Here is a 57,671-nt window from a genome sequence, read left to right on the forward strand (position 1 = left end):
TGGAAACCTGTTCGATTTGATGCTGTTGTTCAGGCGAGTGTAAGTCTGTCTCCGTCATAACCCTTAATTGATCCATCAACGCCGCGCATCGCTCCATGGATTCGCGGTATTTTTTTAAATTGTACTGCCGGCCCTGCGTGGATTCGAGCTGGTATTGGGCATACAGTAAAAAATAGATCAGTGTTAACTTCTTCTGCAAAGCCTCTTTCTTTACTTTATTTAAGAAAGCGAAGCTTGCCGTATTAATGGCATCTAATTCAGTGAGGTAAAAAGGGAGAAGGCTCGGAGCGTAATTTTGTAACCCTGCCAGTTCTTCACCATTGAAAAGGTTAACCAAAGTGCGTGCACGATAAAAGTTAGAGGCGGCATCAATACCCATAGGACTTAACAGGGTTTCAGGCTTCAGTAACAATGTTTCGGTCTTCACACTCATGGATCACCTCATATAGCTGGAGTGGTGATAGCAATGCACAATTAATCGCGCAATCTGTATTATTTTATAACATAGCAGGCGTTTGGTGCACAAGATGTGAGTATGGAATTTACACTGTTGAAAAATTATTTACTGTAAAACGCAGTTAAATTACTAAGAATCAACCAATTTGCGCTGATAAATGTCATCAAATCGCTCAATGTCATCTTCGCCAAGGTAATGACCGCTTTGCACTTCAATGACAAAAAGCGGTTGCTTGCCGGGATTTGAGAGGCGATGGCGGGTCCTGGGCGGAATGTAGGTGGATTGATTGGCCTCCAAGTGCATGATTTTTTCATCATTCACGACTTCGGCCTCACCGCCGACCACCACCCAATGTTCAGCGCGATGCTGGTGTTTCTGCAGGGAAAGGCGGGCGCCGGGTTTAACCATCAGGCGTTTGACTTTAAAGGCAGGACCCTCCGCTAATATTTCATAATAACCCCAGGGGCGCATGACGCGCTGGTGATCGTCCACCAGTTGCTGATTGTCACCCGTGAGGGAGTTCACCAGATCTTTCACCTGCTGCGAGTAGCTCTTGTCGGCGACCAGCACGGCATCGGGCGTGGCGACAATGATCTGGTTTTTGATGCCTAAGGTCGTGATCAAGGCATTGCTGCTGCTGATGAGGGAATTATGGCTTTCCTTGGCAATGACGTTGCCATGCAGGACATTGCCCTGCTCATCCAAGGTATTGGCTTCAGCGACTGATGTCCAGCAGCCTAAGTCACTCCACTGAATATCGACAGGAATAACCACCGCCTTGTCGGTTTTTTCCATGACCGCGTAATCGATGGAGTCACTGCGGCATTGGGAAAACGCTTCATCATCCAGGCGAAGAAAATCCTGGTGATGATGGCCTTTGCTCAAGGCCTGCTGGCTTTGGCTGGCAATATCCGGCGCATGCCGTTCAATTTCATCAAGGTACACGCCGGCGCGGCAGACAAACATGCCGCTGTTCCAGTAATAATGCCCCTGCTCCACAAAGGAGGCGGCCAGAGCGGCATCCGGTTTCTCTCGGAAGCATTGCAATGCGAAAATACCTGGTGCCAATTCATTGCCGGCTTCAATATAGCCATAGCCGGTTTTAGGGCTGTCAGGGCGGATACCAAAGGTAATGATAACGTCTTCTTCCGCGGCATACTGACAACCCTGAGCCATGGCTTTTTGCCAGGCTGAGGAGTCGGCTATCCAGTGGTCGGAAGGCAAAACCAGCATCAACGCTTCACGACCGGCCTGATTGACCAGATGACGGGCGGCGACGGTAATGGCGGGTGCGGTATTGCGGGCGCAGGGCTCAAGCAGGTAGGTCAATTGCGGCGTTTCAGCCAATTGCAATTGCTCCAGCTGCTCCTGGCAAAGAAAATAATGCGCGTCATTGCTGACCACCAGAATCTGCTCGCAGGCAAGGCTTGCTACCCGCTTCATGGTTTCCTGCAGTAAGGAGTGTTGCCCCTGCAGGCATAAAAACTGTTTGGGAAAGTTTTTACGGGATAAGGGCCACAAGCGGGTACCCGACCCTCCGGCCAGGATAACAGGAAACAGTGCTGACATCTTCATCCAATGGACAGGCAAATTGTGCGGATTTTAGCAGTATCCGGCTGAAATTGGCAATCACCGGTCATCGGGGATTTAAGGACTGGCTTGTCTCAGATTGTGCTATGATGGCCGCCCTTGTTGGTTTTTTTACGGGTAATCATGAAAAAGGCCCTTGTTTTATTATCCGGCGGTCTGGATTCCACCACCTGCCTTGCTATCGCCAAATCACAGGGATATGCCTGTTATGCCCTGAGTTTTGATTATGGCCAACGCCACAACGCCGAGCTTGAGGCCGCCAAGCGCGTCGCCCGCCAGTTAGGGGTAATCGAGCATCGTGTGTTTACTCTGGATATCGGTCAATTCAAAGGGTCTGCCTTAACGGATGCCTCCGTGGCTGTGCCGGATTATTGCGGTGACGGCAAAATCCCGGTCACTTACGTGCCGGCACGCAACACCATTTTTTTAGCGGTGGCTTTGGGGTTTGCTGAAACGCTTGAGGCTTTCGATCTGTTCATTGGTGTTAGCCAGATTGACTATTCCGGTTATCCTGATTGCCGGCCGGAATACATTGCCGCCTTTGAAGCCATGGCCAATCTCGCCACCAAAGCGGGGATAGAAGGCCATAAAACCATGATTCATACCCCTTTAATTGCATGGAGCAAGGCAGAAACGATTCGCCAGGGAATAGCCTGCGGTGTGGATTACAGTCTGACGGTTTCCTGTTATCAGGCTACGCCTGAAGGATTGGCCTGTGGTCGTTGCGACAGTTGCGCTTACCGCAGGAAAGGCTTTAATGAAGCGGGCATAATCGACCCTACACGTTACGTAACCGACTGATAACAGTAAAAAAATTGCTCCTTTACAGAAACGTTACAACATACTGCACATTTTTGTTTCATGCTTGGGTGAATGCTGCTATGATGAGTCCCGCTTTGAGCCAAAATAATAAAGGAGTAATCGATGTTAAAGTGGTTAAAAAATAACTGGAAATTAGTCACTGCGGTTTTTATGGCCCTGCTGGTTGGTGCTGTTCTGACTGCACTGTATTTTTTCGTTCCGCCTGTGGCTGTCGCTATCACCGGTTTCCTCGCTGTTAATGCGCCTGCGATTGGTGCAGCGATCACGGCAATGTCGCCTGTAGCGGGTGCTTTTGTTGTGGGTGCATTAGGTAGTGCCGCTACTCTGGCCTTTACCCTCATATGGAACCTGGGTGTTAAATTAACCAATTCGCTGGATGCCTGGATTAATCCCCCAGGCAAAGATAAAAAACCGGCCTTCAGTCCATTGGTTGAGGATGAAGAATCAGACAATGAGTCGCAAAATTCTCCAAAAGCGCCCCAAAAAGGATTGTCTTCTCCAAATCCTATGGCAAAGTTAGGTGGAAACCCCTCTAAAACATCGCTTATTACCTTTGACGAAGACGATCTGGAAGAGAAGAACGTTGAAAAAGTGAAGGCAACGACTAGCGAGCCTATCGTCTCTGAACATGAAAGCCCGAATCCAAACGGGGCAACCGTTTTGTCCTCGTAATCGTTCAATCGCTTCTGTTAACGCGGCGTAAGCCGCGTTTTTTTATTTCTTCATATGCATTCTTAAGAGTCATGGGGTATAATCGGCCATTTTGACTGCGCAGGCAAACGTATGAGCGATTCTCGAAAAATGCTGGTCACCAGCGCGCTGCCCTATGCCAATGGCCATTTGCATCTGGGCCATCTCGTTGAACACATTCAAACCGACATCTGGGTTCGTACCCATAAAATGCTGGGGCATCAGTGCATCAGTATTTGCGGGGATGATGCGCACGGTACGCCGATCATGCTCAAGGCTGAGCAGATGGGGGTGACGCCTGAGGCGCTGACTTCGGAAATGAAAGCCAGCCATGAGCACGATTTTAAAGCTTTTGCTATTGCTTATGATTATTACCATACCACCCATTCCCCGGAAAACCAGGCCCTGGCGGGTTTAATTTACGAACGGCTTAAAGCCAATGGCGACATCGTGACCAAAACCATTCGTCAGGCTTATGATCCATTGAAGGCGATGTTCCTGCCCGACCGGTATGTCAAAGGCACCTGCCCCAAGTGTGGAGCGAATGATCAATACGGTGATAATTGTGAAGCCTGCGGTGCGACTTATGCGCCGACGGATTTGGTTAATCCTGTTTCCGCCATTTCCGGCGCCACCCCGATTGAAAAAGAATCGGAGCATTATTTTTTTGATTTACCGCGCTATGAACAACTCTTAAAAGACTGGACGCGTAAAGGCCATTTGCAGCCGGAAGTCGCCAACAAACTGGATGAATGGTTTGCCGCCGGCTTAAAGCAATGGGATATTTCGCGGGATGCACCCTATTTTGGTTTTCCTATTCCCGGTCAAACGGACAAGTATTTTTATGTGTGGTTGGATGCCCCAATCGGCTACATGGCCAGCTTTAAAAAATACTGCGATGAACAGGGGCTGTCTTTTGATGAATTCTGGAATAAAAATTCTCAAACGGAGCTGTATCATTTTGTCGGAAAAGACATTGTCTATTTCCATGCCCTGTTCTGGCCGGCCATGTTGGCGGGCAGCAACCACCGCTTGCCCACCGCGGTTTACACCCATGGGTTTTTAACCGTGGAAGGGCAGAAAATGTCGAAGTCGCGCGGCACGTTTATCGAGGCGCGGACTTACCTTAAGCATTTGCATCCAGAATACCTGCGTTATTACTTTGCGGCCAAACTGAACGGGCGCGTGGATGATCTGGATTTAAATTTTGATGATTTCATTAATCGCGTAAACGCGGATCTGGTCGGAAAGGTAGTGAACATTGCCAGCCGCTGCGCGGGATTCATTAACAAACGCTTTGATAATCGCCTGGCCGCCGAATTGTCTGAGCCTGCACTTTACCAGGATTTACTGGCAGTTAAGCCGGCGGTGATTGACGCGTTGGTGCAACGCGATTATGCCCGTGCTGTCCGACTCATCATGGAATGTGCCGATCGGGTGAATCAATACATCGATGCCAATAAACCCTGGGCGTTGGCCAAAGACAATGATCGCCTTCCCGAGGTACAACGTATTTGCACCATGGGACTCAATTTATTCCGGGTGCTGATGACCTATCTAAAACCAGTCCTGCCGGACATGGCCAGGGAAGCGGAATCTTTTTTAAATTGTGCGCCGTTTGACTGGTCTACTGTGGATACCCCCTTGCTTAATCATGCCATTCACCCCTTTACTCCATTGATAACCCGTGTTGAGCGGGAAAAAATTGATGCCATGCTGAATGAAGGCAAGTTAACGGCCGCAAAGCCTCAGGAGGAAAAGAAAATGCAGAACCCTGCTCAAGAAGACACGGTCTCGATTGATGATTTCAGCAAAATCGATTTACGCATAGCCCGTATCATTGCGGCCGAGCCCGTTGAAGGCGCTGATAAATTGCTGCGGCTTCAACTCGATTTGGGCGAGCAGAAAAAACAGGTGTTTGCCGGTATCAAGAGCGCTTATCAGCCGGAACAACTCGTTGGCCGATTGACGGTGATGGTCGCTAATCTCGCGCCGCGTACCATGCGTTTCGGCGTATCGGAAGGCATGGTCTTGGCGGCAGGTGACGGCAAAGGACTCTTTTTGCTTAACCCGGACGAGGGGGCGCAACCCGGTATGAAAGTTAAATAATGGCCACGGTCGAAGACATTGACGCGCTTTTGCCCCAGACGCAATGCGGGGAATGCCGTTATGCCGGTTGCCTTCCCTATGCCGAGGCCCTGGCGCGTGGCGCGACCACGATCGATCGCTGCCCGCCGGGGGGAATTAATACCGTTAAGGCCTTAGGCCAATTGCTGAACGTGGATGTTAAGCCTCTGCTTGCCGAAGTAAAACTGAATACCCGTGCCCCGGCGCTTGCGCGTATTCGTGAGGCCGAATGCATCGGGTGCACCAAATGCATTCAGGCTTGTCCTGTGGATGCCATCCTGGGCAGCGCCAAACGCATGCATGCCGTCATCACCCATGAATGCACCGGATGCGGTCTATGCGTTGAGCCCTGTCCCGTGGATTGCATTGATTTGCACCCGCTTGAGGAGCCGCAGTATGACCGCCAACTGGCACGCCAGCGCCATCGCGCCCGCCAGACGCGTCTTTTGCGGGAAGAACATGAAAAGCAACAGCAATACCGCCAAAAAAGCCGATTGGCTCTTCAGGAAAGCAATCAACAGGATTTAAAGGCAAAACAGGATTACATTCTTCAGGCACTGGCGCGGGTGGAAGCAAAAAAGAAAACCAATGGATAAAAACAAACGACGGCTTATTTTTGAGCGCTTTCGCGCCCAAAACCCGCACCCCACCACCGAACTCCATTACCGTTCCCCGTTTGAACTGCTGATTGCCGTGATGTTGTCGGCGCAGGCGACGGACATCAGCGTCAACAAGGCAACAGCGCGCCTATTTCCTGTCGCCAATACCCCGCAGGCGTTGCTTGCGCTGGGGGAGGATGGATTAAAAGAATACATCAAAACCATCGGACTCTATAACAGCAAAGCCGCCAACGTCATTAAAACCTGCCAGATTCTGCTGACACGCTACCACGGCCAGGTGCCGGATAACCGCGAAGCCCTGGAGTCATTGCCGGGTGTCGGCCGAAAAACCGCCAATGTGGTGCTTAATACCGCCTTCGGCCAGCCCACCATGGCGGTGGATACGCACATTTTCAGGGTGTCCAATCGCACCGGCATTGCGCCGGGTAAAACACCGCTCGCGGTGGAAATGAATTTACTGGCCAGGGTGGATAAGGAATTTCTGCAGGATGCCCACCACTGGTTGATTCTTCACGGACGCTATGTCTGTGTCGCCCGCAAGCCCCGTTGTCCACAGTGCCTTATCCGTGATTTGTGCGAATACCCTGATAAAACAAAATAAATTTCCTTCGTAAAAAAAACCGGCGGATCTGGTAATTAGTAGGCATTCCCCCTTAGAATGATCATCTCACCGTTTGCAGGAGAGCTAAATGGGATGGAATGATGTTTGGAAAACAGCCAGTGATTGGGCGCAGTCAGCCTGGACCCAGGCGGTAAAATTTAAATACACCTTGAATTCGATGTCTTTGCCCGTGGTCGCGGGTGAGACGGCGAAGTTCTCGTACAACACGCTGATCGGGCTGACAGAAGAAGTGGCGGCCTTGCCTCATGTATTGAAGGCTGCCCTTCTGCATCCCAAAACTCGCCGCACGTTTGGGCATCTTGCCCGCATTGGGGTTGAGGATTACGGCGCTCTGGTTCTCGCCTACCAAATCGAAAAAAGCCTTGAATCCGTGCTGCTGGCCGCACTGGAAGGCAGCGAAGGGCAGCCCTGGCTAAGCACCAGCACGGCATTATCTCTGGCGCTGATGCTTTTAAGGACGACTCACACGGCCTACGCATTCCGTAAACGCATCCAGATAGGTATCCGCTTAGCCACTGTCTCGATTGAGGCGAGCGGCACCATTACCTCGGCGAATCCGCAATTGGACAAAATGGGGGAGATCAGCAAGAACGAATCAAAATTAAGTGGCATCATTGGCGCATTGAGTGATCTGGTCAAGTACAGCCTGACCGATTTCACGATCAACCAGGGGGTCAAAAAAATTCCGGTGGTGGGGCCTGTAGTCGGCAATGGCCTGGCCGCCAAGCACACAGGCGACTTCATTCTGACCTCGGTTTTAAAAGGCATGGCCCCAAAGCATGTGCAAGCCTATTTGCAAGAATACCCTGAGTATGCCTGGGTACTGGGCATGACTCATACGATCCTGTCGTATTACGTCAATGATTTCATTGAAAACACGACGGGTGTTCCTCGGGAATTGTATGAAACCATCATCAACCAGACAGGGTTAGTGACGCTTATCGCAGTGGCCGCGCACATTCGTCTTCCACCGCCCGTTGCCGAATCAAAACGGCAAGTGCCTGATCCCATTCGGCTTTATAAGGCCGGCCTGCAGGTAGGACTGGATATCATCGGTTATGGACTGAAGGCCAAAATCCCCGAAATGCTTAAGAATGAATCCGTTATTCCCTGGGGGAAAGTATTCACTGTGGGGAAAACCGTGTGGTACCACCCGTCGACACAGACGGCAAAAATCATCTTTTTGCCCCGCATGCTGCATGGGAAAAAAGCGTTTTATCGCGATCCGGTGGTCGAACCCAATTGGGAAAGTCTGCGCACCCGGATAATTGCGGCGATTCAGTTGATTGAAAAATACAGTCAAAAGCTGCTTGTTGCCGCCGCCACAAAAATACCTAAAATTTCGGCGAAGGTTGCGGGGTTCTTGGGAGCCCCGCCGGGTGTTGTAGCCTTTGTTTTAAAACTGATGGCCAATGAGCCATTCATGCAGCGTTTGTCGGCTTTCCGCCGGCGTCTGGAGGCCATGCACATTGTCGATCTGCCGGAGCAGGAAAATTTAAGGCAGATGGAATACCTGCATCTGTCTTCACCTCAAAAAGAAAAAAAGGGGGAAAAGTCCGAACCTGTTATCAAGAAAACTCTGCTCTCACCAGACGAGGTACTCCATGGCTCCAGAGAGGTTTCAACGCCGCAACCTCTACCAGAAGTGGGCTATGCAACGCGCGACAACGAGGACTATTCTCCGAGTCTTTTGATGACCGGTGGTTTTTTTGCGAAGCAGGCGAGTAGCAAAAATGCAGCCGATTTAGATCCGGCCAGCCTGATGGGGATAAGTTCCAATTCCGACAGCAAGAATCTGAGGAAAGATCCCTTAACCAGTGATTTTTTTGCGAGGAAGGTGAATAGCAGAAATGAAGACGATTTAGATCCGGCCAGCCTGATGGGTATAAGTTCCCATTCCAGCAGCAAAAGTCTGGGGAAGGATCCCCTGGGTTAAATGCAGACCCCTTGTTCTAAAGGGGTTTATAACAGCTTTTTGCGCTTGAAAAAATAAAACATCAGTATGGCGAGCAGAATCATCAGGGTTAAAATGGCGGGATAACCATAACGCCATTTTAATTCCGGCATGAATTCAAAATTCATACCGTAAACTCCGGCGATAAATGATAAGGGTATAAACAGGCTCGCAAACAGCGTTAAGATTTTCATGGTTTCGTTCATGTGATTATTGACGGCCGAGAGGTAAATTTCCAGCATGCCGGTTGACATTTCACGATGCAGATCAATCAATTCAACCAGGCGGATGCTGTGATCATGCAGGTCACGGTAATAGAGGTAATAATGGGAATCAATCAGACGGCCATGCTCGGTTATCAGCAGATGGACGATGTCCCGCATCGGGGCGATAATTTTGCGGAGCGTCATGGTGCGCCGCTTGATGGTATAGAGTTCGCGTAATGAAATGGCGGAGGGGTTAATGATGATGATGTCTTCAATCTCGCCTAATTTTTTCTCCGTCTCTTCCACAAAATTAAAGTAATCATCAACAATGGTATCCATGAGCAGGTAGGCTAAGTACTCCATGCGGTGCTGACAGACCAGGGAATGGGGGTTACTTAACCGCTCGTACAACGAAGCCAGGTTAAAACGAGATGATTCACGGAAAGTGAGCAGCAGGTTTTTGCGAAGCAGCATACTGAATTGCTCGCGCTGGTAAGTCACCTCGTCGCCGGACGTGTCCAGTAATTGCAGAACAATAAAGAGGCTGTCATCGAGGATGTCGAGCTTTGGACGTTGGTGGGTGTTTAAGATGTCCTCAACGACCAGCGGATGAATATGGAATTCATTGCACCAGTCTGCGATCTTGCTGCTGTCTGAAAGGCCCTGCACATCCACCCACACATTCTGGTGAGCCGCCAGCGCTTCATGAATTTTTTCGGCATTAAAATGGTCATGGCGATGATAGGAATTGGCATCAAAAACATGGATGATGACCTGGGTTGCTTGCGGTTCCTTGTCCCCGACATACACGGCGGAGCCGGGTAACATGCCGCTTTTGGCCGAAGCCTTTCGCCGATATTTCGCCATGAACAATCCTTTCAGTAGGCAGGTTATTGTGACATGATAGGGTATCACTCCTTCAGTTTCTAGCACCATGGAATGGTTTTATAAACTGCTGTATAGCCTGGTTGATCATTACGTTTCTGAAAAGGAACGTGAAGCGGCCAAATTCTTTGTCGATATCATCCTTGAACATTCTCTTGAAGTCTGTGCCAGTAATATACCGGTTGAAATCAGAAGGGTATCTGCACTGTATGGCATCGATTTGGGAGTTATGAACTACCAGGGCAATAAAGAACGCCTGTGGCGGATGAATTGCGAGTTGAGCGGCTTGGCGTATGACTATTTTCTAGCCCAGAGAAACCCGCAGAAGACAACACTGCTGAGCGATCTGCTCACGGAGGCCGAGGAGTGCATCCAAACGACAATGTCGGCATTAAAATGCCCAGGCAAAAAACATCTTCCAGCGGATGATACGTCGGAGCTGAGGGAAAACGAAGTGGGGACGTCAATCTGCGAAGACATTTTCGTTTATGAGGGAAGTCCCCTGCACGATGAGACCGTTGTTGTTTCCAAAGAGAGCGTCACGGAGGAAGAACAGTCTGTCAGCAGTGACTCGTCTGCCAGTGACTCGTTTTCCGAAGAGCAACCGTTCAGGCCTAAAACACCGCCTGAGGACGAGCTTCGGCGAGAAGTGATCGTGATGTTTAACCAGGTTATTCAGCAAATTGATGATGGGAAAGGACTCCTGTCGCTGGAAACCTGTTTTGGCGTATTGAGCAAATTGTTAGACATCCTCCATGGGATTTACTCCCTGCCCAACGATGATCATGCCTTTATTCTTCAGGCTATTGTGCGGATGAGCAATACACCCAATGAAACCGCCCGGTTATTGTACCAAAAAATTGGCGGCGTCAATTCGCGGTGGACCACCGACGCCTGCCAGGCATTCGCCCTGCATGTTGAAAAGGAATTGTATCATCTGATGGTAAGCGGTCAGAACAATACCAGTGAGCTCGCGGCCGCCGCCGATCGTCTTTACCTGATTTTATGGGAACAGGCAGGTATTCACTTAACCGAGGCCGCTATCAGGAATTTAATCATCTGCACTGGAAATGCATTAATACATGACTTAAACGAGAAAGTCCCACCTCTTTTAGATCCGAGCGACTTCAAGCGGTTTCCAACCCGGTTTTTCAACACCCCTTCCGGTCAGGCATTCTATGTTCACCTGCACAAGGAAGTGTATGATTTATCCCTCAATCAAAAGACAGAAGAGGATTTAATTGCCGCCTCAGAGAGGCTTTATCTTCTCTTATGGGAAATCAATTGCCCGCTGAGGCCGGATGATGTGACCGCTATCGTCAGGGCATCGTTGAAAAAGCAGCTTGAAAATCCATCGTTATCGCTGTTCAGTGCCGTTAATTCAGCGCCCTTTCCGCCTCATTTTTTTAAGTCCGCGACTGGATACCTTTTCCTTGACCACCTGCAGAATGCCATCCTTCGCCTGCCGTTGAATAAAAACCTCAATGAGAAGACTGTTCTCGCTGTCATGGAGGATTTTCACTCCTCTTTGCCCGCTGTGCTGCTCGGAGTAACGCCGGCTTCGATCATCGATCTGCTAAAGGTTAAAATGAATCAATTGAAGCTTAAGCTGCTTATTGAGAAGGATGCGCCGCTTTGCACATTTGATTTACTGAAATATGCCGCGCGGGCTAACCGTATTTTAGGAGGTACGCTTAAGGATGCAGTACTGAATCAACAGTTCATGACCCAGTTTAAACCCGATAGAAACTACCATAAACAACAATGGAACGCCGATGCCTTTGCTGAATTGCTGTTAGGCCTGATGATTCTTTATATTAAACAGGATGAAAGTTACTTTGTCTTGTCGACGGGGGATTTCTTTAAAAAAGAGTTTGTCTTTTTAAAAAATCCAGGGCAAAAAGCGGCGGCCGTGAAAGAAATGCTGATGATAGAAAAAGAAGTGTTTGCCTTAATGGATCACAATGCCATGATTAGCCATGAGCGCCTGCGGCAGTTTGTGAACGAAGAACCGGCGGAAATAGCTGACATTCTGCTTGAGGATTGCCGAAAACAAAGCAACGAGTTCTACATGGAAATGAGCGCATATTATCAACCGCCTAAAACCCCCTGCAGTCATTCAGGGTATTCATGCCTGTTTTTCCCTTCATTTAAAACGGATGAAAGCCGGGATTCTAACCCGTCAAGCGTCATGGAGATGCAGGAGGAATCGGAAGAGCCGGGGTGCTGGTTGCAATAAAGTTGCCAAAATAATGGAAATAATGCTATATTCGTGGACAATTTGTAAACAGCCACGGTAAAGGCTTTATTTTGCCCTCAGATTGGCAAATTGCATGATATTTTTATGACTTCATCTCAGCCTCGTCATTACCTCATCCTTTCTGTGGCCATGATGACCTTCCTGCCGCTGCTCATTAATGTGTCCTTTAAAATCATCAGCCTGCAGGGGATGGTATTTACAGCCAGCAGCGTGCTTTGTCCTCTGGTGGCTTGTTTTTATTTGCTGGTTTTGAAAGCATGCACGTTGACTCAGCAACGGCAGGTGCTTCATCAATCGCTGCTTGCCCTTTACCTGTTCTCCATAGGGGTTTATCTATTGGTCAATCTGCCGTCTGTCGATTATGTCCGCGACAACATGGCTTACCAGATAGTTTTTGAAGACATTCCCAAGAAATTTTTCGCCGCGACGCTTGCATTTGGCTTGAGCTTTTATATTCCCCACCTGCTGTGCTGCTCTCCCCAGAATGAAACGTTCGCCTCGCCTCGCAAGCGGCTGTTGCTGGCTTTGTTCGGCGGATTCAGTTTTTTTACCCTGGATTTTTTTCTGCTGTTCTCTGATCCGAAGGTGCCTAATTTTCAGCAGATTTACATTGATTCCCTAATGATTGCTTCCGGCATCATGTTCAGCGCCAGTATCCTGTATCTGGCCGGTTTATTGTTTGGCAGCCGTTTGCGCTTGTTTCGCCGGGCGGCGACGCCGGATTACCTGCTGTCGCCTTTTTACCATTACCTGCTTGGCTTTTCCGTCGTCATTACGTTAATCTGCTTAGCCTGCGAGTACCGGCTGGTTTCATTTAACAATGGTTGGACCTTGCCCGCCAGCGGCATCCTGTCGCCGTTTCTACTGGTTGCCAGTAATCTGGTGGGCGAGATTTATGACTACCGCGCCAATTTGCGTCTGATGTTTGTGGTCTTACTGAGTGAATTAACCTTCGATGTGTTGTTGATGACGACGATCGTTTTGCCTTCACCATCTTATTTTGATCTCAATCCCTTTTACCATTTCATCATGCCCCGCCGCATCACAGCGACCACCCTGGCCCTGTTTGTCACCTTGACCTGCAATGCCGTGCTGCTTAAGAACTTAAAGGAAAGCGGCTACGCCGGGGGGAATCAGAGTCTGCGCCTGTTTGTGGCCAACAGTATTGCCATTTCCCTGTTATGCCTGGTCAACTACAGCCTGCTTTTTGCCGGCATTTACCCCTACGAGCAGATTTTCAGTCTGGCGATTACAAGCTGGGTTTATAAACTGGTGATGGTGGTTTTGGGATTGCCTCTGGTGCTTTGGCTCTACCGTTTGGTCAAGAAGCGGCAATCGCTGGGCCTTATGGACAGCCGGGCCGGCAAGGTTTAAAGACCTGCCGGCTTAAGCCTGTTAGGGTTCTTTTTTGATCGGCCGTTTCCAGCCAAAGACGGTTTTTTGCCGGCTTTCAGTAAGGGTCAGTTCGCCGGAGGGGACATTTTTACGAATGGTGCTGCCAGCGCCAATGGTGGCATGGGCGCCTACCGTGACTGGCGCGACCAATTGCGTGTCTGAGCCGATAAACACCCCGTCCTCAATAATGGTTTGATGTTTGTTGACGCCGTCATAATTGCAGGTAATGGTCCCCGCACCGACATTGACCTTTTTGCCTAAGGTGACATCACCCAGATAGCTTAAATGACTGGCCTTACTGCCGATGTCAAACACCGCGTTTTTGGTTTCAACAAAATTGCCTATTTTGCAGTGTTCGGCTAAGCGGGTGCCCGGGCGCAGACGGGCAAAAGGGCCGACCTGGCAATGATCACCCAACACTGCCCCATCCAGCACGCTGTTGGCTAAGACTTCGCAATGTTCGCCCAGGGTGACATTGGTCAAGGTGCAATGAGGGCCTATACGGCTGCCTTTGCCAAGCGTCACTTTTCCTGAAAAAACGCAGTTCACATCAATGAAAACGTCTTTGCCGCATTCTAATTCGCCGCGAATGTCAATGCGTGCTGCATCGGCGATGCCAATGCCCTGAAGCATGAGCTTTTCAGCCTGGTACTGCTGCCAGACGCGCTCCAGTTGCTGTAACTGCAGGCGATTATTGACGCCTTGAATTTCAAACACGTGCGGGGTGGGCATGGAACCGATAGTCTGGCCTTCGTTCACCGCCAGAGTAATGATTTCCGTGAGGTAGTATTCTCCCTGCGCGTTATCATTGCTTAACCGGGGCAACCAGCGGACGAGATCACTGACCCTGGCACAGCAGATGCCGCTGTAGATTTCGCGAATTTGCCGTTGGTCCGGTGTCGCATCCTTTTCCTCAACGATGGCTTCGATGGCCTGATTGGGGTTACGGACGATGCGGCCAAGGCCGGTGGGATCGTCCAATGTGGCCAGTAGCAGGGTCAAGGCCTGAGCGTCTGTCGCCGAAGTCACCAGCGCCTTTAACGTGTCGGCCTGAATCAAAGGCACATCGCCTGAAAGCACGAGGACCTGCGCCTTGGGATTTAAATGAGGCAGGGCTTTAAGCAGGGCATGCCCTGTGCCTAGTTGTTGCTCCTGCACCACCCAGTTGACGGATAGATGTGAAAGCGCCTCTTTGATCTGCTGCCCGCCATGGCCATAAATGACATGAATTGCCTGGGGACGTAGCTGTTGTGCTGTCTCCACCACCCGTTCAAGCATGGGTTTGCCGGCCAAGGGGTGCAGGACTTTGGGTAAATCGGAGTACATTCGTTTGCCCATCCCGGCCGCTAAAATAACAATCTCTAATGACATGAATAAATTAATCCTTGCGTTATGTCGTGTTTATGTGTTGGCCGTAGCCGAATTAAACAGTCTGCATTTATGTTGCGAATCCTGAAATTACTGATATGATAAAAAAATTGCGACAAAAGGAGTAGTGCAATGACTATTTTTCTTGAAATAGCGAAAGAATACCTCATTAAAGAACTGACCAAAATAAGCGATACGTCAGTGGCTTCAGATAAAAGTGTAGGTAATACGGTGTGCAGTTGGTTGGGGCTAGGCCGTGATGAAAGCTTGTCTCAATGCAAGCGCGAGTTGACGGACATATTACGGACGGACATTCGCAATCTGGCATCGGATGCGTCGGATGAAAATAACGTCGGGGCATTAAATCATTTATTGAGTGAATGCCGGAGAAAAGCACGAGAGAAAGCCGATGAAAAAGGCTATTCGGAGGGAACATTCGGGCCTGCCATGAATGAGGTCAGTACCCTGCTCACTCAACTGTATGATCGTTTTGCCGCAGCCGGTTTATTGGACATTCCCTACAACGCCAAAGATTCCGAACGACACCCTTTGACCGTGTTTCGCTACTGGGCAGGCGTTTATCTGGCCCACAAAGTGAAAGAAAACCGAGATAACTCGCAAAGCACACTAAAAACCATTACCCATAATCCCAAAATCACGTCCCTCAATCTCCTGGAAAAACAAAAACAGGATGCTGTGGTGAGTTTTATCAGGGAATGCGACAAAGATCTCAAAACGATTAAAGAAGACCTTGAGAATTATAGAGACGTCTGCACTAAACGAGTGCTGGAATTCCTTCGGCGACTGCTGCTTAAAAATAAAGAACTGGTTGAGCATCATGGTACGAACTTAGAAATTCCGGTGACCATTTCGTTTTTTGCCTCGGCAACTGTTTCAGGTCCTGCACTGGGACCTCATTCCGGGGAGCTAAAAAAATGCATTATGATGGCCATCAAAGAGTTAGGGGGCGACAAGGAAGAGAGTAAGGAAGAGCTACATACCGCGGCCACTTACAACAGCTAGTTTAATGACTGAGCTCCCCAAACAAGTTCATCTCCATGCGTTCCCTGACTTCCCCGGAAGTCAGGTTTTTACTTAAAAGGTAAAGCAGCTTGCAATGCGCCGCTTCCGGCGTCATGTCATGGCCGCTGATTAACCCGGCTTCTTTTAATGTATGCCCCGTGGCGTATTGATTCATCTCGACCCGCCCCTGCTGGCATTGGGTGCAATTCACGATGATGACGCCGCGATCGCAGGCTTCCCTGAGGATGTTTAAAAAGCGGGGATCCTTGTTCTGCGCATTGCCGGCACCGTAGGTTTCTAACACCAGTCCCTGCAAGGGTTGCTGCAACAGGTAGTTCAGCACATCCGCCGCAAAGCCCGGAAACAGGCGAAAATTGGCAATAAAATGCGGCTGTATGGGTTGCAGATGGAAGGATTTTGAAGGCGGTGGCAACAGATTGTCGTAATACAATTCAATGTTGATGCCAATGGAGGCCAGATGCGGGTAATTGGGCGAGTCGAAGGCATCAAAGCTTTGCGCACTGATTTTGCGGGACCGGTTGCCGCGCAGCAGGCGTTGGTTGAAGTAAATGCAAACCTCGTTGATCGGCTGATGGGCACACAACCACAGCGAGGTGACCACATTGTCCAGTGCGTCATTGCGCACTTCGGCTAAGGGAATCTGCGAACCGGTGATGATGACGGGCTTGGCTAAATTTTCGAGCATAAAGGACAGCGCCGAGGCCGTGTAGGCCATGGTGTCGGTCCCATGAAAAACAACAAAGCCGTCGTAATGCTCATATTCCTCGGCAATGTCCCTAGCGATTAAATTCCAGTCATTGAGCGTCATGTTGGAGGAATCAAGCAGGGGCTTGTATTCTTTTATGGAATAGAATGGCATCTCCTGATGACGCAAGGCGGGCACCAGCGCCAGAGCGGCGGAAACATAGCCTTCCGCCGGTTCATAACCGTGTTCGGTTTTCACGGAGCTGATGGTGCCGCCGGTATTAATAATAAGTATTCTTTTTTTCATGATGAGGACTAATTTATTCTCTTTTAATTATAGCGTTCATTGCCTGCTGTCTTCCAGAATGACGTGACGATTACGCAAAAATAATAATCGCCTTGACAGCCTTCGATTCGTAGTGATGAAATTACCGCCAGAGATGATGTCAAGGAGACCGGCATGACCAAAAGTAAACTGGAAGAATTGCAACTTGAAATGGAAAAGGTTTTCTCGCCACTGGAAAAGCGCAGAGAAAACTACTTAAGCACCTTAAAAAAAGTAAGGTTACAGCTCTGCAGCTATTTTTTTAATGAAAAAAACCAGGATTTGCATGAAAGGGCGGCCAGTGGGCAGCAATGGTTTGACTGGGAGGACGTCAAACCCGGTATGGAAAATTGTTTGCCTGAAGAACAAGTTCTGGCAGAGCGCGCTAACGAACTGCAGTCACAGTCGCCCGTCAGAATAAGCATTACCGAGGCGCTGGATTACCAGGTTGCCCAGAGCGGGCTATCGCTTCAACGGGTAAAAATGGGGTATGAATTTAAACCGGAAAAACCTTATACCCCAAAGGCTCAGCTTTTTATGCAGCAATTTGCCGGCGCTTTGAGTATTTACCGTGTGTATTTAAACATTTATGAAATTTATTGCTGCAATTACCCGTTTTTAAAAGTGGACAGTCATAAACAGTGTTTGGAAAAGGCAACGGACATCCACAAGGAAACACAGCAGGCCTCATACGATGCCGCTCTGATTTTTCATGAGGCCAAGGACAATGCCCGTGTCATTAAAACCTTGCTGGCGGCTATCCGAGAAGGGCAGGAGGACTTCGATCATGCCATGAAACTGCAGGCCGCTCATCTGGCTAAGCAATTTGAATTGGCTGCCGAAGTCATTGAAGATTGCTATAAGAAACACCCGAACAGTTCCCTGTTGTTTTTTGCTATGGATTCTGAATGGCAGCGTTTACTTAAAGGCATAGCAGCTGACTTATTCGAAAATCAATACACGTATTCTTCTTTTGGCGGAACGCTGACCATTTTGCCTAAATTCATGGAAACGGTCATTGCTGAAATCATGCAATTTTACCTGGTTGCGTGTGAAAACCAGATTCCCTATCGCGGAGAACTGTTGCGTAGAGCTCTCCATTTGACGTCCGAGGTGATGACCAAGCTCCGAGTGGACGCGGCGATCAAGGACGTGTCTCTCGACATCCAGATGGCGACGCCTGAGTCCCAACCATCCGATTTTCCATCCTTGTATGCACTGTATGGTTTGTGCCTTAATCCAACAGCAAAATCGGCCCCAGAGGAATCCTTGAAGCAGTCTGATTTGGCCCCCTATTCGTTAAGTCAGCAATAATCGCAGATTTATTTGCCAAGGTCTTGCAGTTTATGGAAAAATTATGCCATTAGTGATTTAGTCTAAGCAGTGATGAGATGGTGATTGATCGTGCCGGGTATCGGCTGAATGTAGGGATCATCCTGGTTAATGACTCTGGACGGGTTTTTTGGGGGCGAAGGCACGGTCATGATGCCTGGCAATTTCCGCAGGGCGGTTTGGCGCAGGGGGAAACCGCACTGGATGCCATGTTTCGTGAGTTGCGGGAGGAGGTGGGTCTTGATAAAGAAGACATCGAAGTCTTAGGCTCTACCCGGCGCTGGCTTAAATACCGCCTCCCCAAACAATATTTGCGCCATGGCAGCGAACCTTTAGTCATTGGTCAAAAGCAAAAATGGTACCTGTTGCGGTTAGTCGCCAGCGAGCAGAAAGTGCGTCTGGATTTAAGCGATTCACCCGAATTTGACAGCTGGCGCTGGATTGATTACAACGAACCGCCGGCGCAGGTTATTTTTTTTAAACGACAAGTGTATGCCCAGGCCATGAAGGAACTGGAGTATTTATTAAAAAAACGCCGTAGCCCATTCAGCCACCGCCGCAAGCGAGGTAATCATAATCGATAAATGTTAAAAATTCTCAAGCGCATCGTACAGGACGTCACCACAGCCAACCATTTGACAGAGGCTTTGGACATATTGGTACAACGGGTCAGAAAGGCTGTTGATACCGATGCTGTCTCTGTTTACCTCATTGACAGCAAGCATGCCGAATACGTCCTGATTGCGACTGACGGATTGAACAAACAGGCCCAGTTTCGCGTACGGGTGGGTTTGGACAACGGTATCATTGGTCTGGTAGGGCGCCGTGAAGAACCCATCAATGTCGAGGATGCGCCCAATCATCCTGATTTTCACCACGATCCGCTGCTGGAGGAAGAGCAATTCAAAGCGTTTCTTGGTGTGCCCATTATTCAGCATCGTAAATTATACGGCGTGATTACCGTGCAGCAGTCTGAACGGCGCTGTTTCGACGACGCGGAAGAGGCGTTTTTAATTACGCTTGCCGCCCAGCTCGGCGGCATTATTGCCCATGCTGAGGCGACAGGAGAACTGGCCGAACTCACTCAGCCAAAACCCATAGGTGCCCAGAAGGCCGATGTGGTACAGACTTCATTAAGCGGAATAGGCAGCGTGCCGGGCATCGGGATTGGCAGTGCCGTGGTCGTTTATCCGCCCGCAGACATTGACGCCGTACCGCGTATCCCTGTTGAGGAAGCGGATGTCGATGAGGAAGTGACGACCTTTTATGACGCCCTGCAGGTGGCCCGCGAGGACATGCAACGCTTAAGCCGGCGCATGAAAAGCAATGTCGCGGAAGAAGAACATGCTCTGTTCGACGTGTATGTCCGTATCCTCGATGACGAAAGCCTGGGCGCGGAAGTGGAAGAGGTGATTCGTCAGGAAAAACTAAGCGCTCAGGCGGCCTTGTCCGTCGTGATTAAAAAACACGTGCAGCAATTTGAAAGCATGGAAGATGAATACCTGCGCGAGCGCGCCAGCGATTTTCGCGATCTTGGCCGGCGTGTACTGGCCGAATTGCAGCGCGGCCAGCGTGAGGAAATCACTTACCCGCGCCGCACGGTGCTCATTGGTGAGGAAATCCCTGCCTCGGCGTTGGCTGAGGTGCCCAAAGGGCAGCTCGTGGGTGTGGTATCGGCTCGCGGCGCCAATAATTCCCATGTGGCCATTTTAGCGCGTGCCCTGGATGTGCCCACCGTGATGGGGGTCAGGGGGTTAAAAGTCGAGCAGTTAAGCGGTCGTGCCATTATTGTCGATGGCTTTCTCGGGCATATCTATCTTTCGCCGTCCAAATCGGTATTGGCTGAGTTTAAAAAGCTTGCCAAAGAAGAGGAAGCCTTGAATCAGAGTTTAGTCAGCCTGCGCGACAAGCCGGCGGAAACCCTCGATAATTATCGGATTTCTCTCCAGGTGAATACCGGCCTGGCGATGGATGCGGGCCTGTCCATGAGTGTTGGGGCTGAGGGAGTCGGTCTTTACCGGTCTGAAATTCCATTCATGAGCCGCGACAGGTTTCCTTCCGAAGACGAACAATACATTATCTACCGTCAAATCCTGAAGGCCTTCGCCCCGCGTTATGTGACCATGCGCACGCTGGATATTGGCGGCGATAAAACCCTGCCTTATTTCCCGGTCGAAGAAGATAACCCTTATTTAGGCTGGCGGGGCATCCGCATCACCCTGGATCATCCCGATGTGTTTTTGATGCAAATCCGTGCCATGATGCGGGCCAGTGAAGAATTAAACAACCTTAAAATCATGTTGCCTATGGTCACAACCCTGGGCGAGGTGGAAGAAGCGATTTTGCTGATTGAGCAGGCTTATCGTGAATTATTGGAAGAAGGCTGCAACATTGAAAAACCCCGTCTTGGCGTGATGGTGGAGGTTCCCGCTGCCGTTTATCTGGCTCGCGAATTGGCGAAGCGTGTTGATTTTCTCTCGGTTGGCAGCAATGATTTAACGCAGTACTTATTGGCAGTCGATCGTAACAATGCCCGGGTGGCAGGCCTCTATGATGCGTTTCACCCGGCCATGTTGCAGACCTTGATGAAAGTGGTGGAAGGCGGGCATGCTGCGGGCGTCGAGGTCAGCATTTGCGGCGAGATGGCCAGCGATCCGCTGGCGGTTATTTTATTAATGGCCATGGGTTTTGATATTTTAAGCATGAATTCGGTCAGTTTACCTCGCGTCAAATGGGTGATTCGCAATTTCTCGTTAGCCAATGCCCGTAAAATTTTAGCCGAGGTACTTGAGTTTGAGCACCCCCAGGCCATACGCCTGCACCTGCAGCGCGCGCTGGAAGCGGAAGGCCTGGGCGGCCTGATTCGGGCCGGGCGGTCCTAGATGCCGGATCTTTTATTCACCTCCCTGATTTATGCTGTAGCCGGTGTAATTGCCGGTTTGCTGTCTGGCATACTTGGCATTGGCGGCGGCCTTGTGGTGGTGCCGGCCCTGCTTGCTATTTTCCAGCAGCAAGCCGTGATCCCGCCTCCGTTAAGCATGCATTTTGCGGCAGGGACATCGTTAGCCGTGATGATATTTACCTCGCAATCGTCCATTTATTCACACTTTAAACTGGGCGATATTTTATGGGGAGTTTATCATCGTTTATGGCCGGGTATTTTCGTCGGTGTGATTGCTGGCGCTGTCAGTGCCTATTTTATTCCGACGCGGGTGCTTGAGATTATTTTTGGTCTCTTTTTGTTGTTAGTGGGTGTTAAAATGCTTCGGGAAGAGAAAGTAACCCGGCATCGCCAATTCCCTCGCGGATGGGTTAATGCCCTGGTGACAGGGATCATCGGTTTTAAATCAGGATTGTTAGGCGTTGGCGGCGGCGTGCTGATTATCCCCTACCTTACTTATTGCGGGGTGGATACGAGAAAAATTGCTCCCGTATCCTCCTTATGCACTCTAACGGTGGCTCTTCTTGGCACCCTTATTTTTATTCTGACCGGCAGCCGGGAGTCAGGACTGTCTGCTTATGCCACCGGGTTTATTTATTGGCCGGCCGTGGTCGCTGTGGCCATCCCCAGTGTGTTATTTGCACCCCTTGGTGCAAAATTAAATTATATTCTGCCTGTAAAACAATTGCGTTACGGTTTTGTGGTCATTTTGTTTTGTACAGCGCTGACCCTGCTGTTCTGACACCAATTTATTGAGGTTATCATGCTGCCATTTCCCTCCATTGATCCCGTTGCCTTTTCCATTGGCCCCCTGCAGGTGCATTGGTATGGGTTAATGTATCTTTTTGGCTTTGTCATGGCCTGGCTGCTTGCGCATTGGCGGGCGAAACGGTATTCGCTTGACTGGAGCAGTGAACAAATCAGTGATCTGATTTTTTATGCGGCCATCGGCGTTATTCTAGGCGGCCGCTTAGGGTATATGCTGTTTTATGGGACTCAGCAACTCCTTGCCAACCCCTTGTCCTTGTTAAAGTTATGGGAAGGCGGTATGTCGTTTCATGGCGGATTGCTGGGGGTGATGGTTGCTCTGGCTTTGTTTGCCCGTAAAACCCAAAAAACCTTCCTGCAAGTGGGGGATTTCATCGCACCGCTGGTGCCTTTGGGATTGGCTGCCGGTCGGGCAGGGAATTTTATTAATGGTGAACTGTGGGGGCGGGTAACGACTGTCCCCTGGGCCATGGTATTCCCCCACTCTGATGGGCTGCCGCGGCATCCGTCGCAACTGTACGAATTGGGCCTTGAGGGGATTGGTTTGTTTATCCTGCTCTGGTGGTATGCCTCCAGACCGCGTCCGACAGGGCGGGTATCGGCTTTGTTCTTAATCGGGTATGCTATTAGCCGGATGTTTGTCGAATTTTTCCGGGTACCCGATGTGCAATTGGGTTATTTGGCATTGGGTTGGTTAACCATGGGGCAGTTGTTATCAATTCCCATGCTTATTTTAGGACTCTGGTTGTGGTGGCGGGCTGAATCATGAAAACATATCTTGAATTATTACAACATGTGCTGGATAAAGGGGTAAAAAAATCGGATCGTACCGGTACCGGTACCCTGTCGGTGTTTGGTTACCAGATGCGTTTTAATTTACAGGAGGGCTTCCCTCTGGTCACAACCAAGAAATTGCACACGCGAAGCATTATTCATGAATTATTGTGGTTTTTAAAAGGCGATACCAACATTGCCTACCTCCATGAAAACGGCGTGACCATCTGGGATGAGTGGGCTGACAGCGAAGGCAATCTGGGACCTGTGTACGGACAGCAATGGCGCTCCTGGCCGGCGGCGGATGGCCGTACCATCGATCAATTAAGCGATCTGCTTCAGCAGATTAAGAACAATCCTGATTCAAGGCGGTTGATTGTCAGTGCCTGGAATGTCGGCGAACTCGACAAGATGGCTTTAATGCCCTGCCATGCCCTTTTTCAGTTTTATGTCGCCAACGGTCAGTTATCTTGCCAGCTTTATCAACGTTCTGCCGATATTTTTTTAGGCGTGCCGTTTAATATCGCCTCCTACTCCCTGCTGACCCACATGATCGCGCAACAGTGCAATCTGGGTGTGGGGGAGTTTATCTGGACTGGCGGGGATTGCCACCTGTATTTAAATCATCTTGAGCAGGCCCGCACGCAATTGGCACGCGAGCCGTTGCCTTTACCGCAACTGCACTTGGCTCGTCGCCCGGACAGCCTGTTTGATTACCGGTTCGACGATTTTGTCTTTGAAAATTATCAATGCCATGCGGCAATCAAGGCGCCCATTGCGGTTTAACGTGGCGCAATCGATACCAACCTGACTGCTTTACCGCGGCTTGCCGCGGTATGCAATTAAACAGGGTCTGAGGCTAAACCGACTGATAAGGATTCACAGACTGAGCCGACGTCTCCAGTTGTCGGTTCAGCACGCCCGTGGTTATAAACAGTTGCGCCAGATAATAAGTGAGCATGACGGCCAAAGGCATCCAGCGCGAAGGAATAACAAAGAGGCCCAGGCCCAGCAGACTGTCCGATACCAGGAAAAGGCAGGCGCCAGAAATAATCGTTCCTGCCTGTTGCTTTACCTGGAAAGCGGAAAAAACCATGGTCAGCAGGGCAATGAGATACACCAAAATCGGGATGGCCAACTGTCCAAAGGCTGTATGAAAATAGCTGTAGCCGCTAACAGCAAGACTTAAAGGAATTAAAAAAATCAACAGTCGATTGCGGTTAAACTGAAAATCACGCAAAAAAAGGTTGATGTAAACACAATGGGCCAATAAAAAGCACACCATCCCAATCATGAACGCGAGCTGGCTTGGGTGAGTTAAAACGACATCACCCGCTAAAGAAAAGCCAAGAGCCAGGGTGAGCAGGAGCTTAATCATGAAATCCTGCGGCATGGTTTTAACCAGGATCATCAGGCAGACTATGGGCAGCGGTTTTAAAATCGTGGTCAGAGGGTAGTCAATAAAAGGCAGCAGCAAAAGATAAAGAAAAGCAAACAATAAAAAGAGATTTAAAATCCGTTTGGGCAGTTCGTGAGGCATGATTACCATCCAGTTGGTAGAATGGTTCATTTTAACGATTTCATGCGAATGAAGATATCCCTGTTTTTACGTATTGATGATTAAAATTTTGTCAACGGCGCCAATGTATGATTTAATATTGCCCGTGTTGTTTTACTATGGATCTTTTGATATGAAAAAAACAATCGTTCTGATCATCATGAGTCTGGTTTTCTCATCCGTGTATGCCAGCAAACTCAGCCATTATTTTAAGAAAATGGAAGAGGAAGATCGCGCCAATCAGCAGCGTGAATTACAACAGGACATGAATTTCGCTGATTTTGCTTTCCGCCTTGATAAACGCTACACCGATGAAAATGGTCAACGCTGCCGCGATTATGTATTCCGTTCCCGCAGTAACCCTTATCGTCACGGTTATTTTACTGTCTGCGATGAGCGGTAAGCTTTAATCCCGGGGCGTTTTAAACAACGCAACCCGGGATTTACCCTTTCAATGTTCAGGTAATTTACCGCTGCTGGTGATAAGAAGGGGTGTTCCTGGATTCGCTTCCATTGCCTGTTTGACCAGTATCCCGCCATGGATGGGTGTGCCGGTCCAGTCCGCAATCAAGGTCGGGAAGTCGGGTTTGGTGTCCTCTACCCACCAGGCCCAGGCAGTATAATGAACCTGATGATCATGAATGTATTTCAGGATGGCGGCGTAAGATTGCTTGTAGGTATCCGGAACGCTGTCCTTTGAGGTTTTCGGGAAATGATCCCTCATGTTATCGCCAAATTCGGTAAAAATGACCGGGTATTTGCCGATAACGCCCTGTAAACTTGCGCTGATTTGTTCATAAGGCCGCTGATAGGGATGGGAGCCATAAACAATGTTTTCTCCCTTGATTGCATAGTGGTAATTGTCGCCGGCATTCACAAAACTTAAATCAAATCCCCACGCCGTGCCATTCACAATGCAGATGTTGTTTGCGCCGGCAGCCCGAATGGCATCAACCAGCTCCTGATAGCCCGCGTAGGTGGCGTTACCTTTAAGCCAGACGTCTTTATCAATGACCGGTTCATTGAATAATTCAAACATGACGGTGCCGTAATCTTTGTATTGACGGGCGACATCCTGCCAGAATTTAACGGACGATCCCTTAAAAGCCATGGGGTCCTGGCCGTCTTTGTCAATCCAGTGCAAATCGATGATAACCGCCATGCCATTTTGCGTGGCATGGTAAATGATGGCGTCGACTATTTGCTTATAGGAACCTTTGACATCCGCCGGTTTGGACTCAAGCCAGCTCTTTTGTTTAAGCGAGAGCCTGATGGTGTTGGCCCCCCATTTTTTCATGTTCAGAAGATCGTCTTCGCTGAGAAACTGACCCTGTTTATTCCATTCGAGCGAGGGTCTTGCCATTCCACGTATGACAATGACATGGCCCTCATTATCAACAATTTGATTGCCCTTGACCTTCAGCAGGTAAGGTTTCGATGTATCAATTGAATACACGGCCGGCGTGGCGCGCGGTGTATCAGCAAAGGGGCCGGCATCGGTTGGTTTATCCGGAGTGACAATGCTGCCTTTGTCGGACACGCGGATGATCCATTGTCGGGGGTTGCCAGGCTCCTGCCTGATTTCAAGACCATCAATGTAATAGCCGTTTTTTGCGTCATTGCTGTATTTTTGGAAACTGACAATCGAACCATTATTCAACAGCGTCAGGGTGCCATAGTAGTTATTGTTTTCATCATAAATATTCCATACGCTCCATTGTTTGTCCGCCTCGGCATGGGTAGGGATCCCGGCGCCGGCATTTTGCTGGCAGTTGCCATAGCCCGCCCGGTACTGCCCCCAGGACTTGCCGCCATTGGCTTGCAATTGAAGGCTTAAATTGGGTTGGACGCCTGTGCCCAGGTAGTTGCACAGGGATTGTTCTGCGGCGTAAGACGTGACACTCAGAAGTAGGGTGAATAATAAACTGAAGCGGCGAGTGACTTGTTTTAGATCTGGTATCATAGGCATGGATTACGGCGAGTTCTATTGGTTAAATAATAATCTATTTTTCTAAATATCGTAGGGTTTGATGTAAAATCAAAGGGTATTTTTACCACCCAAGCGCTGCTAAAAAGCGCGTAAGCATATCATTTTGTTGCAATACCATCCAGTTTTGCTGCGGGTTTTCCCTGAAAGACGTAAGGGTTACTCTTGCGTTACCCCCTTAAATTTGTTATTTTGGACGATGTTTGTATAAAAAACAGACATTGCTTGATCAAGCAGGCAACAGGGCGGATAGCCCGTATTTTCAGTAATTAACGAAGGATGTTATATGTCTTCTCATGACGCAGGGGTAGTAACAACGGAGACTTCGCTCAAAGTTTCTGAGTGGCAGAAGCAGGATACGATCTGGATGCTTGGGCTGTATGGAACAGCCATTGGCGCAGGCGTTCTTTTCCTGCCTATTGATGCCGGGATGAATGGCATTTGGCCTTTATTGATCATGGCCGTGCTCGCATTCCCAATGACTTATTTTTCTCACCGTGCCCTTTGCCGTTTTGTGTTATCCGGCTCAAAACCCAAAGCCGATATCACCGCCGTTGTTGATGAACATTTTGGGGCGCTGGCGGGTAAAGTCTTAACCTTCCTCTATTTTTTTGCCATTTACCCTCTTCTGCTGATGTACAGTGTCGCCATTACCAATACGACACAAAGTTTTTTGATTAATCAGCTGGGAATTACGCCGCCGTCACGGGCTGTATTATCCATTACCCTGATTCTGGCGTTAATGGCCATTATCCGGGTGGGACAGCAGTTTGTGGTAAAGGCCATGAGTGTTCTGGTTTACCCGTTCATCACCATGCTCATGCTCTTGGCGCTTTACTTAATCCCGCACTGGAATGGGGCCATTTTAAATCAATCCGCCGCGATTGACCCTAACGGGCATGGTTTACTGATGTGCCTGTGGCTAATCATTCCTGTCATGGTGTTTTCATTTAATCATTCACCGATTATTTCTTCCTTCGCGGTCCACCAGAAACAACAGTATGGCCATGATGCGGATCGCCGAAGCAACCAGATCTTACGCTACAGCCACTTGATGATGGTGTTGACGGTGCTGTTTTTTGTCTTCAGTTGTGTGTTCAGTTTGTCGCCACAGGACTTGGCAGAAGCCAAGCGGCAGAACATTACCATTCTGTCTTACCTGGCAAACCATTTTAACAATCCGCTGATTGCTTATGCGGCCCCTTGCATTGCTTTTATCGCCATTTCCAAATCATTCCTGGGGCATTACCTGGGAGCCAGTGAAGGTATGCACGGTTTACTGGTCAAATCCATGGCCAAAAAACACGAAGCCGACGGCAAACGCTATCAATTGTACTTAGCGATTGATATTTTCATCATTATCACCTGCTGGATCGTGGCGACCATTAACCCCAGTATTTTGCGGATGATTGAAACCCTGGGCGGGCCGGTGATTGCGATGATTCTGTTCTTATTGCCCATGTATGCGCTGTTAAAAGTTCCGGCAATGAAACCTTATCGCCACAGAATTACCGATGGCTTTATCACCGTGATTGGCTTGATTGCTATTTCTGCCATCGTTTATGGATTGATATCCTGGTAAAGGGTTCATCTGGTGCAAAGGCGGGTTATCCCGCCTTTTTTGTCAATGCGCCTCATCCCAGTTGAGGCCCACACCGACAGACACCTGCAAAGGCACGGAAAGTTGTACAACATTTTCCATTAACGACGGGATAGTCTGCCGGCAAAGTTCAACGGCCTCTTCATGCACTTCAAACACCAATTCATCATGAACCTGCATGATCATGCGGGCTAAAGGTTCTTTTTGCTGATTTTGCCAATCGGCTACCGCCAGCATGGCTTTTTTAATGATGTCGGCGGCGGTGCCCTGCATCGGGGCATTGATGGCTGCACGTTCGGCGGCTTTCTGACGCATGATGTTGCGCGTATTAATTTCCGGCAGATGCAGACGGCGGCCAAATAAAGTTTCGACATAGCCTGATTGATGAGCCTGTCTGCGGGTACGCTCCATGTAATCCAGGACCCCGGGGTAACGTTTAAAATACGTTTCCATGTAATATTGGGCATCCTGACGTTCGATGCCTAATTGTTTGGCCAGGCCAAAAGCGGACATGCCATAAATCAGGCCGAAATTAATTGCTTTGGCACGGCGGCGATGTTCCTGAGTAATGTTGTCAAGGCTGACCTGAAAAATTTCGCTGGCTGTGGCCGCATGAATGTCCCATCCCTGAGCGAAGGCTTTAAGCAAATTGGGATCCTGCGACAAATGCGCCATGATGCGCAACTCAATCTGAGAATAGTCAGCCGCCATGATGCGGTGATGAGGGGGAGCAATAAAGGCTTTGCGGATAAGGCGTCCTTCTTCACTGCGAATGGGAATATTCTGTAGATTGGGATCACTGGACGACAGGCGTCCGGTTGCGGCCACCGCCTGATTATAACAGGTATGGACACGGTGGGTACGCGCGTTAATGCGTTTAGGCAGAGCATCAATGTAGGTCGAGACCAGCTTGCTCAAACTGCGGTATTCAAGAATAACGGCAGGCAATCGGTAATCAAAAGCCAGTTCCTGCAGAACCGATTCGGCCGTCGATGGTTGGCCTGTGGGGGTTTTGGTCAATACCGGCAATTTCAATTCATCAAACAGAATTTCCTGCAACTGTTTGGGGGAATTTAAATTAAAAGGCCGTCCCGCCAGTTGCACTGCTTCCGCTTCCAGCGCAACCATGCGCTCTTTCAGGCGCAGCCCATGACGTGTTAGCGTGTTTTCATCGATAAGCACCCCGTGGTTTTCAATTTCTGCAAGCACAGTGACTAATGGCATTTCAATGTCATTCAAAACCTGTCTAAGCGATGAATCCAGTTGGGGATAAAGGGCTTGATGCAGCTTGAGCGCAATGTCGGCCTCTTCGGCGGCATAGGGCGCTGCCATGGCAATCGGGATCTGGTCAAAAGGTAATTGTTTGCTGCCCTTGCCGGCAATTTCCTCAAGGTGTATGGTTTTGTGGCCTAAGTATTTCAATGAGAGCGATTCAATGTCGTGACTACTGCTGCTGCTGTTTAAAACATAGGATTCCAGCATGGTGTCGAAGGCGAGGCCGCGAAGAGTAATGCCGTGGTTTTTAAGAATGCAGTAATCGTATTTGAGGTTTTTGCCGATTTTGCCAATGATGGGGTTTTCTAAAACCGGCTTTAAGGCATTTAAAACCAAATCCGCCGGCAGTTGCCCGTCCTGATTGGCATGGCCGATTGGAATATAGGCCGCACCTTGCGTATCCGTAGCCAGGGCAAGCCCAACGATTTGGCCATCCACCGGATCAAACTGAGCGGTTTTCGTATCCAGGCTGAACTGGCTGCAGCCATTCAGTTGGGTAACCCACTCGTCAAGGTCGGCTGCAGTAGTAATCAGGGCATAGTGAATGACAGACGGTTGTTCTTCGAGAATGTCGATTTGCAATTGCTGCTGGGGTTCTTTGCTGCTCAGTAATTCTTTAAGCCATCCCTTAAATTCAAGCTCACGGACCAGGTCGATGAGTGTCTGCTGTTCGGCTGCCTGAATGACCAATTCATCAAGGGTCAACGGCAATTCAACGTCGGTTTTGATGGTCACTAAGCGTTTGGAAAGCGGCAAATGCTGCAGGGCCTCCCGCAGATTCTCACCGATTTTACCGCTGATGGCATGAGCATTGGCTACCAGGTTATCGAGCGTTTGATACTGTTCCAACCATTTAGCGGCTGTTTTAGGGCCGCATTTGTTCACGCCTTGGATGTTATCGACGCTGTCACCAATTAAGGTCAGGTAATCAATGATTTGTTCCGGTTTGACGCCAAATTTCTGATAAACCCCATGGCTGTCTAATAATTGATTGGTCATGGTGTTAATGAGGGTCACCTGCGGATTGACCAGTTGGGCCATGTCCTTGTCGCCGGTGGAAATGATGACTTGACGGCCTTTGGCCGCGGCCAGAACGGCGAGGGTGCCAATGACATCGTCTGCCTCTACTCCGTCGACAATGAGCAAGGGTAAACCCATGGCTTTCAGCAACATCAGCAGGGGTTCAAACTGGCAGCTCAAATCATCGGGCATGGGGGCGCGGTGAGCCTTGTATTCCGGGTACCAGTCATCGCGGAAGGTTTTGCCTTTGGCATCAAAGATAACCGCCAGATGCTGCGGTTTATAATCCTTGATTAGGCGTTTGACCATGTTGGCCACCCCATAAATGGCGCCTGTGGGTTTTCCTTTGGAATTGGTTAAGGGCGGCAACGCATGGAAAGCGCGGAAAAAATAGGATGAACCGTCAACCAGAATTAAAGGGGATGTCATTATTCACTCGCTTCATATTGAGCTAAACGCTCACTTAACTCATTGACTTTCTCGCTTAAGGCTTTTAAGTTTTTCCGCATCAGCGGGATACGCGTCACGGAAAGTTCCTGCTCAATGGCTTTGTCGCGTGGACGTGCCGGATTGCCCAGATAAATATTGCCTTCCAGCAAATGTTTTTTAGGTGGAACACCGGCCCGCGCGGCTAAAATAACCCCGTCATCGATGCGCACATGATCGCTGACCCCGACATTGGCAGCGAAAATGACATGGTTACCACTGGTGGTACTGCCGGCGATGCCTGTGAAAGCACAGAGGATATTGTGCTGCCCCAGTTTAACGGAATGCGCAACCTGAACCAGATTATCGATTTTCGTTCCTGCCCCAATGACTGTAGAACCCAGTGTGGCCCTGTCAATCACCGTATTGGCGCCCACCTCCACATCGTCTTCGATGACTACATTGCCAAGATGGGGCATTTTGAGGTGTTGTCCATCAACAAAAGTATAGCCGAATCCATCTGAACCAATGACGGTCGCCGCATGAATACACACACGCTGGCCAAGTTGGCAGCCATCATAAATGGTGACGTTCGGATGCAGGGTGGTGCCGGCGCCAATCGTTACTTTTTCGCCAATGTGGACATGGCCTTTCAGGATGCACTCATCGCCAATCACCGTCTGTGCGCCGATCACCACGTAAGGGCCGATGTAGACATTTTTACCAATGATGGCGTCGGGTGCAATCACAGCGGTAGCATGAATCCCGGGGACGGGCTGCGGTTGCGGATAAAAGTGGTTGAGTAACTGGATAAAGGCTTTAATCGGGTTTTTAACCTGGATAACGGGTTTGACGTCGCTGGTGACCGACAAATTCACCAGAATGGCGGCCGCTTCCGATTGCTCGGCAATCTTCAAATTGTCATTCCCGTCAGCAAAAACCAGCGAGCCGGCAAGAATATTATCAATGGGGGATATGCACTGGATAAGTAATTGTTCATCCCCTACCACCGTACCGTGTACCCGATTTGCAATTTCAACTAAAGATGCCTTCATCAACGAACCTATATAAACCATGCAAAATAGCACGATTATACCGCGATGCGGGATTAGTTGCGAATCATGTTTTATTGCCCGTCATGGCCTCAGGGATATCTCCATTAAGAAGCGCTTCTGAGCAGCAGGGCGGCGTTGGCTCCACCAAAAGCAAAATGTTGCGACAAGGCGATATCGACCGGCTGTTTGCGCGCTTGATTGGCGACATAATCCAGATCGCAGGCAGGATCCGGCTCGCTGAGATGAATGGTCGGCAGCAGCAGATCTTCCTTTAAGCTTAACGTAGTGGCAATGATTTCCATGGCACCGGCGGCACCAATGGGATGACCGGTCATGGCTTTTTGTGCGGTAACGGGTATATCGTAAGCACGCTCACCGAATACACGCTTGATGGTCTTTGTTTCGGTGATGTCGTTTAGTTCAGTGCCTGTGCCATGGGCATTGATGTATTGCACGTCATTGATGCTGAGACGGGCATCATCAAGCGCCGCCTGGATGGCACGAACCTGGCCGTCAGAATCCGGCGCGGTGACATGATAAGCGTCGCAACTGGCGCCAAAGCCAATGATTTCGCCCCAAATGGTCGCGCCCCGTGCGCGGGCGTGATGGTATTCTTCGAGGATGAGGATTCCCGCGCCATCAGCCATCACCATGCCGCTGCGATTTTTATCGAAGGGTCGGCAGGCCAGAGCGGGATTTTCATTCTGGGTTGACATCACCCGCAATTTGCACCAGGCTGCCATGATGGTTTCCCACAACAGGGATTCCGTTCCACCGCAGAGGGCAACGCTTAACCTGCCTTCGGCTATTTGTTGATAGGCATTGCCAATGGCTTCCGCAGACGAAACACAGGCATTGGAAATGGTGGAATTGGGGCCGCCTAGACCAAACGCAATGGCAATGTGATTGGCTACGGAATTGGGCATGCCGCGGATGACGCTCAACGGTGGGATTTTCTTCCACCCTTCACTAAAAAAAGCCTGATAAGCGGATTCCAGTTCAGGCGTTCCGCCTAAGCTTGTACCGATGTAGGTACCGGCTTTTGCTAATTCAGCCTTGTTTAAACCGGCGCGCTCAATGGCGTGATGACTGCAATAAAGCGCGTATTGAGTGGCTCGCGGGTAGCGTTTGCTTTTATCAAATTCCGGGAGATGGGCTAAGGAAAAATCGTGGATTTCGCCTGCAATCTGGGTGGGGTAGGGGCTGGGGTCATAATTTTGAATGCGCTTTATCCCGCATTGGCCTTTAACCGCTGCCGCCCAAAAATTGTCTAATCCGTTACCGATGGACGACACGATCTCCATGCCAGTGATCACCACGCGCTTTTTCATTCCATACCCTCAGGGCTTTCCGTAAGCAATAAAAGGCAATACTAAAGGGGGGCAAGAAAACCTGTCAAGCGAATTGACACTTCTTTCGCAGAGGGGTAGGCGGCAGAACGCAGCCCGTTGTTTTATAACCGTTATTGCTGACCGCGAGCCATACTCGACACCAGCATGATTCGCAAGGAATCAATCGGTATAAACCAGTAGTCGTGTTCATAAAGGACGCTGAAGCCATGACGAAGATACAGATCAAGCGCACCGCGATTGGTGGTTTCAACATCCAGCTCCTGCCGGTCTTTTCCCTGGGTTAAGGCATGATTGATGCAAAATGCCAGCAATTCGCTGCCCAGGCCCTGGCGTTGATAGTCAGGAAGAATTGCAATGTCGGAAAACAGGGCATGGGTTTCCTGCCAGCGGATATGGGCCTTCCCGACAGGCTTTCCATCCAGCAGGGCAATGAAAATGCTGTAATCATTATCATCGAGCAGGGTAATGAATCGCGACGGCACGCTCATCTGCCCCTCTTTAAAGCAGGCATCGTCAATGGCACACAGCGTCTCGACGTCGTTAAATTCCGCTTTTCTCACAGTCAGGCGGGGTTGATTAAGCAGAATCGGTTTATACCCGTTGCGCTGCATGTGGTATTCGGTTTGCTGATAGCTAAAACCTGAATTGGCAAGCCAGGATGCGTTCAGGTTAGACGGCATGGAAAAAATGACAAAATCCATCTGCTTGGCGGTTAACAGGGGAAGGATTGTTTCCAGCAACAAACGGGATAATCCTTGACGGCGGTGAGAGGGGGCTACCAGCAAGCTGATTTCACAGGCATTGGAATAGAAAAAATAAACACTTAAAAAGGCAACCAGTCTGTCCTTTTCATAGTAGAGCACGTTGCTTTCCGTGTCTCTCTTTTGAGTGAGAATATGCCGGTAAAAAGCCGGCAATCCGCCATCAGCCTGCCTGCACACATCCAGCAATTGATCAAAGTCTTTCAGTTGTTGTCCAGTGATATGACGGTTGCAAATTAACATGGGAATCTTTGTTAAAATAAAATAATTATTGCACAAATTCAGATCTTTTTGTGACGCAACTGCACACAGCGGCGTAGCAAAAGCGGCCAATCGTTTCTTAAGGTCTGGTAAATTAACACATTGTTACTCGAATGTATCGTCATTGGCGGCTTTTTGCGCAGAAGACGTTTTAGTGAACCAGTAGCGGTAAACTACCGGTAACAGAATAAGCAATCCCAGACAAAGCAGGGGTAAAAAAATGTGCGGGTGAAAAATGATCGTCAGATCAGGTGTTTTATTGCGGGCAAATAAATAATTTAAACTGCTGCCGACGCTTGCATAAATCAGGGTACCGGGAAGAATGCCCAGAAAGGTGGCGGCAATGTAAGTTTTGATTGGCACATTCAGTAAGGCAGGCACAATATTAACCAACCAGAACGGAAACAACGGGATGATGCGTAAAACCAGCAGGTAGGTGAAGGCGTTTTTTTGAAATCCTTGACGCATTACAGCCAGGTTGCCGCCGGCTTTTTTATTCATTAAATCCATAAAAGCAAACCGCACGGCAAAATAAAGCAGTACGGCGCCGGCGGTGGCGCTGAAAGCGACATAAATACTGCCTAAGACCGTGCCGAACAACAGCCCTGCCGTTAACGTGAGTAATAAGGCACCTGGGATTGAAATGGCCACGGTAACAATGTAGGTAAGCATAAACAGCGCTGTCACGACAACATAATGAGACGAGGTCCAGCGTTTCAGTGTCTGATGATGGTGTTGTAACTGCTCAAAATTCAAATAGTTATGCAGCCCCAGGCTGAAAAACAGACCTGCGGCAACAAGAAGCAGCAACAGAGGTGACAAGCGGTACAGCCAGGTTTTAATGCTTGAATAAGTAGAGGTATTGTCCATAACCCTCCTTTTCCATGTCCTGTTTTGGAATAAAGCGCAGCGCGGCTGAATTCATACAGTAACGTAAACCGGTCGGTTGTGGTCCATCGTCAAATACATGCCCTAAATGGGAATCGCCATACCGGGAGCGCACTTCAGTGCGTTGAAAAAATAACCAGGAACGCTCTTTCTTCAAGACCACGTTCTTTAAAGAAATAGGTTTGGTAAAACTCGGCCATCCTGTCCCGGAATCGTATTGGTCGGTGGAACTGAATAACGGTTCGCCGGAAACCACATCCACATAAATCCCTTCAGCCTTGTTATTCCAGTAGGCGTTATCAAATGCTTTTTCAGTCGCATTTTCCTGAGTTACCTGGTATTGCAGGGGTGTTAATTGTTTAAGACGGCTGGCTTTGTCGAAGGACGGCGCTGCCAGAGCGACACTGGTTGAAAGCAGGAATAACAGCAGCGGTTTAATGATTGACATTGTTCCACACCTCATGAATACGCGCATCGCGACCGCAGCGGTAACGGTAATAATTGTAACGCCAGTTATGTTTCTGGTAATAATTCTGGTGGTAATCCTCGGCTGCGTAAAACTGAGTTGACGGGACCACTTCGGTGTACACGGTTTTGAATCGTTTTTCCATGGCTTTTTTACTGACCAGAGCAATTTTTTTCTGTTCGTCATTTAAATAAAAAATGGCACTGCGGTATTGTCGGCCATGATCGCAGAACTGACCATCTTTGGTGGTTGGATCAATATGCCGCCAGAAAAAATCAACCAGTTGCCTGTAACTCACCACATCGGGATTGTACATGACTCTCACCGCCTCGGCATACCCCGTACCCCCGGCGGATACCTGCGCGTAGGTCGGATCCTTGCTGGTGCCGCCATCAAAGCCGGCGACAGTAGCCAGTACTCCTTTCACCTTGTCAAAATCGGCCTCCACACACCAGAAACAGCCGCCGGCAAAAATGGCTTCTTCCACCTTGGCATAGGCTGAATTAAAAATAAGCATCAATGCACACACGAACCCTTTGACCATGAGAGCCTCATTGCATACTTTTATACAACAAGTCTAGCAGTTTTAAGGCAAGGGATTGGTTTGAGAGCGAAAGAGAGCCTCTGCACGAGCAAACTGCACAAGCCGAATGACGGCAGTCAGGCAAACCAGGGCCGTGAAAACCGCCGCTAAGCCATTGAACCAGTGCGGTAGCAGCACCATGGCAATAAAAAAGCAGAATGCTTCGGCCCGTTCCATCAGCCCCGGACTGTAATGAAAGCTTTTATGAGACTCATTCTGGCTGAAAATACCTACCACCAGAAAGCTGGTGATGCACAAGAGCATGCTGCCCAACATCAGAATAATGGCCAAGGCGCGTTCTGGATTGACCCAGTAAAGAGCGAAAACCACCGCGAACTCCACCAGCCGATCCATCATGATATCCAGTACCGATCCCATCGGCGACGACTGGTGCTGATGACGAGCTAGCGATCCGTCCAGCGTATCGCAATAGCCGGAAAGCAGCAACAGTGCAATCGCCAGGGTGTTATAACCCTGGCAAAGTGCAGGGATAAAAGCCAAGCCAAAGCAACCGGAAAGCCAGGTAACAGTCTGCGGTGCGATGCGTTGATTTAAAACCCGAACCAAGGGGTCAACAAGAATGGTTTGGTAATGATGGCGGAGTGTCTGTTCGAGCATCGAATTCCTTTAGCCAGGATGAATACCGTAGTGTAAATAAAAAAAGGAAAGGAAAATACACATGACTAATGGTTAGACAACCTGTACAATGTTGGTTTTTTTTTGTGCCGAAATCATGTGGGAAAAACAAAACTCATTAACCAATGCCTGGAATCCTGAACAGCAGGACAGTTGGCAAGTATTAAAACAGGAAACCATTGCTGCGGCAAAGGCCCTTTTCAAAAAAGGAAAACCTTCCTTTATGACGCTGTACCGCTTTCTTGCCGATGCCAGGCATCAAATCGCGGTTACCCTGCAGCAGGAGTCGCTTGAATACCTGGGTATTCTGCGCGATGAGCACTGCGAATACATTGACACCCCGATCACCCTGCTTCATCCAGGAGCCGGGCGGTATGCCAGTTTTTTCCCCTGCCTGGCGAATCGTTATCAGGCATTAAGCCAATGCCTGCCCTTAGATCATGAAAGCGTGGGTCTTGCTTATCTTCTGTTAGGCGCGAAACAGGAGCAGGATATCAAGGCCGTTAATTATTTAAATCTTGAGCATGATGGCCTGCAATTGACCTGTTTTTACACCGTCACTGGCGTTGAAGGGCAAACACCCATTGGCTGGTATGGATTGGTGCATACACCGCGAACGCAATTGAAGGCCATTTTTGAACGGTTAGAAGGCCTTTACCAGCAGCTTGATGTGGACCACGTTGAGGGCAACGGCAAGGTGTTAAAGGAAATCATCTGGTATTTAGCTCATGCCATGCCCTGCGTCCGCGGCAGTGCGGCTATTCTTGAAATGATGATTCACCTGCTCGCTGAAACATTCGCCATTGAGTTTGATTACCCTGAAAGCGCTGTGCCCATTGATTTGATTGCCTTGTTTACGGTTTCACCCGAGGCCTTCAATGCCAGTTTTCATTTAACGCCCATGGCCGATTTAAAAAAAGAGTTGCGCCAGATCATCCAGGAGGGCAAAAACAGTCCTTTCTTTTGCAGCCAGAACCCTGCTCTGACCGCGGCCAGAAAATTATTGCACTGGATTAATGGCTCGACAGATTCATTCACCCCGAAAGAAATCGCCTGCCTGAACACCCCGGGGTCGCTGTTAAATGAGCGGGTAAGGCATTACCAGTTAAACGGCAGCTTACCGCCGCTCATCGTTTCCAATGATACCGCATTGGTATGCCAGGGTCCCTAAACCGGGGGCCTATTCGCCCGCTGCCAAAGGATAATGCCGAAGGTCACCGCCGCAAGCAGGCTTAAATACACGCCGGGCATGATGAGAAGGCCTGTGTAATGGACCAAGGTAGTGGCCACGAACGCACTGGTTCCTCCAAACAGGGCATTGGCCAGATTATACGTCAGCGACAGGCCGGTGTAGCGAAGGGCCGGCGGGAACAAGGCCATCAGCACCGCAGGGATAACGGCATAACTTAAGGTCACCATCACAGCAAAAAGAATCTGGGAAATGACAATGGCACTGGTTGTTGTGCGGCCAAGCCAGTAATAAAGCGGTGCAGACAGCAGCATGAACGCCAGTGCCCCCATCATCAACACCCGATAGCGGCCAATTTTATCCGCCGCATGGCCGATGATCGGGCAGCAGACAATGATGACGGCCAGCGTTAAGGTATTAATGGTCAGCGTATGGGGCAATTGAATGTGGTAAAAATGATGCAGGTAAGTCGCTAAGTAGAGGAATGACAAATAAAAACCGGTTGACGGCAGCATCACGAGACCAATGGCCTGGATCATGGTGGTGAGATGATTCTTAAACAAATGGGCAAACGTGATCCTCTGCGCCTTTTTGTCAGCCAGCAGTTCGGCAAACACCGGGGATTCCGGCATGTGATGGCGCAGATACAGGCCAATTACCCCAAGAAGCAGACTGAACAGAAAAGGAACCCGCCAGGCCCAGGGGGCGGTAAAGTAATCGGTCACGGCCGCAGTGGCTGAGCCGAGCAGCAAACCGCAAAAGGCCGAGGCCATGGCCAGCGATCCATAATACGTGCCTTTATCTGGAGGCGCATGTTCCAGTAGATAAACAATGGAGCCGGTGAATTCACCGCCTACGGCGAGGCCCTGCAGAAGCCGGCAGACAATTAACAGTAAGGGCGCTGCCATGCCGATTTGTTGATAATCCGGCAGCAGTCCAATGAGGGTGGTGGGAATGGCCATCAGCAGAATCGCCGACGACAGGGCTGTTTTTCGTCCGTAATTATCGCCTATGTAGCCAAAAATGACCGCACCCAGCGGCCGCATGATAAAGCCGACAGCAAAGACGGCATAGGTGGTCAATAAAGCCAGCGTGGCATTATCATTGGGAAAAAACAAGGGGGTAATTGTCGCGGCAAAATAGCCGTAAAGCGCAAAATCATACCATTCCAGAATATTGCCAAGCAGTCCGGGTAACACAATGCGATGCAGGGAAATCGGTTTGTTCATGGCGTTTGGCGGCAAGAATCATTATAGTATGATGCTGGTATTTCTCCTTACGGGTCAATAAGAAAAAACATGTCGAAGGCTTTAATCTGGTTTCGAAGAGACTTACGCTGCCGCGATAACCCGGCCCTGGTCAAAGCTTGCCAGCATGACCATCTTCTGCCTCTCTATCTTCTGGATGAAGAAAACCCTGATTTGGGCGCCGCACAGCACTGGTGGCTGCACCATAGTCTGACATCGCTGCAAAAGCAATTGCAAGGTCAGGGATTAACCCTGCATCTTCGCCGGGGTAACCCACTGCCCCTGCTTCAACAACTGATCCGTGATTTTCAGATTGATCACGTTTACTGGAACCGTTGCTACGAACCAGCGGCCATCGAACGCGATCGCGTCATTAAAGCAGCGCTGCAGGCCATGGGAGTTCATGTTGAAAGCATGAATGGCAGTCTGTTTAACGAGCCCTGGACAGTAAAAACTCAAAGCGAGGGTTATTTTAAAGTCTTCACCCCCTATTGGAAGCAAAGCTTAAAACAAATCAACCTGCCTGTGCCGGCAAGCATTAGCCGCTGGCCAAAGCCGGTGGCTGGGGTGAGCAGTGAGCCGCTTGAAGCCTGGCAATTGCTGCCTTCAAAACCCGATTGGGCCTCGGGATTTAGCGATTTCTGGCAGCCAGGGGAAGAAGGTGCCCTGCAAAAGCTGGGAACCTTTATTGACCAGGGTTTGCAGGGATACAAAGAACGACGCAATCAGCCTGCGCTCGCTCAGTCGACTTCCAGGCTTTCACCGCACCTTCATTTCGGTGAAATAAGTCCCTGGCAAATTGGACGGGCCATTGAGCAGGCACGTACGGATCCCGCCTGCGATGGGGCATCCGTTGACCATTTTCTGTCCGAGTTAGGATGGCGAGAATTTTCCTATCATCTGCTCTACCATTTTCCCGGGTTGCCCGAGCGCAATTTCAAAGACGCGTTCGATGCCTTTGCCTGGAATCATGATCAAAGCGGTTTGAAAGTCTGGCAACAGGGGAAAACCGGCTATCCTCTGGTTGATGCCGGCATGAGGGAGTTATGGCAGACAGGGTACATGCACAATCGGGTGCGCATGATTGCTGCTTCCTTCCTCACCAAGCATTTACTCATTGACTGGCGTTTGGGCGCTGCTTGGTTCTGGACTACGCTGCTGGATGCCGATTTGGCCAATAATTCGGCGAGTTGACAATGGGTGGCTGGCAGCGGCGCGGATGCGGCGCCTTATTTTCGTATTTTTAACCCCGTGCTTCAGGGGGAGAAATTCGATCCGGAGGGGGAATACGTACGCCGCTGGTTGCCAGAGTTAGGCGGCCTTGATAAGCAGTGGATTCATCAACCCTGGAATGCGCCGGCGTTGAAACGGCCAAAGGATTACCCTGAACCGCTGGTGGAACATAACGCAGCGCGAGTTCGGGCTCTTGCCCGCTATAGCCAGTTGAACGCTTAACTGATGATAAAAAACAACACAAAAATCAGAGTGAGGACAACGACCCAGGCATTGATTTTCTGTCGTGTGATTAATTTCAGCACCGTATAAAAAATAATACCGCTGCCTATGCCATCCGCAATGGACGCTGTGAACGGAATCATCATGATGGTCAGCATGCAGGGGGCCGTTTCCGTGAGATCAGAAAGCGTGAGTTCATTGACATGTTTCATCATGCAGCAGGCAACGTACAGCAAGGCAGGACCTACTGCGTAGCTTGGGATCATCTGTGCTAAAGGAAAGAAAAACAGCATCAAAAGAAAACCGACGGCAATGACCATGGCGGTAAGGCCCGTCCGCCCGCCGCTTTCAATACCGGCGGCCGACTCAATGTAAGGGGAGGTGCTCGCGGAACCCAGCACACCAGCCAGTGTTGAAGCGGCCGCATCGGCGGTTAAACTGCGGCTTAACCGTTGCGGATAATCCTTTTCCTCTTTAAACAGCGATTGATTCAGCAAGCCAACCAGGGTGCCGGTCGCATCAAAGACTGCAATGAGAAAAAAGGTAAAGGTCGCTTTGATGGCGGCAATGGATGAAAGGCCTGAAAAATCAAGCGCCAGGAAAGTCGGCTTCATGGAGGGAGGCAAGGCCACAATACCCTGCCAACGCGTGAGTCCGACGAGCAGGCTTAAGAGGCTGATGCCTAGAATGCTGATGATGATGGCCGCAGGGACTTTATAATAATCGAGAATGAGAATCAGCAGAAAGCCAAGAAAGAAAAGCAGGCTTTCCAGGCGCGTGATGTCACCGAGGCGCATCATGGTGTGTTCATCGCTGACAATGATCTGGCTGCTCTTTAAGGCAATGAGCGCAATGAGCAGGCTGATGCCGATGAGAATGGCTATTTGCAGATTTTGCGGAATGGCTTCAAGCAGCAGACGCCTGAGGGGCGTCAGGCTGACAATAAAAAACAAAAGCCCGGATATAAACACCATGGCCAGTGCATGCGGCCAGTCAATGCCCATGCTGAGCACCACGCTGTAGGTGAAATAGATGTTCAATGCCATGCCCGGGGCCACGCCAATGGGGGTGTTGGCCCACCAGCCGGTGAGTGCGCAGGCAAAGGCGGTGACTAAACAGGTGGCAGTGAATACAGCACCCTGATCCATGCCGGCTTCATGCAGAATGGCTGGATTGACAAAGGCAATGTACACCATGGTCAGAAAGGTGGTTATACCGGCAATGACTTCAGTGGTGATCGAAACCGAAGCAACATCCTTTTTGGCTTTTTCCATGGTTTAAGGGTACGTGGGGTAAAACGCAATCGTACACAAGGAACAGAGGGCTTGGCAATGTCAGATGTGGAGATTTAATACGCTGAAAATAATTTCAATGGTAATTAAAACAATAATGATCACTTCCAGGCCATGGGAGTGGCGATTCTCCAGGTAACTGTTAAACATATCAAAAATTTCGTTTAAGGTATCCAGACGATGGTTCAAGGCATTAACCCGCCGTTGAATATGAAGGTAGCGTTCCAGCATGGTGTAGTATTCTTCAAGGGTCGGGTGCTGCCAGAAATACTTGGGATGGTAGAGGAAATTACTGATTAAATTCATTTCAGTAATGGTTCCTAAAATTTCGCCAATCACCTGCCTTATCTGATTGCGGGTGATCCGCATCTGGCCTTTGTTGGAAATGCTTTGGATCATGGGGGTGTATTTCTCAATCAAGGCTTCAATGACCGTTTCAAAATACTGCAATTTGACCGATTGTGAAAAACCATAGGAAAGGCTGAGCTTCAGTTCTTCGTTGTCGCCTTCGATGATCAGGCAATCCACATCAAAAAAATCATGCGGCTCAATGGCGGTTCGGTCGCCGATCTGATAGCTGAACTCATCACGCACACGAAAGGGCACCGGCTTGTCGACAAACAGTTTAATGGTATCGAGGTAATTGCGGATGCGATGGCGTTTAATTCCCCAGGAAACCACCGTCCCGTTTTTAAAGACAAACAGGGTGTAGGTATTGGCGTCAATGGGGCTGAGCCTCAACACATCGCGGGAACGAACGGATGAATAACCCACCAGGGCTGTTTTAAAGTGATGATCCAGACGCGTCAGATCAATGGTATTACCGATACAATAACTTAGGCATTCCATAATAAGGTCTCAAAATGGCAACAGAACCCGTGATTCATGGCGAATCACAGGCTTGCCTGCAAGTATACCGCAAAAGCTTATAAACTACTCGGTCTCCGCCGTTTCTCTGCCGGAATACGCTTTTTTGCGATCGGTAGCGCCGCTTAGCCATTGCGGACAAACTTCAAGAATTTCAGCAATTTTGTCTAATTGCTCCGGAGAAGGCAGCAAGTGTCCAAAGAGCATGGCATTGGCCAAATGGCGGGTCACACCGAACACTTTAGCTACTGCCTTGGTTTTTTCTGTTATATCTTCTGGAAAATCCAACAACGCCAATTCACGATTGAAACGTTGTGAGAATACTTTATTATTCATTCTTCACTCCATGAAATCGTTCTGCCAGCATCCTTAAGACGCTGCCCACTTACCTGTCAATCCTTGATACAGGGTTAATCTGTTATAACTTATTTTTTTTAAGAGGCAAAGTGTTTTTGCCTGAAGGCGGCAATTTTTTCACTATTATCCAAGATGTTGTGTCGCTTAACGTGGTTAATCCAGCAATTGCATCACGTGATTGGAGTATTCAATGCCATCCAGGTAGGCGAAAATGAAACTATCCTGCGGAAAATTGAAATCCCTCAGTTTTTCAAACTCCCCGCGTTCATAAAATTCAACGGCTGACAAAATCTGCCCTAGACCGCCTTTGCGATGCAGCAGGGCTTTATTTAACTCTTCACTTAACGAAATTTTGGCAAGCAGGGTGGGCATGGGTTCATTTAAAATCGCATCTAACGTCGACAACATACCCACAGTATACGCCTGATGCGGTGCGGCAAGCCCTGTTTGCCGGGCGAGCGATTGACACATTTTGGCACGAATCAAGGTTTGTTCGAGCACGCTGTGGGCGACATCATCGAGACTTGAAACGAGTAACAGGCTAATCCAGTCGCGGATTTGAATAAGCCCCAGTTGTTGAATGGCGTCCAGCAGGCTGTCAATCTTTTTTCCTGCGTAAAGGGCAGCGGAATTGGCCAGTCTTAAAATACGGTAGCTTAGTTTGGGAATCTGCAGAATGATTTCTTCCACACGCTCCATGTGAATGTCGGGATTATGCAGTTCGGTGAGCAGGCGCAAAAGATGGGTTTTGTTTTCCGAAATTTTTTCACCGTGGATTAAATCGGGGCGGTTGAAAAAATAACCCTGGAAGAGGTGGAAGCCCAATTCCTGGCAACGGGTAAAATGCTGTCGGGTTTCAATTTTTTCAGCAAGCAGTTTGCCTTTGAATTTTAAATTTTTTAACCGCGTCAGTTGCTCAATGACCTCCGCTTCCGATAAATTCAACACGTCGATTTTGATGACATCCGCAATGGCAATTAAAGGCAGTAACTCGTCTTTATAGACAAAATCATCGAGTGCAAATTTATACCCGCGTTTGGCCAGCGTGAGAACAACCCCGATCAACTCCTCATCCACATAGGTGTCCTCGAGGATTTCAATGACAATTTTATTGCTGGGCAATAATTTGGGGATTTGTTCAATCAGGTGTTTACGTGTGAAATTAATGTAGGCAGGGTAACTGCCAATAATCAATTCCAGATCAAGGTGAGCAAATAAATGTGAAATAACAAAGGAGGTGGCTTTATCGCCCTCCAGGGAATTGGCCGGGCTAAGATTGGCGTGTAGGCTGTCGCCATCACGATACAGCAATTCATAAGCGCATACCGTGCCGGAACTATTAAAAATCTCTTGTCGCGCAAATAAAGTTCCCAGAACTGGCTCCATCAATTTTTTCTACCGCATCTAAGCTAAGTATAATCGACAAATAAAGAGTTTCTATCGGTTTTCAACAAAAAGATTCCATGCCGCCGGGAATTAATTTTCCCGGCTGTAAAAATTCAAATCCAGTTCACGGGCGGCCCGAACATCATCGAGACGTTTAACCGGCATGGTATGCGGTGCGTTTCGTACAAGTTCCGGGTTTCTCTGTGCCTCATCGCGAATAGCCTGCATTGCTGCAATAAAACTGTCGAGTTCAGCACGGCATTCGGTTTCCGTCGGTTCAATTAACAGGCATTCCGGCACCAAAAGCGGGAAATAGGTTGTCGGTGCATGAAAGCCGTAATCAAGCAGGCGTTTAGCGAGATCCATGGCGGTAATGCCATAATTTTTCTTTTCCTGACTTAGGGTTAAGATGAATTCATGACTCGCGCGTCGTCCAGGATAGGCTGCCTGAAATCCTGCTTTGGTTAATGAAGCCAGTAAATAGTTGGCATTCAGGGTCGCCAGATCAGCCACCTCCGACAGGCCTTCCTTACCCAGTATCCGGGTATAAAAATAAGCGCGCAGCAGAATACCGGCATTGCCCATGAAGGTGGAGAGGCGGCCGATGCTTTGCGGGTAATCGGCACGCGTTGCCCAGCGGTATTGATCCTGCTCTTTCATAACAATCGGCAGAGGTAAATAGGGCAGCAAACGCTTGCCTACCGCGACAGGACCTGCACCCGGGCCACCGCCGCCATGCGGGGTTGCAAACGTTTTATGCAGGTTTAAGTGCATGACATCAAAGCCCATATCGCCTGGGCGAACCTTGCCAAGAATGGCGTTAAGATTAGCGCCATCATAGTACAATAACCCGCCGGCCTGGTGGATTATTGCGGCAATGTCTTTAATCTGGCGCATGAACAGTCCGAGCGTCGAGGGGTTGGTTAACATAATTCCGGCCGTGCGCGGACCAACCTTGCTTTTTAATACGTCCAGATCGATATCGCCGTCTTTGGATGTCTCAATTTCAACTACTTTAAAACCGCACATTGCCGCGGAAGCGGGGTTTGTGCCATGGGCTGCTTCAGGAATGAGTATTTCATCCCTTGCCGTATCGCCGCGCGATTGATGGTAAGCTTTAATCATCGCGACCCCGGCAAATTCCCCCTGGGATCCGGCCATTGGGGTTAAGGATACGCCGGGCATGCCGGTAATTTCGGCGATATAGGTTTGCAACTCATGGAGCGCCTGTAAAAATCCCTGGCTGTTTTCTGCCGGTACCAACGGATGGCGATTGTTAAACCCGGGGAGCGTTGCAGCCTTGTGAACCCCACGGGGATTGTATTTCATGGTACAGGACCCAAGCGGATAGAAATGCGTATCGATTGAAAAATTTTTCTGCGACAGGCGCGTGTAGTGCCTGACCACCTGCAATTCGGAACAGGAGGGGAAGCGGGGCAACTGTTTACGTAAAAATCGGGCCGGGATGTCTTGAGCCGGTTGTTGCGGTCCAGGGGCTTGCGCGGTGGCTTGCCGATGCGTTTGCGAACGCTCAAAAATCAACATAATTTTCCCTCCGAATTTTGAATGATCGCCTTTAATTCGTCACGGTGCTTAACGGGCGTAAATTCAATGATTTTATAGTCAGCAATTTCAGCCAGATAATAAGGGTCCTGTCTTAACACCTCTTCCAGGTGTTCCCGGTTTTTTGTGGCAGCGATAATGATGCCGCCGGTGCGGGGTACCATGGGACCTGAAGCCAGCAACAGGCCCTGTTTGTAGTGGTAATCAAGGAATTCGCGATGCGCCTGCAGGTATTTGTCGACTTCGCTAATCGGAGTTTTATACGTCAATTGCACAATAAACATCAGCTGCCTCGCTTACTCAGGATTTGGGTTAACGCCTCTTCATACTGTTTGATTTCCTCAGGAGTACGCATTTCGGTGGCGCAGATTAGCAAGGTGTCCTTCAACGCAGGGTAATGGCTTGCTACGGGATAACCGCCGGCAATTCCCCGCGCATAAAGCGCATGGAGCACGTCATCGATCGGCTGATTGAATTTCAGCAGGACCTCATGGAAGAACGGTGCGGAGAAAACCCGTTCTACCCCAGGGACGCGGCACAGGGAGGCGGCCAGTTCCTGAGTATTCTGATGACAACTTAATGCGACCTGATGAAGTCCATCCGGACCAAGCAGACTCATGTGAATGGTGGCTGCAGTAACCAGCAAGCCCTGATTGGTACAGATATTCGACATGGCCTTGCCGCGACGGATGTGCTGCTCGCGGGCCTGCAAGGTCAGAGTGAAGCCGGTTTTTCCATCCTTATCGACTGTTCTGCCGATAAGGCGTCCAGGCATTTGCCGTACGTAATCCAGGCGGGTGCTGAAAAATCCAAAATAAGGGCCGCCAGAAGCCATGGGCGATCCCATGGGTTGGCCTTCGCCGCAGACGATGTCAACCCCTTTGCTTCCCCATTCGCCCGGTGATTTTAATAAACCCAGCGACACCGGATTGACGCAGGCTATGCTGATGACGTGATGCTCAGCAGCCCAGTCGCACAATTCATCCACTTCTTCCAGGCAACCAAAGAAATTGGGTTGGCTTATCACCAGCGCCGTGATGTCCTCGTGATTGTACTTTTCAACCGCAGCAAGCGGCGTAATCCCCTGCTGGTCGTCAAAAGGCAGAGTAATCACTTCAATGTGCTGATTGCGAACCACCGTTTCCAGGGTTTCACGATAAAAGGGATGAACCGTGCCGGCCACGAGAATACGGTTTGTTTTACTGCGCTTGTTAATGCGTACCGCCATGAGCACGGCTTCTGCCAGGGCTGTTGCCCCGTCATACATGGACGCGTTGGCGACATCCATGCCCGTCAATTCGGCAATCATGGTCTGGTATTCGTACAATAACTGCAGCGTTCCCTGACTGGCTTCGGCCTGGTAGGGGGTGTAGGCGGTTAAAAATTCGCCTCGCGAGGTAATGTCCCAGACGGCGGCGGGGATGTGATGCTCATAACAGCCCGCGCCGATAAAGCAGCAGGCATTGCTGTTTTTAGAGGCCAGGTGATGAGCCTCCCTCAGCATGGCCATCTCGTTCAGCCCCGGAGGAATATTTTTTAACTCCTGATAACGAAGTTCGGCTGGGATTTCATCAAACAGGTTTTCAATACCGGCGTCGCCTATGGTTTTAAGCATCGCCTGAATGTCATCTTGCGTATGCGGTGTATAAGGCATGTTAATGATCCTCGGCTATCTCTTGCTGATATTGTTCGGCATTGAGCAGGTTCTCCAGTTCGGCCGGATTGCTGGCTTTCATTTTGACCAGCCAGCCTGCACCGTAAGGATCGGAATTCACAAGGGCAGGATTGCTGTTCACTTCCTCATTTACGGCAATGACCGTCCCGCTTAAGGGGGCGTAGAAATCCGAAGCGGCTTTTACCGATTCAACTACGCCGAGCTCCTCACCGGCACTGACTTCATCCCCTACTTCGGGTAATTCCACAAACACCATGTCGCCCAGCAACTGTTGGGCATGATCGGTAATGCCCACAATCATTTCTTCGTTATTTTGTTTCAACCACTCATGGGTCTGGGTAAATTTTAAATCGTTCATTCTTCTTCCTTTTTTTAATACAAGCCTTGCCCATGACCTCAGATTGGTTTGCCCTGCTTGATAAAGCGGGGTTTGGTGACCTGGGCGGGAATCAGTTTGCCGCGGATATCCACCATGACCTCATCGCCGGTTTCAACAGGGACACGGGCTAAGGCAATGGATTGTGCCAGCGTAGGGGAATAAGTGCCGCTGGTGATGACGCCGTCGGTGTGGCCATGGACAACGACCCGTTGACCTGGACGCATAATGCCTTTGTCGTTAAGGATAAGGCCGACCATTTTGCGCTTAAGCCCCTGTTGCTTTTGGGATAATAAGGCGCCCATGCCGATAAAATCGCGGTCTTCAGGTTGCCATTTAATGGTCCAGGCAAGGCCGGATTCCAGGGGGGTTGTGGTTTCGTCCATGTCCTGACCGTAAAGCAACATGCCGGCTTCGAGTCTTAGGGTATCGCGTGACGCGAGACCGCAGGGTTTGACGCCGGCCTTCAGTAAGGCGTCCCAGAGCTGGCCGATTTGCCGGGCTGGCAGAACAATTTCCAGGCCGTCTTCACCGGTATAGCCGGTCCGGGCAAAAAAATAATCATCGACATCCACGCATTCAAAGCCGGTTAAGGTGGAGATGGCATCGATTTGCGCAGGCGTTAATACACTCAAGGCCCTGGCAATGGCATTGGGACCCTGCACGGCCAGCATGGCCAGCTCAGGACGCTCAAGCAGGCCGACGGAAAAGCCGCTGCTTTTTTCCCGAATCCATTTTAAATCATGATTGCGGGTGGCTGAATTTAAAATAAGACGGTAATTATCGGATGTGCGTTGATAGACAATGAGATCGTCAATGATTCCACCATGTTCATTGCACATGCAGCTGTAAAGGGCACGGCCGGTGTGCTGCAATTGATCCACGTCATTGGTGAGCAGTCTGCGTAAAAATTGGCGTCCACCGGCGCCAAGCACGTCTACGATGGTCATGTGAGACACATCGAACATGCCGGCGTCATTGCGTACCGCGTGATGCTCGTCGAGTTGCGAGCCATAATGCAGCGGCATGTCCCAACCATGAAAATCAACCATTCTGGCGCCTAAAGACAGGTGCGCGGCGTGCAGCGGCGTCTTTGCGATCATAGTGACTCCTTCCTTTTCTCGCACGGGGTGCGAATGATTATACTCAGTTCAGTTTTGGTAACAAGAGGTACAGCCAATGAACATGGACAGGGAAAAGACCCTTTTTCCCTGTTGCAGCATGACCAACAGCCCTTAAATCTAGTATAGCCAAGCCAATGGGCTATTGTTTACCGAATAATTCAGCGGCTCGACGTCTGACTTCGTCTTCAGAAAGGTCCTCCACATGCGTGGCGACATACCAGGTGTGGCCGAATGGATCTTTAAACGCCCCGCTGCGATCGCCGTAAAATTGATCCGCTGCTTCACGGGAGAGCGTGGCGCCGGCCTTGATCGCCTCGCCCAGGGTAGCATCCACGTTATGGACATAGACATGAATCCCGACAGGGGAGCCACCGTAATTGTCCGGCGCATGAATTTCCATCTCCGGGCACTCATCGGCCAGCATGATTTTAGAATCGCCGATTTTAAGTTCGGCATGGCCGACCTTGCCGTCGGGATTATCCATACACATCACTTCTACCGCGCCAAAAACCTGCTTGTAAAAATCAATGGCCTGGCTTGCATTGTTGACAATGAGGTAGGGGGTAATGGTGCTGTATCCTTCCGGTGCAGCGGATGCTTGATTCGTCATAATTCTCTCCGTGATATCTATATTATGTTGGGTAAAGCAGGGATGACAGAATGCGAATAATTGGCGTAAAATTAAACATAAGGACACGACTGACAGCGATCATGTTTAATCCAAATCAATTCATCATGGTTTTAATCTGCGCCTTGCTATTATGGCTGGTGAATGGCTATGTTGTCATTGCCCCCTTGATTAATTTATTGTTTAACATGTTTCTTTTAGCCCTGCTGGTTCTTTACATCATGCAGTTTCTAGGGGTAATCCGCGATTGGCTGCCTGCCCCCAGGCTCTTTAAATAGCGCATTAACAGGCCATTGCCGCGACATCCGTGAACGCGATTTAACGAACCGTTTCATTCAGTCTCTGGATGCCATGGAATATTTTCTGTAAGCCCTCTACACTGATTATAAAAGAAAAAGAAGGAGAGGGATATGTACAGAGGATGGAGTCTGGTCTTGTTCATGGCGATGAGCCCATTGGTTTTGGCTGAGAATGATTTAGGACAAAAAACGTACGAGGCTGCCTGTCAGAACTGTCATGCGCCGAATCTTGCAGGGGGTGTTAAAGCACCGGCTGCTTTTGATGAAAAAGCCTGGGGCACTGTGTTTGAACGCGCGGCTGTCAAAGCGAAAGAAAACCCTTCACAATTTAAAACCCCGATGGATTACCTGCTTTACAATGTTAAAATTGGTAAGGGATTAATGCATCACAATGGGTTATGCAATGAATCGGTGACCACAAACTGTTCCGATGACGCGTTGACGCAAGCGATTTTGTACATGAGCAAAAAGCACTGATTCATTCGCTTAAGGGAGAAAGCCTGCATGACTGAAGAAATCACCACGCGCTCATGGGGAAGCCGTCTTAAAGACGCACTGGTTGGTATTTTAATTGGTTTTGTGCTGATTGCGGCAGCCATTGCACTGTCTTTCTGGAATGAAAGGCATAGCCTGCACACAGCCCAGTCGCTTGAGCAGGCGCAAAAGGTACTGGTTTCAGTACCCAATGCTCCCATAGATGAAAAGAATAACATGAAAGTGGTTTATTTAAGCGGTGAGGCGACGACGAAAGACAAGCTGACGGATTCGGTTCTGGGCATAACGGTAACGGCGATAGGCCTCAACCGCCAGGTGGAGATGTACCAATGGCAGGAAAAAACAGAAACCCGTACCGAGTCGCAGATGGGCGGTTCGGAGCGAACGATCAAGACCTACACCTATAATAAGACCTGGTCAGACAGCGTCATTGACAGCAGCCGCTTTAAAGAGCCGCAGGGGCATCAAAACCCCTCTTCCATGCCCATTCCATCGCAGCAACAATACGCCGGCGATGTTAAGGTGGGGGATTTTTCCTTGCCGGAATCGTTGATTACCAAAATCGACATCAGCAAGCCCATTGATTTACAACAGGTGAATGTCGATGCCCTGAAAAACCGGTACAACAAACCGGTCTATGTCAACGGTGACCAGCTTTATCTCGGGCAGGATCCACAAAATCCCCAGCCCGGCGATTTACGCATTAATCTCAATGCGGTTTACCCGCAGTCAGTCAGTATTGTGGCTCAACAAACGGGCAACACGCTGCAGGGTTATCTGGCGCCTGCCGGTGAAACCGTGTTGTTGCTGGAAACCGGACAGCAATCCCCTGAGCAGATGTTTAAGCAGGCGCAATCAGAAAATACTCTGCTGGCCTGGCTTCTTCGCGGTGTTACACTGCTCATGTTGATTGGCGGTTTTTCGCTGATTTTAAATCCGCTGGTGGTTTTAGCGGATGTGTTGCCCTTTTTGGGCACATTGGTTGGTTTTGGTACGGGTTTTGTGGCCTTTCTGCTCGGACTTTCAGTGTGGATTCTCGTCACCGCCATCGCCTGGTTTGCGACACGGCCCTGGCTGTCGGTGGGTTTGATTGCCTTGCTTGTGGTTGGTGGTTTCCTACTCATTAAAGCAAGGGCCAAAAAAGCGGCCATCGTGTCTGCACCCTCTCCCGAAGGGTCGCAGGCGCCATAAATTAAGGAAAACAATGGGTGTGTTGGGACATGCGGTTCTTGATCTGATCTGGTTGCTTTTCCTGCTGGGTATGCTCTTTTATTTCTGGCAGGAAAGACGTCATCTGAAGAAGAGCCTTCAATGGCCGCAAACCATCGGTCAGATTACTCAGTTTAACTGGACGAAAGAAGGCCATCAGCTGTGGCCGAAAATCACCTATGCCTATTGGGTAAACGAGCGGGAATACATTGGGGAATCCCTGCTGTTGAAAAGCGCACACACCACCTTTTCCAGTGTACATGCCCGCAAAGTCGCCTATCGGGCAGCCATGGCTTTCGAGCGTAATGAAACCGTCGAGGTTTATTACAATCCTGAGGCTCCCGAGCAGGCTGTTCTTGACATCGAAATGCCGAAGAAACTGAATGTTATCATTCTGCTGCTGTTGTTTTTTATTGCACTCCATTTGACGATTGTGGGCTATCGCTGGCTGAGTTAACCTCCTCTTCCATGTCGCACCGGCAGGCTGGCTTTTTAATTTTAGCCTGCAGGGTATTGATGGCTAATCCCCTGATCCCCTGCCCTGAGGGGGCCTGACTGAAGGTGATGCTGACTTCCAGGGTTTGCTTCTGTTGATACTGGGGATTTTTATACACCACCAGCAGCAGCATCACGGCTTGCCATTGCTGATCGCTGATGGCTTTAACGGTGGGCGGCGCCAAAGCCACTGAAGTGACAAAATAGGCATTTTTCTGCACGGCCTCCGGCAAACCCGAGGCATTGAGCGCGGCACTGTACTGCGTCCATCCCTGCGCGCTGAAATATTTGGCAATGGCGCGCTGCTGATTCAGGTAATTTTTATAATCATAGGTATAGGTGGCTACAATGGCTTCATTGGCCCAGACGGACAATTGCGTCTGATCAGGTATGGCCCCCTGTGACGTCAGCGGCAATAACAATAGTACGAACAGCCAGAACGGGGCAATACGCGGCATGATTTATCCTTAACATGAAGAATTTCATATGACTAACGAGGAGTATAGACAGGTTTTAAAAGCAAAAAAACCCCGGTAAAAATACCGGGGAAGTTATTGCGCTCAGAGAGCGCATTCCCGCAAAAGAGGGCAATGCGGGAATGAGCATTCGGGGAAATGCTCACTGGGTTAGACACGGCCTTTCAGCAAAAGTTCCCGAAAATAAAAAATACTTCTCCTAAATAAGCAGGATGAGAAAGGCTTTGATCTACCTATTTGTTAAATAAGGAAAATTTATGGTAGATTAAAAATCCTATTATCACAGGGAGGAGAGAATGAAATACTTATTATTGGGTTTGGGAGCGCTGACTACCATTTCAACGGCCACTGCGTATTCTACCCCTCCTCCGACCACCATTCAGCCCATCGCCTGCATTACCTCTCAATTCACTGCCACAGGCAACGAACATTGGAAATCCATTAACTTAAAATTAACCAACAGTTGCGGGCAGGCGGTTGATTTTCAAAACTCAACGGTCACATTTCAGACGACCACCGCGCTCAATACCTCTTTCTGGGGCGATTTCGGGCCTTTGTCTTATCCTGACAACACCTTGAATATCAGCTCCCAGCCGCAACCAGGCGGCAATTACCTGGCTACATTGACCCTGCACTTCCCCACCTTCCCTGGCGCCAAAAGCCAACTCCCCGCCGGCAGCTCAATTACCATTCAATACGGTGATTTTACCGACAGTCACGTTGAAGGCACGGTGAATGTGTATTCGGGCACAGCGGTGAATACTGGAAGCCTGCAGTTAACTAACAGCGCGGCAAAACCGGCGAATGTGGTTGACAATTATGCGCTGGTTCATGTGACCTTAAACGGGCAGCCTGTCAGGGATGTGCAACTTCCCTGGAACGGTACGCAATTAATCAGCGGCCTTGCTGCCGGCTCCTATGGACTCTCTGCTGAAACAGTCACCGGCACCGACGGACATGTTTATCAGGGTACGGCTGTTCCGAGCACGGTCGCCATTACGGCTAACCAGACAGCCAATGCGACAATCAGCTACGCGCTGGTACCGCAGACTGGAAAAATTGCCATCAATCTGCAAGCGCTGCCGGCTGAATTGACAGGTTATACGGAAAATCCTTCGGTATTACTGACCAATACGCAAACCGGCGCCTCGCAAGCGCAAACCGTGACCTGGGGAAATTCGGCGACGGTAACGCAATTGAAGAATGGTGCGTCCTACCAGTTTTCAACAGCACCCATTTCGTTCAACAATACCCAGTGCCAGCCTGTCTTTACGCCGGCTTCTGTCATTGCCAGCGAAACCACTGTTCCAACCACCAGCCTCACCTATCAATGCGTTCAGGTGGTACAGGATTCAGTGACCTTGAATGTCCAGGGGGCGCCTGCTTCATTAACCACACTGACGATTACGTTTACCCCCAATAACCAATCCGCACCGATTGTGCAGACAGTGGATTTGGTGAACGGCAGTGGCTCTTCGGTGGTGTCTTTAATTGATGGCGTCATTTACACGGTATCCGGTCAGGCAGTATCCGGTTACACCTTAAGTTTCTCACCCCAGCCTCTGACAGCCACGGCGAATGCCATTGAAACCGTGACCTTAACGGCTAACCCTGTCAGTAATGGGCGCATCATCGGCTATCTGCCAGGCTGGAAAACGCCGCCGACTGCGCAGGCGCTTGCCGATGCGGGTTATACCCACATGATGGTGGCTTTCGGAGTGTTCAGCACCAGTAATCCGGGCCAGATTACACCGGCGTTTGATACGGTAACCAAGCCCTATATCCAGTCGCTGCATCAGAAAGGCATCAAGGTCATTCTGTCCTTGGGTGGTGCGTTGACCAGCCTGCCGAATACGACAGTGGATTTCCATCAGGCTTTAACGGCGGCCGCGTCACCGGATGCGTTCAAACAAACCTTCATGTCGTCGCTTCGCGGCTTGATGGACGAGTACGGGTTTGACGGCTTTGATATCGACATCGAGCATGGGTTGAATGGCGGCGGCACGTTTGCCAACCCGCAGGGCGACATCGCCGTCTTAGCCAGCATCATCAATACCATGTACAGCCAGAATCCTAATCTGCTGATTACCATGGCGCCGCAAACGGCCAATGTCGCGGCAACCAGCGGGTTTGATGGGGTCTGGGGTAATTATGCTTCGCTCATTATGCAGACACATGATGCCTTAGCCTGGGTTGGTATTCAGCTTTACAATACCGGCTGCATGTTCGGCATTGACATGGTTTGCTACGGTCCCACGCCAACCAGCAATCCCGATTTCAGTGTCGCGATGGCTACCGATCTGCTGGAAAACTGGCCGGCACAATTACCGAATGGCAGCAACACAGGGTTTCAGCCCTACATCAGCCACCTCAATCCCTCGCAGGTGGTCATTGGTTATCTGGCCGCCAATGCCAATGGCAGCGGTGACGGCTCGCCGGTTATACCGACAAGCACCATCAAGCGCGCCATTGAGTGCCTGAAAACCGCAACGGCCGGCAGCAGCAGTTGCGGCTCGTATGTTCCTCCCCGCGCCTATGGCAATATTGGGGGCGTGTTCAACTGGGAAGTGACGTTTGATCAAAGTAACAATTTCCGGTTTGCCACGGACCTCAGAAATTGCGTCATCAATGGTGTATGTAACTGATGTAAGCAGGCGCCTCGCTGAGGCGCCTGTCTCTTTACTTAATTCATAACAGGATAAAGAATGAAAAAATTAATAGGAAGTTTTGGTCTTGCAGTGGCCAGTTTTTCACTGTTCGCGCATGGGTCGCTGGAAACGCCCATTTCCAGAACCTATCAATGCTACAAGGAAGGTCCGGAAAGCCCGAAGTCCGCTGCCTGTAAGGCGGCTGTGCAGGTAGGCGGTACGCAGCCTTTGTACAACTGGCATGAGGTGAACCAGGGGGCGGCCAATGATCAGCACCGTGAATTGATCGCCGATGGACAGTTATGTGCTGGCGGCAGGGATTTTTTTAAAGGATTTAATTTAGCGCGCAGCGATTGGACCACCTCCGTAGTGCATCCTGACGCCAACGGTCATTTTCAATTCGTTTTCGTAGCGACAGCACCTCATAAGACCAAGTATTTCAAATTTTACGCCACCAAAGACGGCTATGATTTCAATACGCCGCTGAAATGGTCTGATCTTGAAGCCAGCCCGTTTTGTACGATCACCAGCGTGACCCTGGCCAATGGCCGCTACCAAATGGATTGTCCTTTGCCTGCCAACATGACAGGAAAACGTATTTTTTACATGATCTGGCAGCGTGAAGACAGTCCTGAAGCGTTTTATGGATGCAGCGATGTTTTCATTGATGGCGCAGCGCAGGCGCCAACCTGGCATGAACTTGAGAACTTTTATGGCACTGGCGACATTGCGGTGAATACCAAAGTCACTTTACGGGTTTTTAAACACGAAGTGGAAGTGGAAAGCAACAGCATTACTGTCAATGACAGCAACCACACTGGGACGCAGTGGCCGTTAGCCTTAGGGACGGTGGTCAATAATTCATCTACCCTGGTGCGTATTGGTCAGCTCGACCCGGAAAGCGGGCAGGTGGTGCTGGCAGCCAATCAGGCCAATAAAATTTATCTCAGCGATGCCGATACGGGCAGCTACCACGTGATGGTTGATTTTACCGAGCCTTCCACCAGTTCGGATTTGGTCTACCCGGACGGAATCAGCACGTACACGGCCGGTACCATTGTTTTAGGCCGTCTTGATCACAAACGCTATCAGTGCAAACCCTGGCCTTATTCCGGCTGGTGCACGCAGTCAGCCGCCTATTATGAGCCGGGTGTAGGTCTTGCCTGGTCTCAAGCCTGGACCTTACTGGGTTAGTCCGACAATCCCCGCCCTGGCGGGGATTTTTTTTGAAAGTCCTGCACCCATGCTCAGGGGTTTATGAGATTTTTGGCATTTATGCTATTTTATAGCTTGCAGGATAGGGAGAATCGGTTTTTGTATTCAGCAATTTCACCAGGCTGTCTTGTCGTTGAGCATGTCGTTTCATGCCCTGAGACAGCCTCGCAAAATTGCCAGATCATAAATTGACAGTCTCATTCCGATCCGAGGGACAATAACAATAGAAGGACGTGACGGTTTGGTTTTTTTAATCCCGACCAAGACCTGTGTATCCGCTAAACAAGCGTCATTTAATTGATTATTAATCTCAGGCAGTACTGATGAGGTTATCAATCGGGGGAGACTTCGTGCGCAATAGTCGTTTTTATTTTGCCAATCGCGAAAACGTCAGCCGGTTTTTTAACCGCTGGGATTTTTTTCTGCTGATTCTCATTTTCTCCGTGATTTATTTTTTAAGCTGGGCCGGTCAGCAGATGGCGAGTCCTTATCAGTTGGGCGATCCCCTGCCTATCTCGCTTGCACCGCAGAAATTGCCATTTTATGCTTTGCGTACAGTATTGCGCATGTTCATTGCTCTGATTCTATCGATTATCTTTACCTTTATAGTGGGGGCTTTAGCGGCTAAAAACCGGCGTGCGGAAAAAGTCATTGTTCCTGCGATTGATATTTTGCAGGCGGTGCCGGTATTGAGTTTCTTATCGATTACGGTTACCGGATTCATCCGGTTGTTTCCCAACAGCCTTTTAGGACCGGAGTGTGCGTCGATTTTTGTCATTTTTACCGCCCAGGTGTGGAATATGACCTTTGGATTTTACCAGTCGCTTAAAACCCTGCCGCATGACTTAAAGGAAGCCGCTGCCATGTTTCAATTGTCCGCCTGGCAGCGTTTCTGGAAAGTGGAAGTTCCCTTTTCCATGTCCGGGTTAATATGGAATATGAT

Annotated in this window: 52 protein-coding genes and 1 pseudogene (2 of these 53 cut by a window edge); 26 read left to right on the forward strand and 27 right to left on the reverse strand. The window is 49.6% G+C overall.

Translation table 11 applies throughout. The features are described from left to right. Window positions 1-433: the 5' portion of a hypothetical protein gene (locus Lrub_RS14040; protein WP_058532719.1), read on the reverse strand. It extends 1,583 nt beyond the left edge of the window; 433 of the gene's 2,016 nt are visible here — the first part of the coding sequence; its start codon is at window positions 431-433; its stop codon lies beyond the left edge, outside the window. 153 nt (window positions 434-586) lie between these two features. Continuing rightward, a complete protein-coding gene (locus Lrub_RS14045) occupies window positions 587-2,026 on the reverse strand; it encodes a mannose-1-phosphate guanylyltransferase/mannose-6-phosphate isomerase (RefSeq protein WP_058532720.1) in 1,440 nt (479 codons plus the stop codon). A 144-nt stretch (window positions 2,027-2,170) separates the two neighbouring features. Between Lrub_RS14045 and queC the strand changes: the two genes are divergently transcribed. The 6 genes from queC (at window position 2,171) to Lrub_RS14075 (ending at window position 8,864) form a co-directional block, all read left to right on the forward strand. Beyond that, window positions 2,171-2,848: a 7-cyano-7-deazaguanine synthase QueC gene (gene queC, locus Lrub_RS14050; protein ID WP_058532822.1), complete on the forward strand. Its 678-nt coding sequence runs from the start codon at window positions 2,171-2,173 to the stop codon at window positions 2,846-2,848. 123 nt (window positions 2,849-2,971) lie between these two features. Next, window positions 2,972-3,541 (forward strand): hypothetical protein, encoded by a 570-nt coding sequence (locus Lrub_RS14055; protein WP_058532721.1) that lies wholly within the window; start codon window positions 2,972-2,974, stop codon window positions 3,539-3,541. A 111-nt stretch (window positions 3,542-3,652) separates the two neighbouring features. Next, window positions 3,653-5,668, forward strand: coding sequence for a methionine--tRNA ligase (metG, locus tag Lrub_RS14060; RefSeq protein ID WP_058532722.1), 2,016 nt, complete (start codon window positions 3,653-3,655; stop codon window positions 5,666-5,668). After that, window positions 5,668-6,282 (forward strand): RnfABCDGE type electron transport complex subunit B, encoded by a 615-nt coding sequence (locus tag Lrub_RS14065; protein WP_058532723.1) that lies wholly within the window; start codon window positions 5,668-5,670, stop codon window positions 6,280-6,282. The genes metG and Lrub_RS14065 overlap by 1 nt, the downstream gene beginning before the upstream one ends. Next, window positions 6,275-6,907 carry an endonuclease III gene (gene nth / locus Lrub_RS14070; protein WP_058532724.1) on the forward strand — a complete coding sequence of 211 codons (633 nt, stop codon included), beginning with the start codon at window positions 6,275-6,277 and terminating at the stop codon, window positions 6,905-6,907. The genes Lrub_RS14065 and nth overlap by 8 nt, the downstream gene beginning before the upstream one ends. An 88-nt stretch (window positions 6,908-6,995) precedes the next feature. Then, window positions 6,996-8,864 (forward strand): hypothetical protein, encoded by a 1,869-nt coding sequence (locus Lrub_RS14075; RefSeq protein WP_058532725.1) that lies wholly within the window; start codon window positions 6,996-6,998, stop codon window positions 8,862-8,864. A 26-nt stretch (window positions 8,865-8,890) separates the two neighbouring features. Here the strand turns inward: Lrub_RS14075 and corA are convergent, their stop codons facing one another. Further along, complete coding sequence (gene corA, locus Lrub_RS14080; RefSeq protein WP_058532726.1) at window positions 8,891-9,955, reverse strand: magnesium/cobalt transporter CorA; 1,065 nt, start codon at window positions 9,953-9,955, stop codon at window positions 8,891-8,893. 67 nt (window positions 9,956-10,022) lie between these two features. On the opposite strand from corA, the gene Lrub_RS14085 reads away from it, so the two are divergent. Together Lrub_RS14085 and Lrub_RS14090 are read left to right on the forward strand one after the other, a co-directional pair. Then, window positions 10,023-12,212, forward strand: a complete 2,190-nt coding sequence (locus Lrub_RS14085) for a hypothetical protein (RefSeq protein ID WP_058532727.1) — start codon at window positions 10,023-10,025, stop codon at window positions 12,210-12,212. Between the two features lie 105 nt (window positions 12,213-12,317). Then, window positions 12,318-13,607, forward strand: coding sequence for a VUT family protein (locus tag Lrub_RS14090; protein ID WP_058532728.1), 1,290 nt, complete (start codon window positions 12,318-12,320; stop codon window positions 13,605-13,607). Between the two features lie 21 nt (window positions 13,608-13,628). Here Lrub_RS14090 and glmU read toward each other — a convergent pair whose 3' ends face one another. Next, window positions 13,629-14,999: a bifunctional UDP-N-acetylglucosamine diphosphorylase/glucosamine-1-phosphate N-acetyltransferase GlmU gene (gene glmU / locus Lrub_RS14095; protein WP_058532729.1), complete on the reverse strand. Its 1,371-nt coding sequence runs from the start codon at window positions 14,997-14,999 to the stop codon at window positions 13,629-13,631. A 129-nt stretch (window positions 15,000-15,128) separates the two neighbouring features. Here glmU and Lrub_RS14100 point away from each other — a divergent pair, with 129 nt between their 5' ends. Continuing rightward, window positions 15,129-16,019, forward strand: a complete 891-nt coding sequence (locus Lrub_RS14100; RefSeq protein ID WP_058532730.1) for a hypothetical protein — start codon at window positions 15,129-15,131, stop codon at window positions 16,017-16,019. Window position 16,020: 1 nt separating this feature from the next. On the opposite strand, the gene ansA is transcribed toward Lrub_RS14100, so the two are convergent. Then, window positions 16,021-17,031 (reverse strand): asparaginase, encoded by a 1,011-nt coding sequence (gene ansA, locus Lrub_RS14105; RefSeq protein WP_058532731.1) that lies wholly within the window; start codon window positions 17,029-17,031, stop codon window positions 16,021-16,023. A gap of 153 nt (window positions 17,032-17,184) precedes the next feature. Between ansA and Lrub_RS14110 the strand changes: the two genes are divergently transcribed. The 6 genes from Lrub_RS14110 to thyA all read left to right on the forward strand — a co-directional run bounded on the left by Lrub_RS14110 (window position 17,185) and on the right by thyA (window position 23,650). Further along, on the forward strand, window positions 17,185-18,363 hold the full coding sequence (locus tag Lrub_RS14110) for a hypothetical protein (protein ID WP_058532732.1): 1,179 nt from the start codon (window positions 17,185-17,187) through the stop codon (window positions 18,361-18,363). A gap of 77 nt (window positions 18,364-18,440) precedes the next feature. Beyond that, window positions 18,441-18,965 (forward strand): RNA pyrophosphohydrolase, encoded by a 525-nt coding sequence (locus Lrub_RS14115; RefSeq protein ID WP_058532733.1) that lies wholly within the window; start codon window positions 18,441-18,443, stop codon window positions 18,963-18,965. Then, entirely contained in the window at window positions 18,966-21,263 is a 2,298-nt protein-coding gene (gene ptsP, locus Lrub_RS14120) for a phosphoenolpyruvate--protein phosphotransferase (protein ID WP_058532734.1), read from the forward strand. It begins immediately after the preceding gene. After that, window positions 21,264-22,064 carry a sulfite exporter TauE/SafE family protein gene (locus tag Lrub_RS14125; protein WP_058532735.1) on the forward strand — a complete coding sequence of 267 codons (801 nt, stop codon included), beginning with the start codon at window positions 21,264-21,266 and terminating at the stop codon, window positions 22,062-22,064. Between the two features lie 21 nt (window positions 22,065-22,085). Then, on the forward strand, window positions 22,086-22,859 hold the full coding sequence (lgt, locus tag Lrub_RS14130) for a prolipoprotein diacylglyceryl transferase (RefSeq protein WP_058532736.1): 774 nt from the start codon (window positions 22,086-22,088) through the stop codon (window positions 22,857-22,859). Beyond that, window positions 22,856-23,650, forward strand: a complete 795-nt coding sequence (thyA, locus tag Lrub_RS14135) for a thymidylate synthase (RefSeq protein WP_058532737.1) — start codon at window positions 22,856-22,858, stop codon at window positions 23,648-23,650. The genes lgt and thyA overlap by 4 nt, the downstream gene beginning before the upstream one ends. Before the next feature lie 73 nt (window positions 23,651-23,723). Here thyA and Lrub_RS14140 read toward each other — a convergent pair whose 3' ends face one another. Continuing rightward, a complete protein-coding gene (locus Lrub_RS14140; RefSeq protein ID WP_133134104.1) occupies window positions 23,724-24,404 on the reverse strand; it encodes a lysoplasmalogenase in 681 nt (226 codons plus the stop codon). A 151-nt stretch (window positions 24,405-24,555) separates the two neighbouring features. Here Lrub_RS14140 and Lrub_RS14145 point away from each other — a divergent pair, with 151 nt between their 5' ends. After that, window positions 24,556-24,825, forward strand: a complete 270-nt coding sequence (locus Lrub_RS14145) for a hypothetical protein (RefSeq protein WP_058532823.1) — start codon at window positions 24,556-24,558, stop codon at window positions 24,823-24,825. Between the two features lie 48 nt (window positions 24,826-24,873). Here Lrub_RS14145 and Lrub_RS14150 read toward each other — a convergent pair whose 3' ends face one another. Further along, window positions 24,874-26,385 (reverse strand): glycoside hydrolase family 5 protein, encoded by a 1,512-nt coding sequence (locus Lrub_RS14150; RefSeq protein WP_058532739.1) that lies wholly within the window; start codon window positions 26,383-26,385, stop codon window positions 24,874-24,876. A gap of 310 nt (window positions 26,386-26,695) precedes the next feature. Here Lrub_RS14150 and Lrub_RS14155 point away from each other — a divergent pair, with 310 nt between their 5' ends. Then, window positions 26,696-27,991 (forward strand): serine/threonine transporter, encoded by a 1,296-nt coding sequence (locus Lrub_RS14155; protein WP_058532740.1) that lies wholly within the window; start codon window positions 26,696-26,698, stop codon window positions 27,989-27,991. Window positions 27,992-28,033: 42 nt separating this feature from the next. Here the strand turns inward: Lrub_RS14155 and polA are convergent, their stop codons facing one another. The 8 genes from polA to Lrub_RS14195 form a co-directional block, all read right to left on the reverse strand. After that, entirely contained in the window at window positions 28,034-30,733 is a 2,700-nt protein-coding gene (polA, locus tag Lrub_RS14160; RefSeq protein ID WP_058532741.1) for a DNA polymerase I, read from the reverse strand. Further along, window positions 30,733-31,785: a UDP-3-O-(3-hydroxymyristoyl)glucosamine N-acyltransferase gene (gene lpxD / locus Lrub_RS14165; RefSeq protein WP_058532742.1), complete on the reverse strand. Its 1,053-nt coding sequence runs from the start codon at window positions 31,783-31,785 to the stop codon at window positions 30,733-30,735. The genes polA and lpxD overlap by 1 nt, the downstream gene beginning before the upstream one ends. 104 nt (window positions 31,786-31,889) lie before the next feature. Continuing rightward, window positions 31,890-33,116 (reverse strand): beta-ketoacyl-[acyl-carrier-protein] synthase family protein, encoded by a 1,227-nt coding sequence (locus Lrub_RS14170; protein ID WP_058532743.1) that lies wholly within the window; start codon window positions 33,114-33,116, stop codon window positions 31,890-31,892. A gap of 131 nt (window positions 33,117-33,247) precedes the next feature. Further along, entirely contained in the window at window positions 33,248-34,141 is an 894-nt protein-coding gene (locus tag Lrub_RS14175; RefSeq protein WP_065235783.1) for a GNAT family N-acetyltransferase, read from the reverse strand. 123 nt (window positions 34,142-34,264) lie between these two features. Next, window positions 34,265-35,029, reverse strand: a complete 765-nt coding sequence (locus Lrub_RS14180; RefSeq protein ID WP_237760823.1) for a TVP38/TMEM64 family protein — start codon at window positions 35,027-35,029, stop codon at window positions 34,265-34,267. After that, the gene (gene msrB, locus Lrub_RS14185; protein ID WP_058532745.1) at window positions 34,998-35,495 is read right to left on the reverse strand and encodes a peptide-methionine (R)-S-oxide reductase MsrB; all 498 of its coding nucleotides are present in this window, start codon (window positions 35,493-35,495) and stop codon (window positions 34,998-35,000) included. The genes Lrub_RS14180 and msrB overlap by 32 nt, the downstream gene beginning before the upstream one ends. Further along, window positions 35,482-36,057: a peptide-methionine (S)-S-oxide reductase MsrA gene (msrA, locus tag Lrub_RS14190; protein WP_058532746.1), complete on the reverse strand. Its 576-nt coding sequence runs from the start codon at window positions 36,055-36,057 to the stop codon at window positions 35,482-35,484. Before msrA ends, msrB begins: the two co-directional genes overlap by 14 nt. Before the next feature lie 42 nt (window positions 36,058-36,099). Continuing rightward, entirely contained in the window at window positions 36,100-36,714 is a 615-nt protein-coding gene (locus tag Lrub_RS14195) for a CDP-alcohol phosphatidyltransferase family protein (RefSeq protein ID WP_058532747.1), read from the reverse strand. An 88-nt stretch (window positions 36,715-36,802) separates the two neighbouring features. On the opposite strand from Lrub_RS14195, the gene Lrub_RS14200 reads away from it, so the two are divergent. Further along, a complete protein-coding gene (locus tag Lrub_RS14200) occupies window positions 36,803-37,903 on the forward strand; it encodes a hypothetical protein (protein ID WP_058532748.1) in 1,101 nt (366 codons plus the stop codon). On the opposite strand, the gene Lrub_RS14205 is transcribed toward Lrub_RS14200, so the two are convergent. After that, on the reverse strand, window positions 37,900-39,150 hold the full coding sequence (locus Lrub_RS14205) for an MFS transporter (protein WP_058532749.1): 1,251 nt from the start codon (window positions 39,148-39,150) through the stop codon (window positions 37,900-37,902). The two genes, Lrub_RS14200 and Lrub_RS14205, sit on opposite strands and share 4 nt — an antisense overlap. 69 nt (window positions 39,151-39,219) lie before the next feature. On the opposite strand from Lrub_RS14205, the pseudogene Lrub_RS14210 reads away from it, so the two are divergent. Further along, window positions 39,220-40,623, forward strand: a pseudogene (locus Lrub_RS14210) (cryptochrome/photolyase family protein). Here Lrub_RS14210 and Lrub_RS14215 read toward each other — a convergent pair. The 10 genes from Lrub_RS14215 to Lrub_RS14260 all read right to left on the reverse strand — a co-directional run bounded on the left by Lrub_RS14215 (window position 40,620) and on the right by Lrub_RS14260 (window position 49,873). Further along, window positions 40,620-41,897, reverse strand: coding sequence for an NCS2 family permease (locus Lrub_RS14215; protein WP_058532750.1), 1,278 nt, complete (start codon window positions 41,895-41,897; stop codon window positions 40,620-40,622). The pseudogene Lrub_RS14210 and the gene Lrub_RS14215 sit on opposite strands and share 4 nt — an antisense overlap. Window positions 41,898-41,957: 60 nt before the next feature. Continuing rightward, on the reverse strand, window positions 41,958-42,764 hold the full coding sequence (locus tag Lrub_RS14220) for an RMD1 family protein (RefSeq protein WP_058532751.1): 807 nt from the start codon (window positions 42,762-42,764) through the stop codon (window positions 41,958-41,960). Window positions 42,765-42,848: 84 nt separating this feature from the next. Further along, a complete protein-coding gene (locus Lrub_RS14225; RefSeq protein ID WP_058532752.1) occupies window positions 42,849-43,118 on the reverse strand; it encodes a hypothetical protein in 270 nt (89 codons plus the stop codon). 174 nt (window positions 43,119-43,292) lie between these two features. After that, window positions 43,293-44,525 (reverse strand): EAL and HDOD domain-containing protein, encoded by a 1,233-nt coding sequence (locus Lrub_RS14230; protein ID WP_058532753.1) that lies wholly within the window; start codon window positions 44,523-44,525, stop codon window positions 43,293-43,295. Between the two features lie 90 nt (window positions 44,526-44,615). After that, entirely contained in the window at window positions 44,616-46,070 is a 1,455-nt protein-coding gene (gene gcvPB, locus Lrub_RS14235; protein WP_058532754.1) for an aminomethyl-transferring glycine dehydrogenase subunit GcvPB, read from the reverse strand. Further along, a complete protein-coding gene (locus tag Lrub_RS14240; protein WP_058532755.1) occupies window positions 46,064-46,372 on the reverse strand; it encodes a YciI family protein in 309 nt (102 codons plus the stop codon). The genes gcvPB and Lrub_RS14240 overlap by 7 nt, the downstream gene beginning before the upstream one ends. Further along, window positions 46,372-47,742, reverse strand: a complete 1,371-nt coding sequence (gene gcvPA / locus Lrub_RS14245; RefSeq protein ID WP_058532756.1) for an aminomethyl-transferring glycine dehydrogenase subunit GcvPA — start codon at window positions 47,740-47,742, stop codon at window positions 46,372-46,374. The genes Lrub_RS14240 and gcvPA overlap by 1 nt, the downstream gene beginning before the upstream one ends. Window position 47,743: 1 nt before the next feature. Continuing rightward, window positions 47,744-48,121: a glycine cleavage system protein GcvH gene (gene gcvH / locus Lrub_RS14250; protein ID WP_058532757.1), complete on the reverse strand. Its 378-nt coding sequence runs from the start codon at window positions 48,119-48,121 to the stop codon at window positions 47,744-47,746. A 38-nt stretch (window positions 48,122-48,159) separates the two neighbouring features. After that, entirely contained in the window at window positions 48,160-49,242 is a 1,083-nt protein-coding gene (gene gcvT / locus Lrub_RS14255) for a glycine cleavage system aminomethyltransferase GcvT (protein ID WP_058532758.1), read from the reverse strand. 160 nt (window positions 49,243-49,402) lie between these two features. Continuing rightward, on the reverse strand, window positions 49,403-49,873 hold the full coding sequence (locus Lrub_RS14260) for a VOC family protein (protein WP_058532759.1): 471 nt from the start codon (window positions 49,871-49,873) through the stop codon (window positions 49,403-49,405). Between the two features lie 101 nt (window positions 49,874-49,974). Here Lrub_RS14260 and Lrub_RS14265 point away from each other — a divergent pair, with 101 nt between their 5' ends. The 4 genes from Lrub_RS14265 to Lrub_RS14280 all read left to right on the forward strand — a co-directional run bounded on the left by Lrub_RS14265 (window position 49,975) and on the right by Lrub_RS14280 (window position 52,351). Continuing rightward, a complete protein-coding gene (locus Lrub_RS14265; protein ID WP_058532760.1) occupies window positions 49,975-50,169 on the forward strand; it encodes a hypothetical protein in 195 nt (64 codons plus the stop codon). A gap of 132 nt (window positions 50,170-50,301) precedes the next feature. Then, entirely contained in the window at window positions 50,302-50,667 is a 366-nt protein-coding gene (locus tag Lrub_RS14270) for a c-type cytochrome (RefSeq protein WP_058532761.1), read from the forward strand. Window positions 50,668-50,694: 27 nt separating this feature from the next. Then, complete coding sequence (locus tag Lrub_RS14275; protein WP_058532762.1) at window positions 50,695-51,876, forward strand: TMEM43 family protein; 1,182 nt, start codon at window positions 50,695-50,697, stop codon at window positions 51,874-51,876. 13 nt (window positions 51,877-51,889) lie between these two features. Then, the gene (locus Lrub_RS14280; RefSeq protein WP_065235778.1) at window positions 51,890-52,351 is read left to right on the forward strand and encodes a DUF3592 domain-containing protein; all 462 of its coding nucleotides are present in this window, start codon (window positions 51,890-51,892) and stop codon (window positions 52,349-52,351) included. Here the strand turns inward: Lrub_RS14280 and Lrub_RS14285 are convergent. After that, window positions 52,305-52,847 (reverse strand): DotI/IcmL family type IV secretion protein, encoded by a 543-nt coding sequence (locus Lrub_RS14285; RefSeq protein WP_058532763.1) that lies wholly within the window; start codon window positions 52,845-52,847, stop codon window positions 52,305-52,307. The genes Lrub_RS14280 and Lrub_RS14285 overlap by 47 nt on opposite strands. 314 nt (window positions 52,848-53,161) lie before the next feature. Between Lrub_RS14285 and Lrub_RS14290 the strand changes: the two genes are divergently transcribed. The 3 genes from Lrub_RS14290 to Lrub_RS14300 form a co-directional block, all read left to right on the forward strand. Continuing rightward, window positions 53,162-55,510: a glycosyl hydrolase family 18 protein gene (locus tag Lrub_RS14290; protein ID WP_058532764.1), complete on the forward strand. Its 2,349-nt coding sequence runs from the start codon at window positions 53,162-53,164 to the stop codon at window positions 55,508-55,510. 60 nt (window positions 55,511-55,570) lie between these two features. Further along, a complete protein-coding gene (locus Lrub_RS14295) occupies window positions 55,571-56,707 on the forward strand; it encodes a lytic polysaccharide monooxygenase (RefSeq protein ID WP_058532765.1) in 1,137 nt (378 codons plus the stop codon). A gap of 371 nt (window positions 56,708-57,078) precedes the next feature. Beyond that, on the forward strand, window positions 57,079-57,671 hold the beginning of the coding sequence (locus tag Lrub_RS14300) for an ABC transporter permease (protein ID WP_058532826.1). Its footprint extends 1,147 nt past the window's final position; only the first 593 of its 1,740 coding nucleotides appear in the window; the start codon lies at window positions 57,079-57,081; its stop codon lies off the right edge, out of view.

Source organism: Legionella rubrilucens, assembly GCF_001468125.1.
Classification (GTDB): domain Bacteria; phylum Pseudomonadota; class Gammaproteobacteria; order Legionellales; family Legionellaceae; genus Legionella_C; species Legionella_C rubrilucens.

What these genes read in the sequence shown, in the direction of transcription:
- Lrub_RS14115 (WP_058532733.1), top strand. Translation starts at nt 18,441, where the DNA reads ATGGTGATTGATCGTGCCGGGTATCGGCTGAATGTAGGGATCATCCTG.
- metG (WP_058532722.1), top strand. Translation starts at nt 3,653, where the DNA reads ATGAGCGATTCTCGAAAAATGCTGGTCACCAGCGCGCTGCCCTATGCC.
- msrA (WP_058532746.1), bottom strand. Translation starts at nt 36,057, where the DNA reads ATGGTCAAAGGGTTCGTGTGTGCATTGATGCTTATTTTTAATTCAGCC.
- gcvT (WP_058532758.1), bottom strand. Translation starts at nt 49,242, where the DNA reads ATGATCGCAAAGACGCCGCTGCACGCCGCGCACCTGTCTTTAGGCGCC.
- Lrub_RS14290 (WP_058532764.1), top strand. Translation starts at nt 53,162, where the DNA reads ATGAAATACTTATTATTGGGTTTGGGAGCGCTGACTACCATTTCAACG.
- thyA (WP_058532737.1), top strand. Translation starts at nt 22,856, where the DNA reads ATGAAAACATATCTTGAATTATTACAACATGTGCTGGATAAAGGGGTA.
- glmU (WP_058532729.1), bottom strand. Translation starts at nt 14,999, where the DNA reads ATGTCATTAGAGATTGTTATTTTAGCGGCCGGGATGGGCAAACGAATG.
- Lrub_RS14270 (WP_058532761.1), top strand. Translation starts at nt 50,302, where the DNA reads ATGTACAGAGGATGGAGTCTGGTCTTGTTCATGGCGATGAGCCCATTG.
- Lrub_RS14075 (WP_058532725.1), top strand. Translation starts at nt 6,996, where the DNA reads ATGGGATGGAATGATGTTTGGAAAACAGCCAGTGATTGGGCGCAGTCA.
- Lrub_RS14260 (WP_058532759.1), bottom strand. Translation starts at nt 49,873, where the DNA reads ATGACGAATCAAGCATCCGCTGCACCGGAAGGATACAGCACCATTACC.
- Lrub_RS14280 (WP_065235778.1), top strand. Translation starts at nt 51,890, where the DNA reads ATGGGTGTGTTGGGACATGCGGTTCTTGATCTGATCTGGTTGCTTTTC.
- Lrub_RS14090 (WP_058532728.1), top strand. Translation starts at nt 12,318, where the DNA reads ATGACTTCATCTCAGCCTCGTCATTACCTCATCCTTTCTGTGGCCATG.
- Lrub_RS14220 (WP_058532751.1), bottom strand. Translation starts at nt 42,764, where the DNA reads ATGGAATGCCTAAGTTATTGTATCGGTAATACCATTGATCTGACGCGT.
- Lrub_RS14265 (WP_058532760.1), top strand. Translation starts at nt 49,975, where the DNA reads ATGTTTAATCCAAATCAATTCATCATGGTTTTAATCTGCGCCTTGCTA.
- ptsP (WP_058532734.1), top strand. Translation starts at nt 18,966, where the DNA reads ATGTTAAAAATTCTCAAGCGCATCGTACAGGACGTCACCACAGCCAAC.
- Lrub_RS14230 (WP_058532753.1), bottom strand. Translation starts at nt 44,525, where the DNA reads ATGGAGCCAGTTCTGGGAACTTTATTTGCGCGACAAGAGATTTTTAAT.
- Lrub_RS14150 (WP_058532739.1), bottom strand. Translation starts at nt 26,385, where the DNA reads ATGATACCAGATCTAAAACAAGTCACTCGCCGCTTCAGTTTATTATTC.
- Lrub_RS14110 (WP_058532732.1), top strand. Translation starts at nt 17,185, where the DNA reads ATGACCAAAAGTAAACTGGAAGAATTGCAACTTGAAATGGAAAAGGTT.
- corA (WP_058532726.1), bottom strand. Translation starts at nt 9,955, where the DNA reads ATGGCGAAATATCGGCGAAAGGCTTCGGCCAAAAGCGGCATGTTACCC.
- Lrub_RS14240 (WP_058532755.1), bottom strand. Translation starts at nt 46,372, where the DNA reads ATGTTTATTGTGCAATTGACGTATAAAACTCCGATTAGCGAAGTCGAC.
- Lrub_RS14170 (WP_058532743.1), bottom strand. Translation starts at nt 33,116, where the DNA reads ATGAAAAAGCGCGTGGTGATCACTGGCATGGAGATCGTGTCGTCCATC.
- Lrub_RS14065 (WP_058532723.1), top strand. Translation starts at nt 5,668, where the DNA reads ATGGCCACGGTCGAAGACATTGACGCGCTTTTGCCCCAGACGCAATGC.
- msrB (WP_058532745.1), bottom strand. Translation starts at nt 35,495, where the DNA reads ATGTCAATCATTAAACCGCTGCTGTTATTCCTGCTTTCAACCAGTGTC.
- Lrub_RS14145 (WP_058532823.1), top strand. Translation starts at nt 24,556, where the DNA reads ATGAAAAAAACAATCGTTCTGATCATCATGAGTCTGGTTTTCTCATCC.
- Lrub_RS14195 (WP_058532747.1), bottom strand. Translation starts at nt 36,714, where the DNA reads ATGCTCGAACAGACACTCCGCCATCATTACCAAACCATTCTTGTTGAC.
- nth (WP_058532724.1), top strand. Translation starts at nt 6,275, where the DNA reads ATGGATAAAAACAAACGACGGCTTATTTTTGAGCGCTTTCGCGCCCAA.
- Lrub_RS14085 (WP_058532727.1), top strand. Translation starts at nt 10,023, where the DNA reads ATGGAATGGTTTTATAAACTGCTGTATAGCCTGGTTGATCATTACGTT.
- Lrub_RS14155 (WP_058532740.1), top strand. Translation starts at nt 26,696, where the DNA reads ATGTCTTCTCATGACGCAGGGGTAGTAACAACGGAGACTTCGCTCAAA.
- Lrub_RS14275 (WP_058532762.1), top strand. Translation starts at nt 50,695, where the DNA reads ATGACTGAAGAAATCACCACGCGCTCATGGGGAAGCCGTCTTAAAGAC.
- Lrub_RS14175 (WP_065235783.1), bottom strand. Translation starts at nt 34,141, where the DNA reads ATGTTAATTTGCAACCGTCATATCACTGGACAACAACTGAAAGACTTT.
- gcvPB (WP_058532754.1), bottom strand. Translation starts at nt 46,070, where the DNA reads ATGTTGATTTTTGAGCGTTCGCAAACGCATCGGCAAGCCACCGCGCAA.
- Lrub_RS14285 (WP_058532763.1), bottom strand. Translation starts at nt 52,847, where the DNA reads ATGCCGCGTATTGCCCCGTTCTGGCTGTTCGTACTATTGTTATTGCCG.
- Lrub_RS14140 (WP_133134104.1), bottom strand. Translation starts at nt 24,404, where the DNA reads ATGCCTCACGAACTGCCCAAACGGATTTTAAATCTCTTTTTATTGTTT.
- Lrub_RS14180 (WP_237760823.1), bottom strand. Translation starts at nt 35,029, where the DNA reads ATGGACAATACCTCTACTTATTCAAGCATTAAAACCTGGCTGTACCGC.
- Lrub_RS14215 (WP_058532750.1), bottom strand. Translation starts at nt 41,897, where the DNA reads ATGGAAAAAGCCAAAAAGGATGTTGCTTCGGTTTCGATCACCACTGAA.
- Lrub_RS14225 (WP_058532752.1), bottom strand. Translation starts at nt 43,118, where the DNA reads ATGAATAATAAAGTATTCTCACAACGTTTCAATCGTGAATTGGCGTTG.
- polA (WP_058532741.1), bottom strand. Translation starts at nt 30,733, where the DNA reads ATGACATCCCCTTTAATTCTGGTTGACGGTTCATCCTATTTTTTCCGC.
- Lrub_RS14055 (WP_058532721.1), top strand. Translation starts at nt 2,972, where the DNA reads ATGTTAAAGTGGTTAAAAAATAACTGGAAATTAGTCACTGCGGTTTTT.
- Lrub_RS14045 (WP_058532720.1), bottom strand. Translation starts at nt 2,026, where the DNA reads ATGTCAGCACTGTTTCCTGTTATCCTGGCCGGAGGGTCGGGTACCCGC.
- queC (WP_058532822.1), top strand. Translation starts at nt 2,171, where the DNA reads ATGAAAAAGGCCCTTGTTTTATTATCCGGCGGTCTGGATTCCACCACC.
- lpxD (WP_058532742.1), bottom strand. Translation starts at nt 31,785, where the DNA reads ATGAAGGCATCTTTAGTTGAAATTGCAAATCGGGTACACGGTACGGTG.
- gcvPA (WP_058532756.1), bottom strand. Translation starts at nt 47,742, where the DNA reads ATGCCTTATACACCGCATACGCAAGATGACATTCAGGCGATGCTTAAA.
- Lrub_RS14200 (WP_058532748.1), top strand. Translation starts at nt 36,803, where the DNA reads ATGTTGGTTTTTTTTTGTGCCGAAATCATGTGGGAAAAACAAAACTCA.
- Lrub_RS14125 (WP_058532735.1), top strand. Translation starts at nt 21,264, where the DNA reads ATGCCGGATCTTTTATTCACCTCCCTGATTTATGCTGTAGCCGGTGTA.
- gcvH (WP_058532757.1), bottom strand. Translation starts at nt 48,121, where the DNA reads ATGAACGATTTAAAATTTACCCAGACCCATGAGTGGTTGAAACAAAAT.
- lgt (WP_058532736.1), top strand. Translation starts at nt 22,086, where the DNA reads ATGCTGCCATTTCCCTCCATTGATCCCGTTGCCTTTTCCATTGGCCCC.
- ansA (WP_058532731.1), bottom strand. Translation starts at nt 17,031, where the DNA reads ATGAAAAAAAGAATACTTATTATTAATACCGGCGGCACCATCAGCTCC.
- Lrub_RS14205 (WP_058532749.1), bottom strand. Translation starts at nt 39,150, where the DNA reads ATGAACAAACCGATTTCCCTGCATCGCATTGTGTTACCCGGACTGCTT.
- Lrub_RS14295 (WP_058532765.1), top strand. Translation starts at nt 55,571, where the DNA reads ATGAAAAAATTAATAGGAAGTTTTGGTCTTGCAGTGGCCAGTTTTTCA.
- Lrub_RS14100 (WP_058532730.1), top strand. Translation starts at nt 15,129, where the DNA reads ATGACTATTTTTCTTGAAATAGCGAAAGAATACCTCATTAAAGAACTG.